Annotated in this window: 47 protein-coding genes and 1 other RNA gene (1 of these 48 cut by a window edge); 26 read left to right on the top strand and 22 right to left on the bottom strand. The window is 52.0% G+C overall.

Annotation, left to right across the window (positions count from 1 at the left end):
• The 4 genes from DUE52_RS16105 to DUE52_RS16090 all read right to left on the bottom strand — a co-directional run.
• Positions 1 to 380, bottom strand: the beginning of a protein-coding gene (locus DUE52_RS16105; RefSeq protein ID WP_114407049.1) for an SNF2-related protein. It extends 3,196 nt beyond the left edge of the window; 380 of the gene's 3,576 nt are visible here — the first part of the coding sequence; it begins with the start codon at positions 378 to 380; its stop codon lies beyond the left edge, outside the window.
• A gap of 130 nt (positions 381 to 510) precedes the next feature.
• On the bottom strand, positions 511 to 2,451 hold the full coding sequence (locus tag DUE52_RS16100) for a M56 family metallopeptidase (RefSeq protein ID WP_114407048.1): 1,941 nt from the start codon (positions 2,449 to 2,451) through the stop codon (positions 511 to 513).
• Positions 2,452 to 2,472: 21 nt separating this feature from the next.
• On the bottom strand, positions 2,473 to 2,877 hold the full coding sequence (locus tag DUE52_RS16095) for a BlaI/MecI/CopY family transcriptional regulator (RefSeq protein WP_114407047.1): 405 nt from the start codon (positions 2,875 to 2,877) through the stop codon (positions 2,473 to 2,475).
• A gap of 179 nt (positions 2,878 to 3,056) precedes the next feature.
• Complete coding sequence (locus DUE52_RS16090; RefSeq protein WP_114407046.1) at positions 3,057 to 6,467, bottom strand: ThuA domain-containing protein; 3,411 nt, start codon at positions 6,465 to 6,467, stop codon at positions 3,057 to 3,059.
• A 155-nt stretch (positions 6,468 to 6,622) separates the two neighbouring features.
• Here DUE52_RS16090 and DUE52_RS16085 point away from each other — a divergent pair, with 155 nt between their 5' ends.
• Both DUE52_RS16085 and ssrA read left to right on the top strand, forming a co-directional pair.
• Positions 6,623 to 7,252 carry a hypothetical protein gene (locus DUE52_RS16085; protein WP_114407102.1) on the top strand — a complete coding sequence of 210 codons (630 nt, stop codon included), beginning with the start codon at positions 6,623 to 6,625 and terminating at the stop codon, positions 7,250 to 7,252.
• A 37-nt stretch (positions 7,253 to 7,289) separates the two neighbouring features.
• Positions 7,290 to 7,662: a transfer-messenger RNA gene (gene ssrA, locus DUE52_RS16080) on the top strand.
• A 153-nt stretch (positions 7,663 to 7,815) separates the two neighbouring features.
• Here ssrA and DUE52_RS16075 read toward each other — a convergent pair.
• Positions 7,816 to 8,019, bottom strand: a complete 204-nt coding sequence (locus DUE52_RS16075; protein ID WP_114407045.1) for a hypothetical protein — start codon at positions 8,017 to 8,019, stop codon at positions 7,816 to 7,818.
• 134 nt (positions 8,020 to 8,153) lie between these two features.
• Positions 8,154 to 8,990 (bottom strand): helix-turn-helix transcriptional regulator, encoded by an 837-nt coding sequence (locus tag DUE52_RS16070; protein WP_114407044.1) that lies wholly within the window; start codon positions 8,988 to 8,990, stop codon positions 8,154 to 8,156.
• A 106-nt stretch (positions 8,991 to 9,096) separates the two neighbouring features.
• Between DUE52_RS16070 and DUE52_RS16065 the strand changes: the two genes are divergently transcribed.
• The 4 genes from DUE52_RS16065 to DUE52_RS16050 all read left to right on the top strand — a co-directional run bounded on the left by DUE52_RS16065 (position 9,097) and on the right by DUE52_RS16050 (position 13,653).
• On the top strand, positions 9,097 to 9,987 hold the full coding sequence (locus tag DUE52_RS16065; RefSeq protein WP_114407043.1) for a 3-keto-disaccharide hydrolase: 891 nt from the start codon (positions 9,097 to 9,099) through the stop codon (positions 9,985 to 9,987).
• A 172-nt stretch (positions 9,988 to 10,159) separates the two neighbouring features.
• The gene (locus tag DUE52_RS16060) at positions 10,160 to 11,521 is read left to right on the top strand and encodes a hypothetical protein (protein ID WP_114407042.1); all 1,362 of its coding nucleotides are present in this window, start codon (positions 10,160 to 10,162) and stop codon (positions 11,519 to 11,521) included.
• A 324-nt stretch (positions 11,522 to 11,845) separates the two neighbouring features.
• Positions 11,846 to 12,175, top strand: a complete 330-nt coding sequence (locus DUE52_RS16055; protein ID WP_114407041.1) for a DMT family transporter — start codon at positions 11,846 to 11,848, stop codon at positions 12,173 to 12,175.
• A 230-nt stretch (positions 12,176 to 12,405) separates the two neighbouring features.
• Positions 12,406 to 13,653 carry a response regulator transcription factor gene (locus DUE52_RS16050; protein ID WP_229312187.1) on the top strand — a complete coding sequence of 416 codons (1,248 nt, stop codon included), beginning with the start codon at positions 12,406 to 12,408 and terminating at the stop codon, positions 13,651 to 13,653.
• Positions 13,654 to 14,190: 537 nt separating this feature from the next.
• Here the strand turns inward: DUE52_RS16050 and DUE52_RS16040 are convergent.
• Entirely contained in the window at positions 14,191 to 14,766 is a 576-nt protein-coding gene (locus DUE52_RS16040; protein ID WP_114407039.1) for a DUF2911 domain-containing protein, read from the bottom strand.
• Between the two features lie 51 nt (positions 14,767 to 14,817).
• Positions 14,818 to 15,600: an MBL fold metallo-hydrolase gene (locus tag DUE52_RS16035; protein WP_114407038.1), complete on the bottom strand. Its 783-nt coding sequence runs from the start codon at positions 15,598 to 15,600 to the stop codon at positions 14,818 to 14,820.
• 67 nt (positions 15,601 to 15,667) lie between these two features.
• On the opposite strand from DUE52_RS16035, the gene DUE52_RS16030 reads away from it, so the two are divergent.
• Positions 15,668 to 15,940, top strand: coding sequence for a hypothetical protein (locus DUE52_RS16030; protein WP_114407037.1), 273 nt, complete (start codon positions 15,668 to 15,670; stop codon positions 15,938 to 15,940).
• A 14-nt stretch (positions 15,941 to 15,954) separates the two neighbouring features.
• On the opposite strand, the gene DUE52_RS16025 is transcribed toward DUE52_RS16030, so the two are convergent.
• The gene (locus tag DUE52_RS16025; RefSeq protein WP_133299855.1) at positions 15,955 to 16,413 is read right to left on the bottom strand and encodes a hypothetical protein; all 459 of its coding nucleotides are present in this window, start codon (positions 16,411 to 16,413) and stop codon (positions 15,955 to 15,957) included.
• A gap of 846 nt (positions 16,414 to 17,259) precedes the next feature.
• Here DUE52_RS16025 and DUE52_RS16015 point away from each other — a divergent pair.
• Together DUE52_RS16015 and hemF are read left to right on the top strand one after the other, a co-directional pair.
• Complete coding sequence (locus DUE52_RS16015) at positions 17,260 to 17,886, top strand: AlbA family DNA-binding domain-containing protein (protein WP_114407034.1); 627 nt, start codon at positions 17,260 to 17,262, stop codon at positions 17,884 to 17,886.
• 126 nt (positions 17,887 to 18,012) lie between these two features.
• Positions 18,013 to 18,912 (top strand): oxygen-dependent coproporphyrinogen oxidase, encoded by a 900-nt coding sequence (hemF, locus tag DUE52_RS16010; RefSeq protein ID WP_114407033.1) that lies wholly within the window; start codon positions 18,013 to 18,015, stop codon positions 18,910 to 18,912.
• Positions 18,913 to 18,935: 23 nt separating this feature from the next.
• Here the strand turns inward: hemF and menC are convergent, their stop codons facing one another.
• Positions 18,936 to 20,045 (bottom strand): o-succinylbenzoate synthase, encoded by a 1,110-nt coding sequence (gene menC, locus DUE52_RS16005; protein ID WP_114407032.1) that lies wholly within the window; start codon positions 20,043 to 20,045, stop codon positions 18,936 to 18,938.
• 103 nt (positions 20,046 to 20,148) lie between these two features.
• On the opposite strand from menC, the gene lpxK reads away from it, so the two are divergent.
• From lpxK to DUE52_RS15980, 5 genes are all read left to right on the top strand, one after another.
• Positions 20,149 to 21,183 carry a tetraacyldisaccharide 4'-kinase gene (gene lpxK / locus DUE52_RS16000; RefSeq protein ID WP_229312186.1) on the top strand — a complete coding sequence of 345 codons (1,035 nt, stop codon included), beginning with the start codon at positions 20,149 to 20,151 and terminating at the stop codon, positions 21,181 to 21,183.
• A 98-nt stretch (positions 21,184 to 21,281) separates the two neighbouring features.
• Positions 21,282 to 23,303: a putative porin gene (locus tag DUE52_RS15995; protein ID WP_114407030.1), complete on the top strand. Its 2,022-nt coding sequence runs from the start codon at positions 21,282 to 21,284 to the stop codon at positions 23,301 to 23,303.
• Positions 23,304 to 23,312: 9 nt separating this feature from the next.
• Positions 23,313 to 24,260 carry a DUF1835 domain-containing protein gene (locus tag DUE52_RS15990; protein WP_114407029.1) on the top strand — a complete coding sequence of 316 codons (948 nt, stop codon included), beginning with the start codon at positions 23,313 to 23,315 and terminating at the stop codon, positions 24,258 to 24,260.
• Positions 24,260 to 24,847, top strand: coding sequence for a MiaE family protein (locus DUE52_RS15985; protein ID WP_114407100.1), 588 nt, complete (start codon positions 24,260 to 24,262; stop codon positions 24,845 to 24,847). Before DUE52_RS15990 ends, DUE52_RS15985 begins: the two co-directional genes overlap by 1 nt.
• Positions 24,848 to 24,941: 94 nt before the next feature.
• Complete coding sequence (locus tag DUE52_RS15980) at positions 24,942 to 27,902, top strand: PD-(D/E)XK nuclease family protein (protein WP_114407028.1); 2,961 nt, start codon at positions 24,942 to 24,944, stop codon at positions 27,900 to 27,902.
• A 351-nt stretch (positions 27,903 to 28,253) separates the two neighbouring features.
• Here DUE52_RS15980 and DUE52_RS15975 read toward each other — a convergent pair whose 3' ends face one another.
• Positions 28,254 to 28,640 carry a DUF1801 domain-containing protein gene (locus tag DUE52_RS15975; RefSeq protein WP_114407027.1) on the bottom strand — a complete coding sequence of 129 codons (387 nt, stop codon included), beginning with the start codon at positions 28,638 to 28,640 and terminating at the stop codon, positions 28,254 to 28,256.
• 127 nt (positions 28,641 to 28,767) lie between these two features.
• Here DUE52_RS15975 and DUE52_RS15970 point away from each other — a divergent pair, with 127 nt between their 5' ends.
• A complete protein-coding gene (locus tag DUE52_RS15970) occupies positions 28,768 to 29,925 on the top strand; it encodes an efflux RND transporter periplasmic adaptor subunit (RefSeq protein WP_114407026.1) in 1,158 nt (385 codons plus the stop codon).
• Between the two features lie 12 nt (positions 29,926 to 29,937).
• A complete protein-coding gene (locus DUE52_RS15965) occupies positions 29,938 to 33,096 on the top strand; it encodes an efflux RND transporter permease subunit (protein ID WP_114407025.1) in 3,159 nt (1,052 codons plus the stop codon).
• Positions 33,097 to 33,166: 70 nt separating this feature from the next.
• Here DUE52_RS15965 and DUE52_RS32650 read toward each other — a convergent pair whose 3' ends face one another.
• The 6 genes from DUE52_RS32650 to DUE52_RS15945 form a co-directional block, all read right to left on the bottom strand.
• Positions 33,167 to 33,343, bottom strand: a complete 177-nt coding sequence (locus DUE52_RS32650) for a hypothetical protein (protein ID WP_222930289.1) — start codon at positions 33,341 to 33,343, stop codon at positions 33,167 to 33,169.
• On the bottom strand, positions 33,321 to 33,572 hold the full coding sequence (locus tag DUE52_RS33215; protein ID WP_510186373.1) for a KpnI family restriction enzyme N-terminal domain-containing protein: 252 nt from the start codon (positions 33,570 to 33,572) through the stop codon (positions 33,321 to 33,323). The genes DUE52_RS32650 and DUE52_RS33215 overlap by 23 nt, the downstream gene beginning before the upstream one ends.
• Positions 33,511 to 34,377 (bottom strand): DNA cytosine methyltransferase, encoded by an 867-nt coding sequence (locus DUE52_RS15955; protein ID WP_222930288.1) that lies wholly within the window; start codon positions 34,375 to 34,377, stop codon positions 33,511 to 33,513. The genes DUE52_RS33215 and DUE52_RS15955 overlap by 62 nt, the downstream gene beginning before the upstream one ends.
• Positions 34,356 to 34,508, bottom strand: a complete 153-nt coding sequence (locus DUE52_RS33090; RefSeq protein WP_222930287.1) for a DNA cytosine methyltransferase — start codon at positions 34,506 to 34,508, stop codon at positions 34,356 to 34,358. Before DUE52_RS33090 ends, DUE52_RS15955 begins: the two co-directional genes overlap by 22 nt.
• A gap of 224 nt (positions 34,509 to 34,732) precedes the next feature.
• Positions 34,733 to 37,360 (bottom strand): ABC transporter permease, encoded by a 2,628-nt coding sequence (locus tag DUE52_RS15950; RefSeq protein WP_222930286.1) that lies wholly within the window; start codon positions 37,358 to 37,360, stop codon positions 34,733 to 34,735.
• Between the two features lie 85 nt (positions 37,361 to 37,445).
• A complete protein-coding gene (locus DUE52_RS15945; RefSeq protein ID WP_114407024.1) occupies positions 37,446 to 37,790 on the bottom strand; it encodes a PadR family transcriptional regulator in 345 nt (114 codons plus the stop codon).
• Positions 37,791 to 37,839: 49 nt separating this feature from the next.
• Here DUE52_RS15945 and DUE52_RS32115 point away from each other — a divergent pair, with 49 nt between their 5' ends.
• Positions 37,840 to 38,043 carry a hypothetical protein gene (locus DUE52_RS32115; RefSeq protein WP_133299854.1) on the top strand — a complete coding sequence of 68 codons (204 nt, stop codon included), beginning with the start codon at positions 37,840 to 37,842 and terminating at the stop codon, positions 38,041 to 38,043.
• 127 nt (positions 38,044 to 38,170) lie between these two features.
• Here DUE52_RS32115 and DUE52_RS15940 read toward each other — a convergent pair whose 3' ends face one another.
• The 3 genes from DUE52_RS15940 to DUE52_RS15930 form a co-directional block, all read right to left on the bottom strand.
• On the bottom strand, positions 38,171 to 38,920 hold the full coding sequence (locus DUE52_RS15940) for an SDR family NAD(P)-dependent oxidoreductase (RefSeq protein WP_114407023.1): 750 nt from the start codon (positions 38,918 to 38,920) through the stop codon (positions 38,171 to 38,173).
• A 171-nt stretch (positions 38,921 to 39,091) separates the two neighbouring features.
• On the bottom strand, positions 39,092 to 40,420 hold the full coding sequence (locus DUE52_RS15935; RefSeq protein ID WP_114407022.1) for a PQQ-dependent sugar dehydrogenase: 1,329 nt from the start codon (positions 40,418 to 40,420) through the stop codon (positions 39,092 to 39,094).
• A gap of 95 nt (positions 40,421 to 40,515) precedes the next feature.
• Positions 40,516 to 41,505, bottom strand: a complete 990-nt coding sequence (locus DUE52_RS15930; RefSeq protein ID WP_114407021.1) for an alpha/beta hydrolase — start codon at positions 41,503 to 41,505, stop codon at positions 40,516 to 40,518.
• Between the two features lie 268 nt (positions 41,506 to 41,773).
• Here DUE52_RS15930 and DUE52_RS32440 point away from each other — a divergent pair, with 268 nt between their 5' ends.
• From DUE52_RS32440 to DUE52_RS15920, 3 genes are all read left to right on the top strand, one after another.
• Complete coding sequence (locus DUE52_RS32440; RefSeq protein ID WP_165840953.1) at positions 41,774 to 41,950, top strand: hypothetical protein; 177 nt, start codon at positions 41,774 to 41,776, stop codon at positions 41,948 to 41,950.
• Positions 41,951 to 42,153: 203 nt separating this feature from the next.
• A complete protein-coding gene (locus tag DUE52_RS15925; RefSeq protein ID WP_114407020.1) occupies positions 42,154 to 42,984 on the top strand; it encodes an Rpn family recombination-promoting nuclease/putative transposase in 831 nt (276 codons plus the stop codon).
• A gap of 132 nt (positions 42,985 to 43,116) precedes the next feature.
• Complete coding sequence (locus DUE52_RS15920) at positions 43,117 to 44,073, top strand: sugar phosphate isomerase/epimerase family protein (RefSeq protein WP_114407019.1); 957 nt, start codon at positions 43,117 to 43,119, stop codon at positions 44,071 to 44,073.
• A 517-nt stretch (positions 44,074 to 44,590) separates the two neighbouring features.
• Here DUE52_RS15920 and DUE52_RS15915 read toward each other — a convergent pair.
• On the bottom strand, positions 44,591 to 45,628 hold the full coding sequence (locus DUE52_RS15915; RefSeq protein WP_114407018.1) for a sugar phosphate isomerase/epimerase family protein: 1,038 nt from the start codon (positions 45,626 to 45,628) through the stop codon (positions 44,591 to 44,593).
• A 264-nt stretch (positions 45,629 to 45,892) separates the two neighbouring features.
• On the opposite strand from DUE52_RS15915, the gene DUE52_RS15910 reads away from it, so the two are divergent.
• The 6 genes from DUE52_RS15910 (at position 45,893) to DUE52_RS15885 (ending at position 54,773) form a co-directional block, all read left to right on the top strand.
• A complete protein-coding gene (locus tag DUE52_RS15910) occupies positions 45,893 to 46,579 on the top strand; it encodes a response regulator transcription factor (protein ID WP_114407017.1) in 687 nt (228 codons plus the stop codon).
• A 4-nt stretch (positions 46,580 to 46,583) separates the two neighbouring features.
• The gene (locus tag DUE52_RS15905; protein WP_114407016.1) at positions 46,584 to 47,951 is read left to right on the top strand and encodes a sensor histidine kinase; all 1,368 of its coding nucleotides are present in this window, start codon (positions 46,584 to 46,586) and stop codon (positions 47,949 to 47,951) included.
• A 108-nt stretch (positions 47,952 to 48,059) separates the two neighbouring features.
• Positions 48,060 to 49,313 carry a TolC family protein gene (locus DUE52_RS15900; RefSeq protein ID WP_114407015.1) on the top strand — a complete coding sequence of 418 codons (1,254 nt, stop codon included), beginning with the start codon at positions 48,060 to 48,062 and terminating at the stop codon, positions 49,311 to 49,313.
• Positions 49,314 to 49,319: 6 nt separating this feature from the next.
• Positions 49,320 to 50,402 carry an efflux RND transporter periplasmic adaptor subunit gene (locus tag DUE52_RS15895; RefSeq protein ID WP_114407014.1) on the top strand — a complete coding sequence of 361 codons (1,083 nt, stop codon included), beginning with the start codon at positions 49,320 to 49,322 and terminating at the stop codon, positions 50,400 to 50,402.
• 119 nt (positions 50,403 to 50,521) lie between these two features.
• Positions 50,522 to 53,680 carry an efflux RND transporter permease subunit gene (locus DUE52_RS15890; RefSeq protein ID WP_114407013.1) on the top strand — a complete coding sequence of 1,053 codons (3,159 nt, stop codon included), beginning with the start codon at positions 50,522 to 50,524 and terminating at the stop codon, positions 53,678 to 53,680.
• Between the two features lie 703 nt (positions 53,681 to 54,383).
• Complete coding sequence (locus DUE52_RS15885) at positions 54,384 to 54,773, top strand: response regulator (protein WP_114407012.1); 390 nt, start codon at positions 54,384 to 54,386, stop codon at positions 54,771 to 54,773.
• Positions 54,774 to 54,776: 3 nt separating this feature from the next.
• Here DUE52_RS15885 and DUE52_RS15880 read toward each other — a convergent pair whose 3' ends face one another.
• A complete protein-coding gene (locus tag DUE52_RS15880; protein ID WP_114407011.1) occupies positions 54,777 to 57,626 on the bottom strand; it encodes a helix-turn-helix transcriptional regulator in 2,850 nt (949 codons plus the stop codon).
• Between the last annotated feature and the right edge of the window lie 45 nt (positions 57,627 to 57,671).

Here is a 57,671-nt window from a genome sequence, read left to right as displayed (position 1 = left end):
CACGAGCGCGGAAAGACCCGGATGCCGTTGCGTTCGGCAAAGTCGTTGAGGTCGGCGGGGAGTTCGCGGTTGAGGAATTGGGCCAGCAAAGCCGGGTTGGTCAGCACTTCGTCGACAAGCTGTTGTTTTTCGCGCTCGGTAAAGGCCGGAATTTTGACGGTCACTTTGTACGGGCGCGGTCTAGAGCCCTGCACCTGGGCTTCAATGCTGCCGTTTTTGATCTGAACCTCCTTCACGGCTCCCTTGTTGGCGTAGGCCCGACCCCGGGGCAGGCGGTTCGACCAGTCGATTTTGGTCAGGGCGTTGAGCCATTGTTGTCCCCACCAGGTTTTGCCGTAAGCCGGAACGGCGGTTTTGCCACCTCCTTGAATCCCTCTCATAAAGCAAAATACGGCAGAAACACCCTGTTACGCAAATGGCATCCGGGTTCCGGGAATTGCATCAAAAAGCCGCCAGATGAGTGATCCGACGGCTTTACCGGAGAAGACCGGTTCTACTGGTATCGCTGGTTTACTCTTTGGATGGGGTTGAAGTTTCTTTCCGATCCAGGAAAAAACCGGTGCCGGACATTTGAACGGGGCCGTAATACAAACCGTATTGCGGTCGAATACCGTATTTGCTCCGCAGTTTTTCGTGCAGTTCGGGCGACAGTTTTTGGCCATTGACGATCAACTCCGTTTCGCTCAGACCAAACCAGTCGATGTCATCGGGATCCTGAACGATACCTTCCTGAACCAGATCGGTCATGATGCCGTGGATCCGGTCGACATCCGGCTGAATCCGGGCGTGATCGAATTCCCGCTTCTTTTTTACGGGAGAAATCTGAAAGAACGTTTCATTCTCCCGCAAACGAAGTTTGTCTTTCTGCGGATGAAATTCCTTGCTCTTGTCAAACGATGCCTGGTTTTCCTTTCGGAGCATTTCCTGTTTGGCCGCCATCGCCTGCTTCATTTTCTCCTGGCTCCTTCTGTGTTCCTCCTGGTTTCCGGCCAGTCGCTCTGCGATGAGTTTTTGCTTCCGTTCCAGACGCTCCCCGGCGAAGCGATCGACCTGTCGGAACAGATCGGTATACCGGGAAAGCTCGTTCGTCGGAATAGGCTGGTCGTTGATGGACAAACCGGCCACCTGTCCGTTGTGCCGGGTCATGATGTATTTTTTGCCGGTTTCATCGATGGCCGTAATGGTCACATCCTGGCTGTTCTGCTGATTGGTTGGATCAAACCGGATGCTGGTGAAAGGCTTTTTATCAAACCGGATTGTGTCGATCACCAAAGGGCGGACAGGTTTCGGTTTGGACGAAGCCGGTTTTTTCGGTGCATTCTTCCGGGGTTTTGCCGGAGAGGTTTGGGCCGGTTGTTTTTTCTGTCCGGCAGGAGCCGGTTTTTGCTCCGCTTGCTGAAACCCGGTTCTGGTTTTTTCGGGAGCCGGTGAAGCTTTCGGTAAAAACGTGAATGCCGTCATGCCCACCAGTGCCAGCACCAGCAGGGTTTTTTCCAGGCTGGTCAACGGCTGGTTTTCTTTGGAAAGCATCCGTTTCACCCGGTTCAGGAGGGGCATCCGCCGGTCGGCCAATCCCATCGCCAGCGGAAGAACGCCAAGTTGGGTTTCCTGGAAAAGTACCAGCACTTCGAGGTAGCTTTTTCGGTTTCCGGTGGTGGTCATCACCAGGTCGTCGCAGCAGGCTTCGCGCTCCTCCCGAATCAGCGCCGAAATCCAGAGCAGGGCCGGATGGAAGAAAAACACGGTCTCGACCAGACATTGCAATAGGTTCACCAGGTAATCTTTCCGCCGAATGTGCGCCAGTTCATGAAGCAGCACGGTTTCGGCCTGTTCCGGCGAGAGCGATGCCAGCAGACCAAACGGGACTAAAACCAGCGGTTTGAGGTAGCCAATGGTGACGGGAACCTGTACGCGCTCCGACTCCAGCAACCGGACGGTTTTCGGAATGCCGAGCAAACCGCACAGGCGACGCAACTCCGACTGCCACCGCTCGGTTGGCGGGTGGATGTTCCGGTGGCGCAACTGGTGCAAATGCCGCAAACCGATCGACAGGCGAGCCGCTTTGAACAAAAAACAGCAGGCCCAGATCAATATAATCCAATCCGTGTGCGTATTCAGAAACTGGACGGTAGCTTGCCAAAACGTGGGTTCCGGCCCCGCCGATGCTGGAATGAGGGTTTGCCGGAAGGAGGGAAGGGTTTCACTGCCTGAAAGAGTCACCAGGGTGGGAGAGCTGACACCGGAGGGGGCCAGTTGCCGGAAAAAGGTAAAACCGCAACCCAGCAGAAACAGGAAAACCACCGAAACCAGCAGGCCATACCGCCACCGAACCCCCGCTTTGGGTGTTGAAAGAATAACCAGACCGGCCAAGACCGCGGCCAGAATTCCCTGCCAGAGCGAATGAATCAGCATCCAGCAAAATGCGTTCAAAATAGAATCGGTTGTCGACATGTTGGGAGAAGTTAGAAAGGGTTATTGATCGGATTCCAGCGTGCGGATCAATGCTTTGATGGCTTCGATTTCCTCTTTCGATGTTTTTTGGTTGCCGAGCAACTGAAGCATCAAATTGGTGGCGGAGCCTTCGTAGAGCGTGTCGACAAAGCGGTTGAGCAAGAGGTTTTTGGTGACACTTTCCTCAACCGCCGATTCGTATTTGTGTTTCATCTGGCTTTCGTCGCGCCGGACCAGCCCTTTTTCAAACATGATCTGCATCAGCTTGAGCGTCGAGGAATAATTCACTTCCCGCTTCTGTTGATTCAGTTCTTCGTTGACAAACCGGACGGTAGAAGGGCCGTGTCGCCAGAGTACCTGAAGGATTTCCAACTCGGCCTTCGTCGGCTCGGTGGAAGGGGTGTTTTTGTTCTTTGAATCGTTCATGATTCAAAGGTAGGAAATATTTCGTACGAACAAATTATTAGAAATATTTTTTGCAAAAAAAAGGGTTGTATCGCGGAGTTGAGCGGAGGAAATCAGAGGTAAGCAGAGAAAAACTCCGCTCAACTCCTTTTAACTCCGCTCAACTCTGCGATACAACCCTTTTTAACTCCTGAGACAACTTACATCGTTTCCCCGTTAAACTGAATGTCGCTCAACGCAAACAGCGGTTTGCTGCCAGCATTCGGATTGATAAAAACGAAGAAGACCTTGTGTTGACCGGTAACCGGAGTTTTGAAGGCAATGTTCACCGGCTCCGATTTTTCACTTTTGACATCGCCGGAGCCTAATAGCGTCCCGGTGGGCGAATCAAGACGGATTTCGAGCGTGCCGCCCGCCATGTATTTCGATGAGGCAGAACCCATCACCGTCAGGCTGCGGATGGCTGTCAAATCAATGTCATCCAGAAAGAAATACCCGTTCGATTTGACACCGGACGCAATTTCATTGCCGGAAGGCAGCTTGAACTTCGTCACATCTTTGGCGCCATCATAGGCAGCCGCTTTCATCTTGGCACTGCGCAGCGCGACCGTCGAGCTACCCGTCAGTGGCCCGATTACGGCACCGCCTTTGTCGGTATAGCTGGCTGAGAACAGATACGAACCGTCTTTTTCTTTCGCCTGTGCAGTATAGGAGCCTTTCAGCGGTTTCTTGTCGACCTGCTTTTTATCGCCCAGCGACATGATGAAGCTGACCATTTCTTTCGCTTCGTCTTCTTTTACCTGCGGGTGGGCGCTCATCGCCTGTTCACCCCAGACACCACCACCGCCTTCGATCACCTTCTTCGCCAGTTTGTTGACAATCTCCGTCCGGCGTTCCTTGGCATATTTTTTAGCCACATCCTGATACGCTGGTCCGATGGATTTTTTGTCGATGCTGTGGCAGGCTTTGCAGTCGCTGAGTTCGATGAGCCGTTTGCCGGTTGCAAAACCGACATTAGCCTGGTGACCCTGCGCCAGCAACGTTTTGTCGAATCCTTCGAGGTAGTTGATGGTCATCGTGACATCTTCCGGACTGATTTTGCCGGTTGTCAAACTACCGTCTTCTTTGTCAGCCACTTTGACTTCGTATTCCACCGGTTTGTTGTCGAAATAGAAGGTCTTGTTACCTTTCACGGCTACTTCCACTTTCGGAACGTCGTTGCCAACCCGGATTTCCAGTTGCTTGGTTGAAACATTCCCAGCGGCATCGGTAATTTTCAGCGTTGGCGTATACACACCCGGCTTGGCATACGTAAAGGTGGGAGCGGCCTGGGTGCTTTTCGGCAAGCCCTGTCCAAACGTCCACTCGTATTTGATCGCATCGCCGTCGTAATCCAGCGAGCCTTTGGCGTTGAATTGAACGGCCAGGGGGGCGGCTCCCACGGTTTTGCTGGCGTTGGCAACCACGAGCGGTTTGCGGTTTCCGGCGTTGTAGGTGATGTGCGATAACCGGGCGTCGTCGTTCTGCGCAAACCAGTTCTGACCATATTCCAGCACGTACAGCGAACCATCTTTGTGGAACTGCATGTCGATCGGGTGGCTAAATTTCGTGTTCGGCATGAAAGTTTCCATCTTCACGAAATCGCCGTCTTTGGTCATCGTTACCGGGTGAATCCAGTCGCGAATCCAGTCGTAAGCAAAAAACTTACCGTCGTAATGGCGCGGGAATTTCACCGGCGTTTCCGGATAATCGTCGTAGTAATACACCGGGCCGCCCATCGCATTCCGTCCGCCTTTGCCGACAATCGGGCCAAATTCGGGCGAGTCGGCATACGGGTAATAGATAAAGGCCTTCTGGGCCGGGGGTAACTCGCTGAGTCCCTTGATCAATTTCGACGGGTTGACCGGTTTGGCCGGATCGAATGACGGGCCGGAGGTGCTGTCGGCAAAATTGTAGTGACGATACGCCTTGTTGTCGGCAACGAACAGGGGCCAGCCGTAGTACCCGGCTTTGCGGGCCTGGTTCACTTCGTCGTGGCCGCGCGGACCGTATTTTTCGATGTTGTTGGCGGCATCCGGGCCTACTTCACCCCAGTACAGAAAACCGGTGCGTTGATCGACCGAGATGCGATACGGGTTCCGGTTGCCCATTACGTAGATTTCGGGCCGGGTGTTGGGCGTGCCTTTCGGGAACAGGTTGCCTTCGGGAATCTCGTAGGTACCGTTGTCGAGCGGTTTGATGCGCAGAATTTTTCCACGTAGATCCATCGTGTTGCTCGACGTCACCAGGGCATTGAAACTTTCGCGACCGGGCCGGTCGTCGGACGGACTGAAGCCCCGCGATTCGAACGGGTTGGTGTCGTCGCCGGTCGACAGGTAGAGGTTGCCCGACTTATCCCAGGCCACCGAACCGCCGGTGTGGCAGCACTCGTTGTTGCGTTTCACCGGAACGCGCAGCAGAACCTGCTCGCTTTCCATTTTCAGCTCGTTCTTTTCGGCATCGAACTTAAAGCGCGACAGGTGTTGGGCCGTATCGGCTTTCCATTTTTCGACGGTTGGCGAGTAATAGAGGTACAGCCACTGGTTTTCCTTGAATTTCGGGTCGATGTTCATGCCCATCAAACCGTACTCCTGCTTGGTATAGACCGGCAGATTCGCCACCACTTTGGTGACTTTGGTTTTGGGGTCATAGACTTTCAACGCGCCTTTCCGTTCGGTAAACAGCACCTTGCCGTTGTCGAGTACGACCAGTTCGGTGGGTTCGTCCAGTTTCTCGGCCAGCACTTCCTTGTTAAAGCGGTTTTCTTCCGGGAAAGGCAGCGTTTTGGCTTTTGTGTAATCCAGTTTCGGGGCAACGGCATACTGAATACCGCCCAGCAAATGCTTGAGGTAAACGGGGTTGGTGAAGGTTTCGTCGGGGTGGCCGAAGTTGGTATAAAACACCTTGCCGCCGTCGTATTCGTGGAACCACGACATCGGGTGGTTGTCGCCCATTTTGCCTTCCTTGTACGTTTTTTCGTCGATTTTTACGAGAACCGTCACGGCGGGGTTGACATTTTTGAAGTCGTAGAACTCATCCTTGATCTTCCAGCGATCGGGAAAACCGAACATCGAAACGTGGTCTTTGCTAACGACGTAGGCTTCGCCTTCCTGCACGTTCGGATTGCCGGGGTGGCTGGCAAAATACCCACCCACCAGCTTGCCATACCACGGCCAGTCGTATTCGGTGTCGGCAGCCGCGTGAATCCCGACGAAGCCGCCACCGGCCTGAATGTAGCGTTCAAAAGCGGCCTGCTGCATGTCGTTCAGCACATCGCCCGTGGTGCTCAGGAAGACCACCGCGTTGTAGCGTTTCAGGTTCGCTTCGGTAAATTTGGCGGCATTCTCGGTGGTATCGACGGCGAAACCGTTTTCCTTACCCAGTTTTATGATGGCTTGCTGACCGGCCGGGATGGACGTGTGCCGGAAACCGGCGGTTTTCGAAAAAACTAATAAACGTTTCTGGGGGGCCTGCGCCTGCGCCCAAACGGCCGACAGGGTCAGACAGCCTACCAGCATCCATGACAGGAACGCCCGAAAGCGCAACGAGGATTGGGGATTGTCAGAATACATAGAGGTTAGTTAAAAAATACTACGTGGTCAAGAAACCGGCTTATAAAGATTCGGGTTTCAAATAGACTTTTACAAAGCTTCAAAAGTACAAAAAAAAACGGTTTGTGACCCACGCCTGTGCCGTATCTTTGCGGGATATCAATTCAAATTTCTGGATGGAATTTACGAACCTCTTAACGCATATCGTGGCCGACGATTCGCTGCACGCCCGTTGGCTCAATACGTTGTCGATGATGGAAAATACCGGTGCCCGCAAGATTTCGGCGGCTGAACCCAAAACCACCGTCGATTTGCTGATGCTCAAACACGCGGCTGAAGAAGCCCGGCACGCGTATTACCTGAAAAAGCAGATTCAGAAAGTGGCCGAAACCGACTGCCCGACCTACGAACCGGCCTTTCTGCTGGCTCCGAACGACAGCCATGCCTACCTCAACCGGCTCGATGTGCAGGTCTGCCGGTATTTGAAAGACACGCTGGGGTTTGCGGGAGCTGAACTGAAGTATGCGGCTTATCTGCTGGTGACCTACGCCATTGAAGTGCGGGCCGACGAACTGTATCCGGTGTACCAGGATGTGCTCACCGAGTCGGGCAGCAAGGTGAACGTCCGGTCGATTATTGTGGAAGAGGAGGGACACCTGGCCGAGATGCTGCGGCAGATGGAGACGTTTTTTGGCGACTGGCAGGGCCACGCCGAGCGGGCGGTGGCGATTGAAACCGGGTTGTATACGGCCTGGCTGACCAGCCTGCTGGCGACGGAAAAAATCATTGCAGGAAAGGAAAACTAATTTCCGTACCTTTGCGTTACGTTTTACACACGTTTCTGGGGACGACCGGAATTGACAGCTTGTTGACGCTGCGTGTAAGCATGCCGGGAGTTGAGGGCATTTCCTGTATAACAAACCTTCACACAATAACTGGCGAATATAACTACGCCATGGCTGCTTAATCCGGAGGATTAGCAAATGCCATTGTCCCACCGACCCTACGTGCTGCTGGGTTGGACTCTGGGGCATCGACTCGCAGCGCTGGTTCCGGTAATGGTGTTGACTACGGAGCGAGACAAAAATACCTAAGGATGAGGTACGGCGTGATGCGGGCCTGACCGATTCCCGACAATCCCAATCGCATCTAAGCATGTAGAAAGCACGACGGTTTCCTTGTCTGGACCAGGGTTCGACTCCCTGCGTCTCCACTTTACAAAGCCCTGTAAATCAAGTATTTACAGGGCTTATTCTTGCCATATCCTCAAAAATGGCAAGAAAATGGCAAAGAAAAGTGAAGATTTTAATGTCAGAAACATCCAATGCGGATGTAGTGGGCCAACTGTCGATAAGCATCCTGCCCATTTTCATAGCTTCTCAGGTATACCTCCGCCCCGTCGGCCCGGTTCATACTTCAGCGTTCGCCAGAATCGTTCGGTGAGCACGTTGTCAATCGCTCGGCTGCATCGGCCGTCCGACTTTTCGAACTTGAGTTGGCCAATCTGCTGGTAGAGCAGGGCAATCTGGGTTTTCTGTTGGGCACTATATGCGTATTGCCGGAGCCTATACAAAGGCCCAGTTTATTCATTTCCTGAAAACCGGCGAACGTGAAAGGAACGACACAGTGGAAGTGACATCACCAGGTTGCGTGGTTTTGCCTACTTGAACCGCTTTGCGCACCTGAATCGTGCCCAACCCTTGTTGGTCATATCCTGGTGCGCAAGGCGGAAGGAGTAATGCCGGTGTATTTTTTGAACTGTTTACACAAGTGACTTTCATCGGTGTAGCCAAATTCATAGGCAATCTGTGCCAAACTTAAAGGGCTATAGAGTAACCGGGCTTCGATAAGTTTGATTTTGTGCTTGATGATGTACTGCTTCAGGGATTCTCCCGTCTGCTTTTTGAAAAAGAGGCTGACATAAGCCGGTGCATAATGGAATGCCTCGGCCAGGTTTTCAATTCGGAGTTTGTCGGGCTGATAAATGTGTTGCCGAATATACAGGAGCATGGCTTCGACGGAATGGCTTACCAGGGGCCTGGCGGAGGTTTGATCGAACAGGTTTCGGGCAAGGATCATCAGCATACTGTGCAGGAGACTATCGCGAATGATGGCAAAGTGGGTTGATTGATGGCTTTCATATTCGGCTTCCAACACCATCATCAGAGCGTGCAGTTTCTGCTTCTCCTGCCTGTCCAGAACAATTGATCCACGACTCTGAGAGGAGGTGGTGAGCAAGGCTTTTATGATCGGCTGCCCGTTGCTGTCTTTCTCCTCACGATACTGCTTGTGGATCGACTCGTTGAAGCGAATAAAGCAGAACTCGGTTAATTCCTCAATGGCAAAATCATGGTAATCCTGCGGTCCCAGCAGAAACACATCCCCCTGCGTATAGGGGAACGAATTGTCATTGATGTTATGAATGCCCCGGCCTTTGAGAATAAAAATTATTTCGAAGTAGGTATGGGTGTGTACCGCATGCATCCAACTCGTGGCTTCGAAATGATAAATACTAAAGGAAGTATGCAGAATGTACCGTTTCATACGACTTTGTAAAGCTATAAATCTACCAGAAAAGAATGGATTTTTACAACTCGTTCCATTTTCACTGGCTTAGTTTTACCTCTGTAAAAGTCTCCATTCAAGTCGTATGAAAAAATCCGCAAAATTCGTCCTTCTCTCCCTGACCGGTTTTATCGTGCTTACGTTGACGGTTTCGGTCTCTTCACCAGGTAAGTCCGACGAATGGATCCCCCTGTTGGACAAAAACCTGACGCAATGGGAGTCTTATCTAAGCTATGCCCATAAGCCGGATTATAATGGAAAGATACCAACGGATGCATCGGGCAATCCGATTCCGCCGATTGGCTATAACAAAGACGACACCCGTGTGTTTTCCGTCTTAAATGACCCTGGTGGCCCCGTCTTGCGGATCAGCGGGGAAAAGTATGGCTGTTTGTTCACCCGAAAATCCTACGAAAATTATCACCTTGTACTTGACGTGAAATGGGGAGAGAAAAAATATGACCCCAGAAAAAATAAATTGCGGGATTCGGGCATCCTCTATCATTCCATTGGCGAAGCGGGTGTAGAATATTTTCGATCGTGGATGCTTTCGCAGGAATTTCAGATCATGGAGGGGCACATGGGCGATTATTGGTGCCAGGCGAATTCCGCCATTGATATCCGGTCTTTTCCATCCGAGGGCATTATGAACAGGGTAGCGGACGAAAAGCAACCGTTCGCACCCTTCAAAGGGGGCGGTGATTACTACTGCCTTCGGTCGGCCAATCACGAAAGTCCGGCGGGGGAATGGACCCGGCTGGAACTGATTTGCTTCGGGGGGAAAAGTCTCCATTTGGTCAATGGCCATGTGGTGATGGTCTTGAAAGATTCCCGCTATAGTAAACCCGATGGGCAAGAGGTTCCCATGAAGCAGGGTAAGATCCAGTTACAAAGTGAAGCGGCTGAAGTGTTTTACCGCAACATTCGCATCAAACCACTGACGGCTATGCCCAAGGTATATGCGGACTTATTTTGATAACCCCTATGCATTTAACCATCCCGTGTATTACCCTGAAATACCTTACTAACTAATGGATGCTATTGCCGACGGTGTATCAACGCGTATTTAGCTTGAAGTTTTCGTACTTTGGCTACGATAAAGATGATTATTCAACTTAGATTGTAACCATCAGCACACACGATCATTCATGTCTGATAACACCCCACCGCCTGCTACGCAACTTACACCTGATGAGCAAGACAAGCTCCGGGAATTAACCACGCAGAGCTGGAACCTCGAATTAGCCATTTCCGGCGTTGCGATGTTCGCCATCCTGCAATTGCCTGATCTGCTGGAGTCGGCCTTCAGCTACCTCCGGTATAATTACATGACCCATACCGATGGCGCAGCGGCTATGTTGCCGTCGCTGGCCTACAGCCTGATTCGGGCCACCTGTCACGTTTTGTTTGCGGCTTTTCTGGCCAATTTTGTGATGCGGGCGTTTTGGGTGGGTCTGGTAGGTCTGCTGGCCGTTTTTCCGTCAGGCATCCACTACGACCGTATTCCGTTCTCTACGCCTTATGCGCAGCGACGCCTTGCCGACGAGCTTGGCCCACTGGATCGCTATATTCTCTGGCTCGATAAACGCTGCAATATCGTGTTTGCCCTCGCTTTTCAATTCGTGTTCTTGCTGGTGGTGGTAGCCCTACTCTACGTGCTGGGGTTACTGATCTACCTGGTTGTTCAACCCAACGTACCCGCCAACGTCTGGTTTGGGGTCAAAATGGCTTTGGGTACGCTGGTTGCCGTGTTCTACATCGCCATTATCTTGTTGAATCAGAAGAAGGTTAAACAAACCCCCAGGGGCATGCAACTCAACTACCGGCTGATGAAGGTAGGGCAACTGGTGCTGATGGGTATGTACAAGCATACCTCCTATGTTAGCAATACATTTTACAGCAATATCCGGCCCGGCAGGTTATTTCAGACGGCAGCGATTTTCATGCTGGTATTTTTTGTAGTGTTCTTCCTCGAATACTTTAACGATATCTCACGGACCAACGGACGGGTGTCGTTTTTCAACAGCCGGCATCTTTACTCGGCCCGAATCGATAGTCTCTACATCGAGCCTACGGCCTATGACAACCAGCGCCCCGAAGGTGCGTTTATTGGTGTGGCTTCCATCCAGTCCGACGTGATTCGGGAACCGTACTTACGCTTGTTCATTGCTTACCCCAAATCGCTCGACAAGCTGTTCAGGCAGGTTGCGCCCGAACCAGTCTGGAGCGATACGCTGTCGAGGCAGGCAATTCGGCAGCAGTATGCTTCCTGGAGCAACCAGCAGATCAACAGGCTGATTCGCATCACCGTCAACGATTCAGTCTGTGCCCGGCCTAACCTGCTGTTTACCCAGGCCGGGAGCCAGGAGCAACGCGGCTGGCAAACGGTATTGGTGCCGGGCAATCTTAAAACAGGCCGCAACTTGCTGCGCGTGGCCCTGCAAGATCCCCGAAAAAAAGAAGCCGATGAACTGGTGATGATTCCATTCTGGTATGTACCTGAACCCTAACCTACCCGCCCTTCATGAGCCAGGCCTACTTCGTAACGTTCGAGAAATGTCAGTTTATTGACCGGCGTTCATTAAATTCCCTTTTCGACGAGACCGTTCCAAACAGAAAAAAATGGTCCAACAATGCGCTTTTTAAATTATTAAAGTCTAAGTTGGTCGTAATGTGACCCGTATTGGCTTTGATATGATCGGGTATCGGTACAATTCGCAAAACCGGTTGGTGGAATAGCCTCTACTTACACTACCGACAGGCGTACTAAACGAAAGATTACTACTGGCTTTTCAGCTTCTGAAAAGAAGTCGGTTGCCTCCTCCATCAACCCCATGAAATACCTCTATTTATTCGCGGCCATTGTTGCCGAAGTGGTGGCAACCAGCGCCCTGAATGCGTCTCAGCAGTTTACGAAACTGGTGCCTAGTCTGATTACCATCATAGGCTATCTGATTTCGTTTTACTTGCTGAGTTTGGCTTTGCGGTCGTTGCCGATTGGGGTGGCGTATGCCGTTTGGTCGGGCGTCGGAATTGTCCTGACCGCTCTGGCGGGCATTTTTCTGTTCAAACAGGTTCCCGATCCCCCTGCCATCATCGGTATGATTCTCATCATTGCGGGCGTGTTGGTGATGAATCTTTTTTCCAAAGTGAGTGGTCATTGATCCGGGTCCGCTGCTAAACTTTCAAAGAAAATCGCTAAAAATCGTTGATAGTCAGTAATTTTAAGATTAATCCGGGCTTTATTTATACGGTTTAAAGATAAATATTGTTGAGCGATACCGGGAATGCGTTTTCGGGTTAGTAGAATACTGCTATCTTCACCATGTGTAGCGACCGGTCGGAAGGATGCCGGGAACGGTTTGTTACCCCGCGAATTTTACTGGTTTTGTGTATGAATACGTCCTGGTTGCTGCGCTCGGTCTACGGTTGCTGGTTATTCTTTCTGTCGATTCATGGTTCGGCTCAGGTGCTCAGTCCGCAGCAACTGGAACAAAAGGTGTTTCAACTCAATAATAAGCTCAACTACAAAGAATCACAGGCTTTGCTGTTGTCGCTTTTGCAGGACCCTTTGCAAAGCCCTGAATACAAGTACCATGTCGCCCTTCTGTTGTCGTATACCTACAAGCGGGTGTTCGATTATCAATCCGCACTGAAGTTTCTGACCATTGCCCTCGGGTTTGCCCGGGAAACGCCGAAACGACAACGATATGAGGCAAACATCATCGCTGAGCAAGCCTTTGTCTATTTCGATGTGCATAATTACACGAAGGCCGACAGCCTGATCAAGCGGTTGGCCGTTTCAGGCTTCCGCTTCATCAATCCTGAAAACAAAGCCGTTCTGGTCATGCAGCAGGGCTATCTGTTTTTTCTGAACCGCCAGTATTCAAAAGCGGATGACGCGTATGATCGGGCCATTGTCTGGATGCAGACCTCCAACCCGTGTAATCTGCCCATGATTTATGTGAAGAAAATCCAGCTTTACGATGCGATGAACCGGGAAGAGCTTCTGAAGGAAGCGCTGCGAAAATCGACCGGGTATGCCGATTCCTGCCGGATCATTAAGTATCATCTGTATGCGTATGAGGAACTGCTGAAAATTTTTGAGAAGCGGAATGATGCGTCCAAAATTGTGGAGATTAAAGCGAAAATCGACAGTCTCAATCTAATTTATGCCCGGGAAGAGAACATCAGTTTGCTGCACGATCAGAAGGAAAGTATCCTGTTGAAAACCAAAGAACAGGAGTTATTGCAACAGAAAACCAGCCGGAACCGTCTGACCCTTATTCTTTCCGGATTGACCCTGATCGCCTTGCTTTTACTCAGCGGCTTGCTTTTTTACCGCCGACGGCAGAACCGGCTCGAAGCTGAATTTTTGCAAATGAAAGCCGAGATGGATGCCTACCTCTCCGTCAACGGAAAAGTACAAACCGAAGGTACAACCAATCCGGGGGCCAGCATGGGTCTCCTTTCAGAACGGCAGCGAGAGGTTTTTCAATGCATGACCGCGGGTTTGTCGAACAAAGCGATTGCGGATAAACTCTGCATTTCCGAGAACACCGTTAAATACCACATCAAGAATATTTACCTGGTACTTGAAATTAAAGACAGAAAGGATCTGCTGGTCTACATCCGGAAGTGAAATGTCCAGTGCCGGTTTTCTGGCCTGAAGGCCTGAATTGGCACGATCGGAGCAGGTAGTTTTTATAGAATGCCCGTAAACTACCCGAATGGGTAGGCGCTGACAGGCGGCAGTTGCTTATTTTCGGGCAGGCAATAGCGCTGCGGATTCAAATTTTCACGCCTGGTTGAATTGACGGATTCCGACGGTCATTGCTCACTTTTCTCTACTCCCTTCCAACTCTTAAAAAGCGGCACATGGAAACATTTGGGCAATTGCAATTCAATCAACAATTGGAATTCGTCTTTCGATTTGGTAAATACCAGGCGACTCGCCAAACACCGGCAGGAATCGTCAAGCTGGTTCGACTACCGGGTTTTTTCGTTGAGGCCCAGTATAAACCGGACAATGAAACCATTGAAAGGCTGGTCCCGCTACAGAATGAATTGACCCTTTCGGTGAAATACCCATCTCTGGCGAAAATCAGTTGGAATTAGTGGTGGCAAATGGCAAACTCACCCGGAGGCCAACCGGCAGTTGGTCTCCGGGTGAACAACTTTAAAACGAAACCGGCACCGTCACCAGCGTGGTGTCCCAACCCATAGACAGGGTGGCGGTTTTAGCGTCTTTTTTGGCAAACTGGATCGAAAAATTCTCAAGAACCGTGTCCAGCTTTTGCACCGGTACGGTCACCCGGGCCACATCCAGGGCTTCGTTGTAGCTGTAGGCACCCCACTGGTCCACATCGGAACTCAGGATGAGGGTCCATTCTTTTTCGGTCGGAATGGCCAGCAGCGCGTAATTTCCCGCTTTCACTTTTTTGTCACCAAACGTCACGTCCTGGTAAAATTTGATCTCCGGGGCTTCGTTGGCACCCACCCGCCAGACCTTTCCATAGGGAGCCAGTTTGGTTCCGAAAATTTCACGGCCATTTTTCGCCGGGCGGCTGTAGGTAATCCGCACCATTGCCTTGTCGGTGCCGATTTTGGCCGGGGCGAACTTGCGGTCGTGGGCGTAGTCGTCCGGGTAATAGGCCATATCCATCGGTGATTTGTCGAGGCCACGGAACGTTTGGGCATTCGCCCCGGCTATCGCCAGGAGGAGGAATCCGAATAATAAACCGGTTTTTTTCATTGTTAGTTGGAAAGTAAATAGGAGAAGGCTAAAACTACGAGCAATCCTTCGTCAAACCAACGCCAGGGCACCATCAATCCGAAAAATCGGGGTTTCGCCAAAGCGCGAAGCCACAACAAGCTCCGTGCGGTCGAGGTGGGGCAGAAACAGATCGCGGGCCAGCTCCGGGCAGTTGTTGTCTTTCGACAGGTGTGACAACAGGACGTGGCTCATAAAAGGCGGTTTATGCTGCCTGAACAGGGTTAGCGCCTGCTGGTTGGACAAATGGCCTTTGCCGCCCCGGATGCGCTGTTTCAGAAAATACGGATACCGCCCCCGGTCCAGCATGTCTTCATCGTAGTTGGCTTCCAGAAAAGCTGCGTGACACTGGCTGAAATGGTGAATGAGGTGTTCGCAGGGCGTGCCGATGTCGGTAAAAATGCCAACTTTCGTGTCCTGAAAGTCGACCGTAAAGCTGTGGGGATCAGCGGCATCATGGTGTTTTGGGAAAGCCGTGATGCGCAGGTCACCAATCTGCACGGGTTCGTTGCCGTAAAAGGGATAAACGGGAACATCCTCTAATGACAGGCGGCAGTTGTTCAGGGTTTTCGGGGTAATGTATACCGGCAGTTTATACTTCCGCGCCAGTTGGGAAAGGCCACTGATGTGGTCCGAATGTTCGTGGGTAATGAAAATGGCTTTCACCGTCCGAAGCGACAACCCCAGCCGCTGAAACCGGGTTTCGATCTGGCGACAGGAAAGCCCGACATCGATCAGAACGGCTTCCTGCTCGTTGCCGATGTAATAACAGTTTCCGTTGCTGCCCGAATTGAGGGAGGAGATAAACAATGGCATAGACTCGTAAAGTTATCAAAAAATACGCTGGGGTTGATAACGAAAGGCACGGTTTGGTGATAAATAAATGAGCCAGAGCGAAAGCGCCGGAGCCGGAACCAAACCAATGCCGAAAGCCATGTTAACCGCCAAAACCAACTTCAACCACGCCAGATTGCCCCGCCTGGGGGCGGTTGTCAACCTGCCGGTATCGCAGTTGTTTTCGCCCAAACGGAAATTTATCGTGACGGCATATCCACTTTGTGACAATGAAACAGGCATTCATACCTGCTACCTGCGGGCGCTGGACAACGGTCAGGAGGTGCGTGTTTCGGGATTTTATTGCCACCTCATTGGGTGAGCGGACAGAAAAGGTCAGAATGCCGCGAGGTGACTTACGGCTTTGTGATGTGAGGCTTCAAATCCGGTTAATAACCGCAGGTATTTTTCCTCCATCAATTCATAATGCCGAAGTCCGCCGTTGGCGTGATGTCTTTGCATCGCCTTTTTTTGTGCATTTCGGTTACAAATCAGGCTTCGGCAAACGCGTTCAATCTGCTTTTCATAGTATTGAATGAGCTGTCGGTCCCACTCCTGCAAGGGGTTGGTGGCTGGGTTTTTCGGGAATGGAGGCCGATCCGTCAGCACTATTTCCCACTCCTTCTGAAGATTTCGCAGGTGTGGACTGATTAATTGACCGTCGATGGATTCGACGGGAAGTTTCGACAACGGACCTCCATCACTCACGGAAGCTTCCAGGAGAGTGAGCCCACCCGCTACAAAATTGGATAAAAGATCAAAAGCCGCTTCGTAATCATCAGGGAAGCATATCATGTTCCTCCACTCTACTCCCGCCCGAATCCCCTGTATGATAAGTACCATTCTTCTGCTTGTAGCTCCGTACTGGATTCGTTTAAATACTAAATAAAGCTATCGGTTTACGGGGTAAGTCACAACTAAATGGAGAATTTAAACACCGAGAGTCAATCTGATTGATGTCGATTTGGGGAGTTTGCCGGGGTTCATTGGCAGCAGAAAGGGGCTTCAAAAACAAATCCCGGCCAAAAAGGCCGGGATGTTCCACTTACCAATCTCTATTAATTACAAGCAGTACAGGTGTACTCCTTCATACATAAGAGAGGAATAAAGTGCGTTTATCACCTTTTTTTTGAAAGTTTTTTTTGCTTTTTTTTGTAATAGGCAGATAGTCAAGTAGTAACAATATGTACGAAAGACATATTAAATCGACTTTTCGGCAGGTAGACAACGGATTTATTCCGGTAGAGTCGACCGATCAGACTCCGCTTGGTCGAGATCCGGGCTTTTTTCGATTGGCAGGGGAAAACGGTGAGAAATAACAGACAGAGAAGCGGTTTTATAGAATCTGGTTTCGGAGGTTGCCGGTTTTCGGACTGGCTCATTTTTGTCCCAAAACTACAAAGCCCGGCTGCAACTGCAACCGGGCTTTGTCAGGATTATCTATCGCAATATGAGATGAACTCAATCAAAGATATACTGATAAAATTTAAAAAGGACTATGCAAAGCAAGGTCGGAATGGCAATTTTAAGTAACTAGGGGTCTAAAGGACTGATAGACACGACCGGTGACGCCCCTTTTTTCATTATTCCAAATTGTTTTTTTTGTGAACAAAATACTTTAATAACGCGGTTTAAAACAGTATGCGCTATAATCTGACCGAATTGATTGCCCGGGGAGAAGGCACCCGACTTGAATTTAAATCGACCATTCATACGGCCTACCGCATTGCCCGCACCTTGACCGCTTTCTCGAATACGTCGGGGGGACTGCTGCTCATCGGCGTGTCGGACGACGGGCGGGTGTCGGGCGTCGAGTCGGAATTGTACGAAATGCAGAAAATCGAGAAAGCCACTGATCTGCTGATCGACCCGGCCATTTCGGTCAGTTACGAGGTCATCAACGAACTGGGGCGGCAGGTTATTCTGATCGAAGTGGCGGAGAGCGACGAAAAACCGCATTATGCCATCGACGAAAAAGGGAAACGAACCATCTATGTCCGGGCAAAAGACAAGTCTGTGCCGACGAATAAGCTGATTCTGACCAACCTCGTGACGCCCGACGGCCCGTTGCTGCAATCGTCAAACGTCCGCAATTTGATCCAGGTACTCCGGAAAACCGACTTCATTACCGCCAAACAATATGCCCAGTTGGTCAATATTTCCGAATACCGGGCCAGCAAACTGCTCCACCAATTGACCGGACAAGGCTTGCTGTTGATGGTCGATAAACCCCGACCGGTGCGGTTTTCGCTGAAAATTAGTGAATAAGTGTTCCGGTCGTTTAGTCGGGAAGTTTTTCAGCGATGGTAAGACCTCATGCAGAATTAAAATCGCCCGGACTAAAATCCGTGGGTCCGTGTATCTTTGCGGGCGAAAAAAACGCATCATTCCCGAATGGCTGTCGACAAACAAAGCATCACTGATTTTTTTACGGGCTTACAGGACCGGATTTGCCAGGCACTCGAAACCGCCGACGGCTCCGGCCGGTTTCATGAAGACCTCTGGGAACGTGCCGAAGGGGGCGGAGGCCGCACCCGGATCATCCAGAACGGCGATGTGATTGAAAAAGGAGGAGTTCTGTTCTCCGCCGTCCACGGCCCGGCATCCGACGCGGTGCTGAAACAGATGAAAACGACCGAACCGGCTGATTTTTACGCCACCGGCGTTTCTATTGTCATCCATCCGCACAGCCCGCTGGTGCCGATTATTCACATGAATGTGCGGTATTTTGAACTCAGTACCGGCGAGTGCTGGTTTGGGGGCGGCATTGACCTGACACCCCATTACGTCGACGCCGACGATGCGCGCTGGTTTCATCAGCAACTGAAAACCGCCTGCGACCGACACCGTCCCGACTCTTATTCCCAGTACAAAACCTGGGCTGATGATTATTTTTTCATCCGCCACCGGGCCGAAACCCGCGGCATTGGCGGTGTTTTCTTCGATTACCTGCGCCCGGCCGACGACGATCACAAGGCGGCTTTGTTTGCCTTCGTGCAGGAAATCGGCAACTCCTTTGCGCCGATTTACACCCACTTCATGCAGAAAAACCGGGCGTTGCCGTTTGGCGAAAACGAGAAAAAATGGCAGATGCTGCGCCGGGGGCGGTATGTGGAGTTCAATCTGGTTTGGGACCGGGGTACGAAATTCGGGCTGGAAACCAACGGCCGCACCGAGTCCATTCTGATGAGCATGCCCCCGCAGGCCAACTGGGTATATGACTACCAGCCCGAACCCGGAAGCCGGGAAGCCGAAACACTGGGTTTGCTAAAAAAAGGAATTGACTGGGTGTAGAAAACGCGCGGCAAAAACCGGCGTTACCTTTCTATGCGCACTCCCCGACCGGTTTCTAAAATCTCCAGATTCCAGCCTTTGGAAAGATCGGTCTTCAAAAAACCGTTTTCAATCGCCAGCGGACTTTCGATGTTATTGTGATAAAGCTGCCCGGTTCCGAGTCCCTGCGGAATGGGGTTTTTGAACTGGGCGGTGTATTGTGCAATGGCGTTTAGGCCAATGTTGGATTCGAGGGCGGAGGTGATCCACCAGCCGATGCCGAGCCGATTTGCAATTTCAATCCATTGGGTGCAGTGAATAAAACCGCCCAACAGCGTGGGTTTCAGGATGATGTAGTGCGGCTGAATTTTTTTCAGCAACCGCATCTTTTCCACGTATTCCATGTGGCCGATCAGTTCCTCATCGAGCGCAATGGGCAGGGGCGACTGGCGGCAGAGTTCGGCCATCAACTCAGGTTGCCCTGGGCGGATGGGCTGTTCGATGGAATGAATGTCGTAAACCGCGAGTTGGTTGAGTTTGTCACGTACATCGTCCGGGCCAAAAGCGCCGTTGGCATCCACCCGCAGCGTAATCTGGTCGGCACTGAAGCGGGAGCGAATGGAGTCGAGCAGGTCGCATTCCTGCCGAAAATCGATGGCACCGATCTTTAACTTGATGGTCGTGTAGCCCGCTTCGAGCTTTTCCTCAATCTGCCGGCGCATGAATTCCGGTTTTCCCATCCACACCAACCCATTGATGGGCAGGGTTTTGGAGCCTTTGGCAAACTCGGAATCGAAAATCGTCCGCTGCCCGCCGTTGATGTAATCGTGCATGGCGGTTTCAAAACCAAACTGGATCGAAGGAAGCCGGTCGCTGATGAGTTGCAGCACAATCGGGACATTCCAGTGAAAGAGTTGCAGATCCAACTGGTTGAAAAGCTCGCAGGTATGACGCAGTTGATCGACAAAATCAGGACGGTCGTCGATGCTCAGCCCGCGGAGTGGAGCACACTCGCCCCATCCGACCACGGAGGGCTCTTCATCGTCGTGAATGCGGACAAAATAGCTGTCTTTTTGCGTTAAGGTGCCTCGTGACGTTCCGGCCTCGAACGTAAAATGCAATGTGTATTTCAGGAAGTCGGCCTTGAGACTCATAGTGACAGATAAGGAACGGCATTCATCATTAAAAGTAGTAATTTTGGGTGTTACTGAATAGGCTTGTTAATAAATTATTACGTAAAACTTAGTGTTCAACCGATTGCTGAACCCCCTCAACTGGCTGTACGGTGGTATTACTGACATCCGTAATGCGCTGTATGACAGGCGTATTATCACAGTGTTAAGGCCGCCCATCTATACCATTGGTGTAGGGAACATTACAGTTGGAGGAACCGGCAAAACGCCACACGTCGACTATCTGGTTCGTTTGCTGAAACCGTTCGGGCCGCTGGCCACGCTGAGCCGGGGCTATGGCCGCCGAACCAAAGGCTTTCGTTTGGCAACGGATGCCGACACCGCCGACACCATCGGCGACGAGCCCCTGTTGCTGTATCGGAAACACGGACAGAACCAACGGGTCGATCAAACCCCGGTGCTGATCAGTGTGGGTGAAAAACGCGCCGAAGCGATTCCGGAATTACTGAAAATAAATCCTGATTTACAGGTAATTATCCTGGATGATGCCTTTCAGCACCGACCTGTTCAGGCGCATCTGAACCTGTTGCTGACGGATTACCACCGGCCGTTTTACGACGACCAGCCGTTTCCGGGCGGACGCCTGCGCGAACGGCGACACGGTGCCCGCCGGGCGGATGCGGTTTTGGTTACCAAATGCCCCGACGGGTTGATTGGGAGCGAGCAACTGGCGATGCAGGATCGAATCCGGGCGTATGGCCGGGCCGACGTACCGGTTTTTTTTACGGGATTCCGGTACGGCGATCCGATTAATTTTGTGAACCCATCAATCCGAACGGGCCTGAAAAGCGTAGTTTTGGTATCCGGCATTGCCCGGCCTGAGTCACTGGAGACGTATGTCAAAAGCCATTTTTCGCTGGTGCGTCATTGGCGGTTTGCCGATCATTACCGCTACACGGCGGATGATTTGAAACGCATTCTGGATGAATTGCCGGTTGGCGCAACGGTTTTGACGACCGAGAAGGACTTTGTCAAATTGGCTCCCTTGCTGGCCGAAACCGGGGGCGATGCCTCGCGGTTTGCGTATCTGCCGATCGACGTGCAATTTCTGAAAGACGAAGAATTGTTCCGGGAAATGATTCAAAAAAGCCAGCCGTAACGGTTTTAAACAGTCGCGATGGGTTGTTAAAAAAGCTAATGAGCGCAAAAAGTAATCACCGCGAATCAATAAATTGGCGGAATTCCAGTTCAGACCATATGACCCGACTTTTTTTACTGCGTGTAAGTATCCTGCTGTTATGGTTTACCTCTCCGGCCTGGGCGCAGTTGCCTACGCGCCTTCCGAACTTTCCGCAGGGCGGCAACCGGACCGGGGGACAGCCGACCACAACGGGAGGGTCGGGGGCCAGCGCGGGAGGGGCCATTCTCGACGACTCCACCAAACTCATTTATGGACCCAAAACGACCCGCTTTTTCCTGGAAAGCGACGTTCTGAATAACCGCAAAGCCCTGATTACCATCGATACCACGCTGGAAGGTGTACACCGAACCAGTTACATTGATCGTTACGACAACCTCTACACGGATTTGGGAAATCTGGGAACGGCCCTGCGGTCGGTTTTTTACCAGACGCCCGCCATTGGCTCCCAAACCGGTTTGAGCGCCTACGGATTATACGGGTATCAGACCCAGAACATCCGGTATTTCGACACGCGATCGCCCTACACAAACATGTATCTGGTGCTGGGGGGAAGGGGGCAAAATATCGTGAATTTCGACTTCACGCAAAACATCAGCGAACGCTGGAACCTCGGTTTCAATTTGCAGCGCATGACGTCGGATGTGCAGTTTGGGGGAACCACCGCCGTTTCGTCCGGCACCCAGCGCCTGGCCGAAAACTGGAATTTTGTCGTGCATTCCAATTACCGGTCCAAAAACGGCAAGTATACCTTGCTGGCGCATTACAACAACCTCAACCACCGTTCGCTTGATCAGGGTGGGGTGATTGAACCGGATTCGGGTACATCCAATGCTGCCAATCCAGACCTGGAGCTAAGACCTGTTTTGTCGACAGCCAACTCCCGCGAAATCCGCAACGACCTCCATCTGTATCACCAGTACGTTCTGGACACGGCTTTTCAGCTTTACAACATCGTTGATTTTCGCGCCCAAAGTTACCGGTTTACCGACACGGACATAACCGACAATTTGTTGCCACCCGACTCGTCGAATCTGTCCCGGAAACCGTTTTACCCCCGCTATTATTTCGACAATCTGGAAACCCGGCAAACGACGCTATTTAGACTGCTGGAGAATCAGATCGGGATAAAAGGCCAGTTTTCGGCGCGCGGATCGGCTTTCAACTACCGTGCCTGGCTCCGAAACCGGTATTACAGCCTGGAGAACCGCTTCAACATCGGGCGGCTCGTGCCGGATTCGAGCTACAAAAGCAGTCGGCTCGAAACGTTTGTGGGCGGTTGGCTGGGCTACTATTTCCCGGACAGCCTGACGCGGGTGACGGCTGAGGTGGAGTATTTATTAGGCCGCGATTTCCGGCTTCAGGGGCGTCTGGAAAGCCGCTTGCTGACTGCCGGGTACGAAAGTGTCTTTGCCTCGCCAACGTTGCTCCAAAACCGGTATACGAGCAATATCTACCAGTGGGACCATGAAGGAAGATTGGCAACCCGGTTTGATTTACGCGGTACCCAACACGCCTATGGACAATTGAATCTGAAGCTGGGAAAGCTGATTCTGAGTCCCGGAATGGATTATTATTTGCTGACAAATTATATTTATTTCGATACGGCAGCGGTCCCGCAACAGCTTTCAAGCGCGTTCAGCATTCTGCAGACGAGTTTGAGCTGGCAGTTCCGGGCGGGCAGGTTTACGATGGCGGGGCAGGGCTACTACACGCTGGTGTCGAACGACGACGTGCTGCGGATACCGACTTTGCTGGCGAATGCCCGGTTTGAGTACAACTTTTTATTATTCAAGAAATTGTATGTGCTGGCGGGGGTTCAGTTTCATTACAAATCTGCGTATTATGCCGACCAGTATATGCCAGTCACCCAGCAGTATCATTTGCAGAACGAGACCAAACTGGGCGATTACATCATGGCCGAGCCGTATGCCAATTTACGGATCAACCGGGTCCGGCTTTTTTTGAAACTGGCGCACGCCAACCAGGGCCTGCTCGACCAGACGTATTACAGTGCGCCGTATTTCCGGACCATCAACCGGTCTTTTTCCTTTGGTGTTCATTGGTTATTATTCGACTAAGTCCTGACTATGAAAGTATTACACATCCTCAACGGCGACGCAACCGCCGAAGCCTTCACCAAATCGAATATCCTGGGAAATGCCGATCAAACGGATCTGATGGTCTGGCGGGAAGCGATGTCGGAGGGGCCGGTGAATGCGGATGTTCAATCGGTTTACGAACTTTGGCGCATTCGCAAGGCCTGGCACAACGTGACGGATGACGAGCCTTCCGATTACGACCAGCGGGTGGTGCAGGCGTTTGAAAAACTGGCGGTTCCGACCGACTACGATGAGATTTATCTCTGGTTCGAGCACGATTTATTCTGCCAGATCAACCTGGTTTTTCTGCTGGCACAACTGGTTCAGCGACCCTTGGGAACAACTAAAATCAAACAGGTTTCGGTCGATTCCTTTCCGGGAGAGCCGTTTTTCAAAGGCATGGGGCAACTGAACGGAGCCCAGTTGGCGACCTTGTTTTTACAGGCCGAAGCGTTGACCCGTCACGATCTGGAAGTGGCCGGAGCGGTTTGGAATGCCTACGCCAGCCCGGAGCCGCTGGCCCTTCAGCAACTTCTGGGTGCCGATTTTGGCCGGTTGCGGTTTTTGCGAAACGCTTTGATTCTGCATCTACAGCGTTTTCCGTTTACCGAAAACAACCTGAATCTGATTGAACATATGCTGACCGCCACGCTGATGGAAGGGCCAATGCCGGAAGCCAGCCTGATCGGGCGGTTTTTGCAGCAGGACCGTGACTATGGCATTACCGACCTGAGCGTGGGAGAAACCATCCGCCAACTGAACGGAAAACTGTGGGAATATACCGAAGCGGGCGTCAGCCTGACCGAAGCCGGTGCTGATGTCATTGCCGGACGCCGGGTGCTCAACCCGGTGGAACGCTGGCTGGGCGGTTATTACCAGACACCTGATTCACCGTATCGGTGGGACCGGGAACTGGAAAAACTGATTGAGCTGTGATAACGACTCTTGGCCTGGAACTTCCTACCGATCCGCGCTGGGTCGATATTGCCCGAATGAACCTCGGCGATATCCTGATCGATCACGCCTTTTGCGAACAGAAAGCCGCATCGTCCTGCATCTCGCTGATCGTTCAGTTTCCCGAACATGAAAAGCTGGTGGAGGTGCTGACGCCCGTGGTGGCTGAAGAATGGGGTCATTTTCAGCGGGTTCTGAAAGAACTTCGCAAGCGGAATATCCCACTGGGAAAACCGCGTAAGGACGAGTATGTCAACCAGTTGCTGCAGGTTCTGCGCAAACCGGGCGACCGCAACGAGCAGTTGATGGAAAAGCTGTTGTTGAATGCCCTGATCGAAGCCCGCAGTGCCGAACGGTTCAAGCTGTTGTCGGAAAACCTGACCGACGAATACCTGCAAAAATTTTACCGCGAGTTGATGATTTCGGAAGCCGGGCATTACCGGAATTTTATCGAACTGGCCGAAGCATACAATCCGAAAGAGAAAGTCCGGAAACGCTGGAAAGAACTGCTGGAAACCGAAGCCGGGATCATGAAAACGCTGGAAGTCCGCGCCGACCGGTTTCACTGACCGGGTTGGAAAGCCGTCTTTTTTGGCGTATTTTTGAATATCACCTAATGAACAGCCTGGATAAACAACCGTCGGTTTTATCCGGAAAAAGTACATGTCATTCTTAAGTCAAGTGGCCCATCACATCTTCCGGAACCATCAAACGCGGATGGACGACGTGTGGGTGATTGTGCCGACACGCCGGGCGGTTACCACCTTTCAGCAACACCTTAGCCAGCAATCCGACACGCCGTTTCTGTCACCCCACGTGCTGGCCGTCGACGACTTCATCATGCAGAGTGCGGGCGTTCTGCAAATCGACCCGGTCAGTCTGTTGTTCGAACTGTTCGAAGTCTTCAAAGAAATTGACGACACGCTGGAATTCGGGCGGTTTTTGAACTGGGCGAGCATTTTGCTCACGGATTTCGACCGCATCGATCAGTACATGATTTCGCCCTCCGAGCTGTTTAGCTACATGACGGCGGCCAAAGCCCTTGAACGCTGGCGACTCGAACTGCCCGACGGCCGGGCGGGAGCCAAACTCGAAACCGTCGGAACGCAGCGGTATTTTAAACTCTTCGAAAACCTGCAAACCGCCTACGAGGCTCTGCACGAGCGGCTTTTGTCGAAAGGCTGGGCGTATCGGGGCATGGCCTACCGCTTACTGGCGAATCAGGTGGAAGACCTGGTGCGCGACAATCCGGCCTATGAAAAACTGTATTTCGTGGGGTTCAACGCCCTGAGCCGGTCGGAAGAGCAGATTGTAAAAACACTCCTGAAGGCGCAGAAAGCCGAAATGCTCTGGGACACGGACGCGTATTACATGCAGTCGAAGCGGCAGGAAGCCGGGAAGATGCTGCGGAACTACAAACGGGACGGCTGGAGCGGCCCCTGGACCTGGGAAGAAAACGGGCTGACCGAAACGCTCAAACACATTCAGGTGATCGGCGTTCCGAATGCCAGCATGCAGGCCAAAGTTGCCAGCCAGCTCTACCGGCAACATGCCGATTCTGAAACCGATGCCGGCACCACGGCCTTGATTCTGGGTGACGAAACCTTGTTGTTACCGGTTTTGTATTCGATGGGTGGCTCGGTAACGGATCTGAACGTGACGATGGGGCTTTCGTTGCAGAATTCGCACCTGTTTACGCTGGTCGATGCCCTGTTCGAAATGCAGCGAACCGTGGCGGCTTTTCAGAAGAAAGACGGCAGCGGCACGATCTATATTCCCAAATTCAATCACCGGCACGTTGTCAAGGTTCTCAATCACCCGTTTATCCGGCAGTATGAATTGTCGGGTTTGAAATCGTCGGCGGGGTCGCCAAACCGCGTGGTTCAAAAGGCTATCAACACCATTACGACGGACAATCTGGTGTATCTGGACGAAAAGCAGTTGCTGGCGATGGGCGAAAACAGCCCGCTGTTTCAGGTATTGTTCCGCCGTTGGCCGGACGATAAACCGCTGGTGGTCATTCACCAGTTTTATGCGTTGATCGAGGTGCTGCGGGATGTGTACACCGAGCAGCAGGACGCCATCGAAACCGAGTATCTGTATTTATTTCAGAATCTGCTTCGCCAGTTGGAAACCACGCTCGAACGCGAACAGCGGAATGAACTGGTGACAATCAAGAGTTTGAAGCAGTTTCTGTATGAACTGATCCGCCAAACCAGCATCCCGTTTGAAAGCGAGGGGGGCAGTGCTTTGCAGGTGATGGGAATGCTCGAAACCCGGGCGCTGGATTTTGAGCACCTGATTATTTTGTCGGTGAACGAGGGAGTTTTACCCCAATCGCGGAAACTGAATTCCCTCATTCCGTTCGATGCCTGCGTGGAAGTTGGTTTGCCGACTTATCAGGATCAGGAATCGGTGATGTCATACCACTTCTACCGGCTGTTGCAACGGGCCAAAAAAGTCTCGCTGCTCTATGTTACTTCGGCCGACGCTTATGGGACCAGCAAGGGCGAGAAAAGCCGGTTTATCCGACAACTTGAACACGAACTGGTTCCGGCTTCCGGGGGCAATGTGACCATCAGCTACCCCAGCGTGCGATTTGGCAAGGCGGCCGATCAAAAGTCGGCTTTGTTACCTTACGATGCGCTCGAAATTCCGAAAAGCGACGCGATTCTGGCGAAACTGCGGGAGGACTTGATGGGGAAATTCAGTTCCGCCAAAAACCGGGTTTTCGGTGGAATGTACCCCACCTCGCTGAATAATTTCATGAGCTGTTCGCTCAAGTATTATTTCAGCCGGGTGATCAGCATGCAGGAAGACGATGAGGTCAGCGATGAGATGGATGCCGCCGAATTCGGGCAGTGGATTCACAACACGCTGGAAGCTCTCGATCAGGAATACCGCATGGTGGGAGCGGAGGTGACGACGGAACGGGTTGTCGAAAAATTGAAGCTGAAATACGAAGAAGCGTTTGTGAACCGCGTGACCGAGTCGGGCATGAATCGCCTGCTCTACAAGGTGGCGGAAGACCTGATGGTGCGGTTTAATGCCCTGCAGGTGGAGCGCTATGGAAAAAATCTGGAGGTGTTGCAAACGGAAGAAGAGTGGGATACGGAGCTGGAGGTCGAAACCGCCATCGGTCCCTTGCGCATCCGGATTGCCGGAAAAATCGACCGGGTCGAGCGGCTTCGACAACCCGATGGTACCGTATTAATTCGGGTAGCCGATTACAAAACCGGGAAAATCGAAGCCCGGGATGCCGACGTCAAAACCATGGAACTCCTGCTGACCGACGCCCAGAAGGACAAGGCCCGGCAGTTGTGGCTGTATCAGTATCTGGTGTATAAGAAAATGCTGCAAAACAAGGGATTGCAGTTTGGCAACGAGTGGATCGACGGCACAAACACCCGCGTGGTGGCCGGTTTTTACTCATTCCGCAACATGGAGGGCGGTTTTATGGAGAACAAACTTTATCTCGGTACGCCCGAAGAATTTGTGGTCCAAACGGAAGTTCACCTCCGCAAAATCATCACGGATTTGTTCGACCCCGGCCAGCCTTTCCAGAAAACCAGCGACAAAAAGATTTGCGAATGGTGTGACTATCGGAAATTGTGTGGGCGGTAACTGAACCTGGCGCTGCACCTACGTATGATTCGGCTCGGGCGTGGTTGATGCCGATGCCGAAGCCGAGGGTTGCACCCCCGGTAATCCATACTCAACCCTCTAAGGGTTGTGAACGATAGGGGGCTTACTGGTAACACCGAAGGTGTTAGGTACGGACAACCGGGGGTGTAACCCCCGGTCCGGCAGCAATATAGTATCCGGCTCGTGCGTGGCAGGGATGCCCCTCCGGTCCAGCAGCAATATAGTATCCGGCTCGTGCGTGGCAGGGATGCCCCTCCGGTCCAGCACCGACGTATCGATGTATGATCCGGCTCGTGCGTGGCCGGGGTGCAATCCCCGGCTCTGGCAAAATCACCCTCTCTTTTTATGAAAGATGGCCGGTTTTTCCTTCGAGGTTTCATTGAGTAGAATCGCTTCCTGCAACAATTCCCGAATCAGGTCTTCATTTATGGTTTCAGCCTGCACAATCAGTGACTTGACCGTTCGGCGTCCACGGCCTTCCAGCGCACCCTGTTCGTTGGCTAATTCATAGCCTCTCAGGAAACAAAGGTCGACGGCGACCTCCGGTGTTCGGAGCGGATTGAGGTAACACAAATGGCCTTTGTGGAAATAAAAGGGCACGCCCCAACTCATTTTTTCCTGAACTTTGGGGGACGCTTCCAGGATTAATCGACGTATTTGGTCTAATAGGCGATGAATTTCGGGTGTTTGTCGATTAATGTATTCTTCAACTGTCATGGCTTGTTGTAATGGAGTAATTTCGGTGCTAAGTTAGCTGAAAAATCAGATTCCGACAGTAGGCACACGGTTTGATGCAACTTTCTCAATGGGCGCAATACCGCGTCCGCTTCAACATACTATCTCTGTGAAAAGGTGGATTGCTATTATTTTGGTGGTGCTGGTGGTTGGTGGCATCATTTATTACAATAAGTCTTCTAAAAAGCAACCGGGCGAAGCAGCCGGTGGTGGTCGGGGAGGTGCTCCCTCCGGACAGGCCGGTGGCGGCCGGGCAGGCGGTAGTGGCCCGACGGCGGTCAATGTGTATGTGGTTACTTCCCAAAATCTGAAAGACGAAGTGGTGGCTACAGGCTCCCTGCTGGCTTCCGAGCAGGTGGACATCTATCCCGAAATCTCGGGAAGAATTGTTGAATTGAACATTCAGGAGGGACGGGCCGTTAAGCAGGGTACGTTGTTGGTGAAACTGTATGACGGTGATTTACAGGCTCAATTGCTGAAGCTGAGATCGCTCGAAGAAAACAACCGGCGCATCGAAGAACGGAACAAGCAACTGCTGGAACGGGGCGGTATCAGCCAGCAGGAATATGACATTATTGTGACGAACCTGAAAGGAACGCTGGCCGACATTGAGGTGACGAAAGCAGCGCTTCGCCGGACCGAAATCCGGGCACCTTTTTCCGGAACCATTGGTTTACGGAATGTGAGTTTAGGAGCGGTGGTAAGTCCGAATACGCTGATTGCCAGGTTGCAACAGACCAATTCGATGAAGCTCGATTTTTCGGTTCCCGAGAAATACAGCCCATCCGTAAAAGTGGGCAGTGTGATCTCGTTTCAGGTCGACGGTCTGGACAAAACGTTTAACGGATCGGTGTATGCCATCGAACCCGGCGTGGAGGAAGCCACCCGGAACCTGCGCATTCGGGCGCGGGTAGCCAACAATACGTCCAGCCTGCGTCCCGGAACGTTCGCCAAAGTGAGTCTGGTCATCAATAATGCCCAGGCACTTGTGGTTCCAAGTCAGTCAGTGATTCCGCAAACGCGCGGTAGCCAGGTGGTGGTGATCGAAAACGGAAAAGCGGTTTTTAAAGATGTGAAGATCGGATTGCGGAATGCCAGCGTTGTAGAAATAACGCAGGGCTTGCAGAAGGGGGATACGGTGGCAACAACCGGCCTGATTTTCCTGCGACCTGAAGCGCCGGTAAAAGTGGCTAAAGTGGACCGGTTAACGGGTCAGAAGCAGCCGGAGCAAGGTTCAGCAGCGGGTAATAGTGCGAGTATGAATTAACGAACTAAACCAATGAGTCTACCTTCATTAAGCCTTCGGCGACCGGTTTTCGCCATGGTTATGTCGATTGTCATCATCCTTTTCGGTGTCATTGGCTTTACATTTCTGGGCGTTCGCGAATACCCGGCTATCGATCCGCCGATTATCTCGGTTCGAACCAGCTACGTGGGAGCGAATCCGGAAATTATCGAATCCCAGATCACCGAGCCGATTGAAAAATCGCTCAACAGCATCGAAGGCATTCGGACCATCTCGTCGACCAGCGCACTTGGAAGCAGTAACATCACCGTCGAGTTTGAATTGGGAGCCGACCTCGAGCGGGCCGCCAATGACGTCCGGGATAAAGTAGCCCAGTCGCAGCGGCAGCTTCCGCAGGACATCGATGCCCCACCCGTCGTGAGCAAGGCCGACGCCAACTCGGAGCCAATCATCTTCCTGCCCGTTCAAAGCACAACCCGAAATCCGATGCAGTTGTCGGATTATGTTGAAAATGTGTTGCAGGAACGTCTGCAAACCATTCCGGGGGTTAGCCAGGTGATGGTATACGGACTGAAAAGATCGGCCATGCGGCTTTGGATCGATCCGCACAAACTTTCGGCTTACCGATTGACCGCGCAGGATATTCAGGAAGCCTTAAACCGCCAGAATGTTGAATTGCCCGGTGGGAAAATCTACGGCAATAACACCGAATTAACGGTGAAAGCGGTAGGGCGGTTAACGACTGAGGACGATTTTAACAACCTGATCATTCGCCAAACGGCCAACCAGATTATTCGGTTTAAAGATGTCGGGTATGCGGTTCTGGGACCGGAGAATGAAGAATCGGCCGCCAAACAGAACAACGCTTCCGGAGCCATTCTGGCCCTGATTCCGCAACCGGGCGCAAACTATGTGGCCGTTGCGGATGAATTTTACAAACGTTTGGAGGATATCAAGCGCGATCTGCCGTCCGATATTCAGCTTTTGAATGGCGATGACAAAACGAAGTTTATTCGGCAGTCCATTGAAGAAGTGGCCGAAACCATCATCCTCTCCTTCATTCTGGTGGTCATCGTTATTTATCTGTTCTTCCGGGATTGGCTGATCTCCATTCGCCCGTTGATCGATATTCCCGTTTCGCTGATTGCGACATTTTTTATCATGTATATCTCGGGTTTCAGTATCAACGTTTTGACGCTGCTTGGGATCGTGCTGGCTACGGGGCTGGTGGTAGATGACGGGATTGTGGTCACGGAAAATATCTTCAAGAAAATTGAAGAGGGTATGGAGTTGAAACGGGCTGCAAAAGAAGGTTCGGAAGAAATTTTCTTTGCGGTTATTTCGACCTCGGCCACCTTGTCCATCGTTTTCCTACCCGTTATTTTCCTGGAAGGGTTTACCGGGCGTCTGTTCCGCGAATTTGGGGTCGTCGTAGCGAGTTCAGTATTGATTTCAGCCTTTGTTTCCCTGACCCTGACGCCGGTTTTGAGTGTATTGCTGGTGAGCAAAGACCAGGGGAAAGGATCGTGGTTTTATCAGAAAACCGAGCCGTTCTACCAATGGCTGGATCGGAGTTACCGGTCGTCCCTAACGAGCTTTATGGGCCGTCGCTGGCTGGCCGTAGGCATCATCGGCATTTGTTTAAGCATCATTTTCTGGATCGGCTCTTCGCTGAAGTCCGAGTTGGCGCCCATGGAAGACCGCAGCCGCATCCGGGTGCCCATTACCGCGCCGGAAGGAACCAGCTACGAAGCCATGACCCGGATTACCGAACGGGTAAACCAGTTTGTGATGGATTCGATTCCTGAACTGAACTACACCTTTAGCGTCATTGCGCCGGGTAACTCGGCGGCAGGGGCGGTCAACTCCGGCTTTATATCGCTCAATCTGGTTGAGCCGAGTGAACGCAAACGGTCACAACAGGAAATCACGGACTATCTGGGCAAGTACCTGAGAAGCTCCAGTGAAGCCCGGATGAATGCGACCCAGGAGCAGACCATTCAGGTTGGCCGACGCGGGGGAGGGTTGCCGGTGCAGTTTGTGATCCAGAACCTTAATTTTGATAAACTTCAGCAAAACCTGCCGAAGTTTATGGACGAAGTACAGAAAGATCCGACTTTTCAGGGTTTTGACGTCGATTTGAAATTCAATAAACCGGAATTGAACATTACGATTGACCGGGAGAAAGCCACTAGTTTGGGGGTAACCGTACAGGATGTGGCCCAGACCCTTCAGTTGGCACTGAGCAACCGTCGGTTGGCGTACTTCCTGATGAACGGAAAACAGTATCAGGTGATTGGTCAGGTAGCGCGGGACGACCGCGATGAGCCAGTTGACCTGGCCTCGTTTTATGTTCGAAACAATGCGGGCAACCTGATTCAGTTGGACAATCTGGTGAAATTTGCCGAGGTATCCAGCCCGGCCCAGGTGTATCACCATAACCGGTTTAAATCCGCCACCGTATCGGCCGGGTTAGCGCCCGGTAAAACCATCGGCGATGGGGTAGATGCGATGAATGCCATCGCGGCCCGAACGCTCGATGAAACGTTCCAGACTGAGTTGTCGGGATCTTCCCGCGATTATGCCGAAAGCTCATCGAACACCTTGTTTGCCTTCCTGCTGGCATTGGTGTTGATTTACCTCATTCTGGCGGCTCAGTTCGAGAGTTTCACCGATCCCTTCATCATTATGCTGACCGTGCCGCTCGCCATTGCCGGGGCCGTTCTTTCGTTGTATGTGTTTAATCAGACGATGAATATCTTTTCGCAGATCGGTATCATTATGCTCATCGGTCTGGTGACGAAAAACGGTATCCTGATCGTTGAGTTCGCGAATGAAAAACGCAAAGAGGGCATGGATCGGTTTGAAGCGGCCATCGAAGCATCTGCCCTCCGGCTTCGTCCCATCCTGATGACCAGTCTGGTAACGGCCTGTGGTGCTTTACCAATTGCATTGGGCCTGGGGGCGGCAGCCAAAAGCCGTATTCCGCTGGGCGTCGTTATTGTGGGGGGAATTATTTTCTCTTTGGTATTGACCCTGTTTGTCATTCCGGCGATGTACTCGTTCCTGTCGCGGTATAAAATCGTGGATAATTCGGCGTACGAAGATCACCCACAGCCGCTCCAACCGTCGCCTGAGCCTGAAAAGCCGGTTAAACGCAAAAGCGAGGAACTACATGAAGAAGAAGTTTAACAACGAAAAAACCGGCGATGGGCCGGTTTTTTCGTTTGGAGGGGGATAGATATTTAGTCAAAAGAAAAAATCAAACTTGGTTTTCCAGAAATTCTTTTGCTGGACCAGGAAATTTACGAATCAACCATTTCATCACCTCAACCTGAACTTTGCCGGGAGCACGACGAGTCTGAATGAGTAAACTTAAGGCATCCGGACGTACCAGCGTTAAATTGGATGCTCCTTCATTGCTCAAAAGCAGTTTCACGTCTTTCGGCACTAATCAGTATATATTGCCCCGGCTTTAAGTCACTTCGGTCTTTGTGGGTCAAAATATCAAATCCTTCTTCGTTTCTTAACTCACGAACGCGTCTTCCCCACTCACTTGAATTGGCTACTTGTCGTATTGTTTCGGAGTCGAGAACCCGACCGACGTTATTCAGAAAAAATGCTCTGAGTTTTTCTTTCGAGCCGGGTTCCTTCTTTTTGTTTTCCATAACTGAGCGCTTCAATAATTGCCATACCGACTGCCTTGGCAACGGGCGCAGGAAAGGCATTTCCGACTTGGCGGTAAGCAGGTGTCTTTTTGCCGGCAAATTGCCAATCCGGTGGAAATCCCTGAACGAGTGCGGCCATTGGTAAGGTCAATCGAGGCTGGCCTGAAAAGAGAGGAGAAGGTGGAGCATCGGCTAAACCTTTTCCATCAACTCCCAACGAAGCCCAGGCTTTTTTGGCACGGGTTGGCCCCAAATCGGCTCCTCCGTGCTTTTTAGAACCTCCAACCAGCGTTGGTGCAATGCCGTTTGCTTCTTTTTTCCACTCATCAGCACCTTCCCAGCCCGCAGATCTCATTTGATCGTAGAGTAATTCACCGATGGTTAACGGTTTTTGAAAAGAAGCCGTGGGCCATTGGAAGTGTTCATAGTATTCCTCTTTTAAACCAACCAGTATGGCTCTCGGGCGAAGTTGCGATACGCCATAATCGGATGAGTTCAGTAGCCGCCATTCACAGTAATACCCTAAACTACGAAGCTCTGAAAGGATTTGACGTCGGTAAAGTTTAAATTTTGGGTCCAACAAACCGCGGACATTCTCCAGCATAATGGCTTTTGGGTTGCATTCCTGAGCAATCCGTATGGCTTCCGGGAATAAGTCCCGTTCGTCAAGGTTGCCCAATTGTTGACCCGCAATTGAGAAAGGTGGACAAGGTACTCCACCAGCCAAAAGATCGACTTGACCTTTATAAATTGCCCCCGAAAAATCTCTTAAATTCTGCAAAATCACATTCCATTCCGGGCGCAATTTAGTTTTAAGGTTTCACAAGCCAATGGCTCAATTTCTACCAGAGCAACGTGGTCAAATCCAGCCTGTTCTAAACTGATAGCCTGTCCGCCGGCACCCGCACAGATTTCAAGAGACGTGTATTTAGGCATAGTATTTATGTGGATATGCTGTTGTATGGAGCAATATACCCAAATCCCGAATAGGATCAAATCCTTCCCCTGGTCTGATTGACCTGTGGGTTTTCATAAAATAGCAAACCGCCAAACAGAGCCAATCTCTCATTCAGCGGTTTGTTAATAGGGTACAGAAAAGCTGCAAACCTGGGGCGCACGGACCAAGTGCTATGGAAACTCCTATATCGATTCCGTTAGTCTTACTCCGAACGAAGGGCTTTGACCGGATTCATCAACGCGGCTTTGATAGACTGAAAACCGACAGTGATAAACGCAATCAAAAAGGTGCCAACAATGGCGGAGATAAAGATCCCGACGCCCAGATCGACGCGGAAAATAAAGTTTTTGAGCCAGGCGTTCATCGCGTAATAAGCCACCGGAGCCGCTACAACGAAGGCGATCAGAATGAGACGCGAAAACTCTTTGGCAAAGATCCAGAGAATCTGGCCCATGCTGCTGCCCAGCACTTTCCGAATCCCGATCTCCTTGGTTTTCTGAGCAGCCATAAACGACACCAAACCGTAGAGACCCAGACAGCCGATGAAAATGGCGATGGCAGCAAAAGTCTGAATCAGCTTGAGCATGAGGTCTTCGGTTGCGTAAAAATTGGCAATATGCTCATCCAGAAATTGATAGTCGTAGACTTGGTCCGGGTGCCGGTCGCTCCACGTTTTTTCCAACGCAGCCAGCGTGGGTTGCACGGTGGCGCTATTGATTTTCAGGGCATAACTCGCGTACAAATCCGGAGCTGTCGTGATGCAAATGGCGTTGATGTCCTCGTGGAATGACCGGTCATGAAAATCGGCGATCACCCCCACAATCGTCCCTTTGGTATTGCCGTCGTTTAAACTCAGGGCTTTCCCAATCACTTCGTCGGAAGCTTTCAGACCCAGCTTGCGGGCAAACATTTCATTGACAATAAATTCCTTCGCCGTGTCGGACGGAAACAGGTTGCGACCCGCCACGATTTTCAGTCCAAACATCGGGATGTACTGCTCGTCGGCGGCTTTAACACTCACACTAAAGGCTTCATCTTCAGCCCGGTTGTCGTAGTTTGGCGAGGTGTTCCAGACGTTGTAGTTCGAAGCCGGAGCCGACTGACAAACCGATACGGTTTGAACGCCCGGAATCTGGGAAAACTGGCTTTTCAGGGTTTTCATCGTCAGCACGTTCGATTCGGTCGCCACCGGCAGCATCACAACAGCGTCTTTGTTGAACCCCAGATCGGATTGCGTCGAAAACCGCATCTGGTTGGTAATCACAATCATGCCCATGATCAGCACTTGCGAAATCGCAAATTGCCCCACAATCAGCGTACGCCGGGTGTTAAAACCGCCGATGTTCTGTTGTGAAAGCTTTCCTTTGAGCGCCATAACCGGCTGAAAATCGGCCAGAATCAGTCCGGGATACGACCCGGCAAAGAACGTAACGACCAATGTCAGCAGGGGAAGAAACAGCATAAACTGCCAGTCGGCCAGGGGATTGACGGCGATTTGTACTTTGAACCAGTCGTTGATGAAAGGCAGCAGTAACGCGGACGCAATGCAGGCCAACCCAACGGCTACGGTCGTGATCAAACCGGTTTCGGAGATAAACTGCCAGAAAAGTTGCCCGCGAAAACTGCCCAGCACTTTCCGGACGCCCACTTCTTTGGAGCGCTTGAGAGCCTGTGCCGTGGCCAAATTGATGAAATTCACGCAGGCCGTAATAATCAGAAACAGGCCAATACAGCCCAGAACCCACAAATTGGTTTTGGTGATGACCCCACCATACCGGGCGTTGAAGTGTATATCGGCCAGCGGTTGCAGCTTGTAATGGTGGACGTTTTTATTGGTCGGGCGGTATTTCTTCACGTAAGCGGGCAAAAATTTTTCGACCTCATCGGGCGAAACACCGGGCCGGAGCCGGACAAAACATTGCATGGCGCTGTTGATGCCGCCCCAGGCATCGTCGCTGGCCAGCCAGTCGTTGTACTGTTTCAGCGTGTTGTACGATACGTAGATTTCGGATTTGCGGTCGGTGGTGATGGGTAAATCTTTCAAAACGCCCGTAACCCTGAAATCAACCTTGTTATCCAGCCGAAACAGTTTGTTCATCGGATCGGCCGCGCCAAAGAGCTTTCGGGCCATTTTCTCCGTCAGAATGGCGGTATTAGGGTCAAGTAAGGCCGTTTCCCGATCCCCTTTCAACAGCGGATAATTGAAAATGTCGAAGAATTCGGGTTCAGTGAATGCCACGCCCTCGCTCTCCTTAAACTTACGGATTTCCGAACCTTCTTTAACCGTCAGCACCACATCCTCGGCGGTGGCAATGCGGGCTACTTTCTCACCAAAAGTGTAGTCGTTGCGAAAAACTTTGCCGAGGGGGCTGGGAACGTTGGCGCGGTAGCTGATCGTTTCGCGGTGTTGCTCGGTCACGAAGCGGTAAATCCGGTCGGAATTGGTGTGGAATGTATCGAAACTCAGATGGTATTTCACCAGCATGAAAATCAGAATGCCGCAGGTCATTCCGAGGGCCAGACCTGAGACATTGATCGCGGTGTAGGTTTTGTTGCGAACCAGGTTTCGAAAAGCAATTTTGAAATAGTTACGGATCATTGTAGTATTTGTTGGTTTGGAGTATGCTTCGGGTTTTCGCTTCAGAAAAAACGGGTTCAGGTAATTCAAAACCGCCCAGACGAACGACCGCCGGGCATTGGCCAAACCGGCATCCTCCGCTTGCTTGTAAAAAACTTCATGCAGATCGCCCTGCACATCCTCCAGCAGATGAGGAGCAACGAAGCGTTCCAGCAGCCAGTCGGCCCAGCGGGGCGGAGTCAGGTGTTTCATAAGTTGTTAGTTATGAGTTAAGAATGAAGAGTTAAGAGTTAAGGGTGAGAGCGTCAGCCAACTCTTAACTCTTAACTCTTCACTCTTAATTTTTAAAGCCAATCAATTGAAACTTCCCCGGTGGAATGGCTTGCCAGAGCCGACTACGGACTTCCTGAATGTCGTTCAAGGCCTGAACTCCCGCGTTTGTCAGTGCGAAAAAACGCTTGCGTCGCCCACCCCGTTCGGCGGTGGCACCCCCCATCAGCGACGACAGAAAGCCTTTTTCTTCCAGCCGGTACAACGTAGCATGAACGGCACTCATCGTGATCGTTCTTCCGGTTTGCTGCTGGACATCTTCCCAGATTGTCACGCCGTAGGCTTCGGCCGGACAGGCTGCCACCACCAGCAGGACAATTTCTTCAAACTCGCCCAGAAAGGATCTTCGCATGGTCTTACTCCGTTCGTACGATTAGTTGTAATTTTGCAAAACAAATAGGATGCCAGAAAGAAAAAGTGCCTTTGGAAGTGATTTGGATGGTGTTGAAGAAGAGGCTCTGTACGATTTCGGACAGATTTTGTCCATGGGCGGACAGGAGTTGGTTCGTGGTTTTTCGTTTACGGTTTATAATTGCCGATGTGTGCTTGCCACGTATTTTTCAGCAATTCCAAACTGTAAACGATACTTTACAAACTTTGAATAAACGCGGCCATTTTTTCACGCAGAGCCTTGTCAGGCTGACGTCCGTGTCCGGCCAGCATGTTGTCGGCAGCGTGCTGGGGGGCGTCTCGTCGGGTGTTTCGTTGGTTTTGATCCATCGGTTTCATTCACTATTGACAAATATACCCACCATCCGCACTCACCAGACTGCCCGTCATAAAGGAATTGTCGTCCGACAACAGGAACGCGACCACCGCGGCAATCTCTTCCGGTTGGCCGATCCGACCCAAAGGCTGGATGGTGTTCATTGACTCGTAAACACCCGCTTCGTCAACGGAATTGACGGTGGAAAAGTGGGTAACCGCTTTATGGAGCAAGGGCGTATCGATGGTGCCGGGACAAATGCAGTTAACCCGGATGTTGAACGGGGCGTAGTCGATGGCCGTGCTTTTGGTGAGTTGCCCGATCGCTCCCTTGGTCAGGCCATAGACCGAACTGCTGGCTTTGCCGGTAAAGGTCTGATCGGAACCCATCAGAACGATGCTTCCCTTCCGCTGCGCTTTCATGTAAGGAAGTACTTCCCGAACGGTATGAAACGTGCCTTTGATGTTGATATCGATTAGGTTATCCAGCTCGTCGTCGGACGTTTGTTCCATCGTGGCGAAAAGGTGGATGCCGGCGTTGGCGAAGAGCATGTCGATCCGGTTTTCTTTCGCCACAACAGCCGCCAGACTGTCTTTGATTTCCTGCTTGTTGCGGACATCACATCGGATAAATTCACCAGGCGTGTCGTCGACTGCTGGTTTTTGGATGTCGAGATTAAAAACAATGCCACCTTCACGAGTAAGGTATTCACGGGTCGCTTTGCCAATGCCGGTGGTGGCGCCGGTAATGACCACTACTTTGTCTTTGAATTTCATGGGACAATGTTAGGAGATTCGTAAAACCGATCGATACCGACCGCCCCCAAACGAACAGGAAGGGACAGTCGGTTCGCAAACGTAGTGCTATCAATCGAAGAATGCTATTGGAATTATCCCAAATATGACCGCATTTGTACCAATCGAGAACAAAACCCTGAAATACTTTCGTTAGCGCGTTGCACTGACCCGCCAGATCCGGTTGCCGGCATCATCGGCCACGAGCAGCGAACCGTCGGGCAAAACCGATAAGCCAACCGGACGACCAAACACGTCCTTGTCGTTGGCAATAAAACCGGTCAGAAAATCTTCCGGTTTCCCACTCGGTTTTCCATTCTGAAAGGGAACAAAAAGGACTTTATAGCCGGAAAAAGCCGACCGGTTCCAGGAACCGTGTTGACCCACGAATGCACCATTGCGGTATTTTTCCGGGAAGGCGGTTTTATCATAAAACGCCAGGCCCAGCGACGCCGTGTGCGAGCCTACGGCAACATCGGGAACGATCGCTTTTTTGACCAGATCGGGCCGTTCGCCTTTCCGGCGCGGGTCTTCGTTCTGACCAAAATAGGAGTAAGGCCAGCCGTAGAATGCGCCTTCTTTAACACTGGTGATGTAGTCGGGAACCAGTTCATCGCCCAGTTCGTCGCGTTCGTTGACGGCAGTCCACAGCGTGTTTGTACCGGGAGCCCAGTCCATGCCCACCGGATTCCGAAGTCCGCTGGCGTAAATCCGCTCGCCCGAACCATCGGGGTTGATTTCCAGAATGGCGGCCCGTTTCACTTCATGCTCCATCCCGTTTTCGCCCACATTGCTGCCCGATCCCACCGAAACGTAGATTTTGGAACCGTCGGCATTGGCAAGCAGATTGCGCGTCCAGTGGTTGTTGTAGCCCCCGGCGGGCAGCGGCAGAATCGGCGTTCCTTTGGCGGTTATTTTGGTCTGACCCGGCTGATACGGAAATTTGAGAACGCCGTCGGTATTGGCGACATACAGCGTGTTGCCGATTAAAACGACTCCAAATGGCTGATTCAAATCCGCCAGAAAGGTTTCGCGAATTTCCGGTTTACCGTCTTTGTTCGCATCGCGGAGGAGCGTGATGCGGTTGGCACTTTCACCAACGGCACCGGCTTTGGCTTGTCCACTGACGGCGGCTACCACCTTCTTCACCACGCCTTTCTTTTCGGTTTGGGATTCGACCACCAGCACATCGCCGTTCGGCAGCACGTAAGTCCGGCGCGGGTTTTTCAGGTCGCGGGCGTATTCGGTGACCACAAAACCGTCGGGAGCTTTGGGCATCTGGCCGTCTTTCCAGCCGATCACATTGCTGAAATGCTTGGACGATTCGGAAGGTTCCGGCAGATCAGGCGACTGGGCAGTTTCGGGTTGTTCCGTCGTCGTGGCGGTATTTTCGTCGCTTTCCGCCTTTTTGCTTTGGCCGCAGGACAGCAGCAGGCCGGTCAGGAGTAAGGTGTGTGCAAAAAGAATAATTCGGTTGTTCATCGTTTGAGAAGAATTAGCAAGTAATCCTTTATCAACCGACTGATCAACGGCTTTGTTTGGGTAATTTATCGTGCATCATTCTGGCATAAACCACCTCACCGGGCTTCAAGTTCGGTCACCGGTTGAAGGGCCGGTTTGGGGCTGGTTTGCAAAAAACGACTGATGTTGGCCTGCCATTTCGCGTTTTCGACGGTGCAAAACGACTGGTGTGCCGAGTTTTCGAAAACCACCAACTGTTTCCGGGAAGTGCCTAAATTCTCAAAAATAGCGTCGGTTTCGTGCCGCAGAACCCGGGGGTCTTTCGCGCCCCAGTTCAGTAAAACCGGCATCGTAAGCTGTTTGGCCGACTCCGACGGGCGGTAGCCAAACACCCACATGCTGCGCTGTAGACCACCCCATAACGCCAGCAATTCCGACACCGGATGTGCGGGAATGTGCATCGAGCGAAGGCGGCCCTGGATGGCGTCGTAGAGTGAGGCAAACGGACATTCCAGAATGACCCGCGCCGGTTTTAATCCGTGTTCGGGGATGGCTTTCAGGATCGTGGCGGCACCCATCGACACGCCCCAGAGAATGATGTTTTTCTCCTTTCCCTTCGCCACAAAATCATAGGCGGCTTTCAGATCGTTGGTTTCACGAAAACCGATGGTGCAAATGTTGCCATCAGAATTGCCGTGCGCCCGGAAGTCGAACGACAGGGTGTTGTAGCCCAGTGCGTGAAAATAGTCCGCTTCGCAAAGGATTTTCGACTTGTTCGACGCGTGGCCGTGGCACAAAATCACGGTGCCTTTGGCCTGTTCTGCCGGGATATACCAGCCTTCCAGTCTCTGACCATATTCGTTGGTGAGCCGGATGGTTTCGTAGGGGATTTTCGGGGTGTCGCTGATGACCGACTTTTTCAGTTTCAGACCAAAAAAAGCCGCCTGGATGAGTTCGCTGGTCGAATAGTCTTCGGCTTTCCGCGCCGGTGTTTTGTCGGGATTGTTGTAAAAATAGGTAAAACGGGAGGCATGGAAAGCCGAAACGATATTCAACAGGATAAACAGGACGAGCAAAACCAGCCCGATTCGACGCAGCATCAGCATGAGTTACCAGATTAAAGAAGCAGGATGAACGAATAAAACCGTTCATCGAATGGAACAACAAACATACCGATTTTTACAATCCGTTTGCCACAGATTGCCTACCGGTTTTACAAACCCGTTTGACCCGAAAAGGAGCGGTGTAATAACCAGACAGCCGCGGTTGGTGGACGAAGTTTTTTTATGCTTTCCGGTGTGACAAGTGGGTCATCGCACCGTCATATAGTAACCAAATCGGTCAACATGCAAACACTAAAGTATACAGAAAGCCATGAAAGTCTTACCTATTTTAACCGCATTGCTCTTTATAGCGATTATGATCAACCTGTATTCGGGCATTGCGGATGGATTCAGCACCAACCGCCAGGCCCTGATCGCGGGCGGTTTAACGGTTCCGGCGGTGGCGGTTCTGCTGGTGTTGCTGGTGAAAGCGAAGCAGGCGGAGTAGGGGCTTTACACCATTTGTCGGCATGCTGAATTTAATGTGCTTTAAAAGTCTTTTGTCGTATTGGTTTATTCCGCATGGGCAACTTTTGGGTAATCCATTGCTCATGGGCGGGTTACGTGTAATAAAGTGAATGTCCGAGTTTGGCAGGTTTGGGCCATAGTTGAGAAGGCCATCAGATTCAAGGTTTTCTGTAACTTTTTTAGATGGAAACAGGCGTTTATATTCCCATTATTTCAGACTATGGTTTTAAGGCCACTTTCGGTAACGAAGCTGATAGTTTGTTCCTTCGTATAGCGTTGCAGGCACTTATCAAGTCGAAAATACCTATTCGGGAGGTGCATTTTGACAAGAATTCATTTGAGGCTTTGACCATTGACAGTCGGAGCGGGATTTTTGATTTGGCTTGTACCGACGAAAACGGGAATCAGTTTATCGTTGAAATGCAGTTAGGTCTGGCCCCGCATTTTGTGCAACGCATGAAGTTTTACGCCCTGCATAAATTTAACACGGTAGTAGAACGTGGAGAGTTTGATTATGCCAACTTGCCTAAAATCTACGCGATTGCTATTTTAGCAAAGAATATTCTGCCAACGGCTCAGTTTCATACGGTTGCCAATCTACGAAGTGAAGCGGGTGAAATCATTGACACCCAAATGACGTTTATCACGGTAGAATTGGCTAAGTTTAACAAGCATGTAGCTGAGATAGAGGCCGATTTAGACAAACTGGTTTATACCATGAAGCCCCTTCATACAACCGAACCGACTCAATACCCCGCTTTCTGGAATGAGGAATGGCTCAAGCGGGCCATTGACGAGTTGGACACGCGGAAGATGACCCCTGAAGAGCGGGCGTATTTTGCTCGCGTGACAGCGGCTAATGCCGAAGCGGTTAAAGCAGAACAGAAGCGGATCGAAGCCGTGAAAATATTGGCCATTCAAAATGCCTTAAAAGAAGGTTTACCAATTGATTTGATTGCTCGGATTATTAGTGTAAGCAAAGACTTTGTGTCTGCAGTGCAAAAAACGTTATAATCGGCTTCGCTGCGTGTGGGCGGGTAACCTGGCAACAGGCCGCAAATTCCACGCAGTGTGAAAGCTCCCCACGCTTACGCTGAGTAGATTACCCCGCAAAATTTCTTATCGGCATACCTATTCCCTGACGCTATGCCTCTTCTGCTTCAACGCCGTGATGTGTTAAAAGGGCTGCTGGCAACCAGTCTGGCTGGTTTGGCGGCTGAAACAAAGGCGGTTTCGCAGTTACCGGCCGATGCCGCTCCCTTTAGTATTCATATTTTCTCGAAACTTCTTCATTTTCTGGACTATACCGAAATGGCAACGGTTGCGTCCGACCTCGGTTTCGACGGCGTCGATCTGACGGTTCGGCCCGATGGCCACGTCGAACCGGCCCGGGTTCAAACCGATTTGCCGAAAGCGGTCGACATCCTGAAAAAGCGGGACCTGAGCGTATCTACGATTACCACTGCTATCACCAAAGCCGATGAGACGGCCCGAACGGTGCTGGAAACCGCCAGTAAGCAGGGCATCCGGTATTACCGCACAGGCTGGCTGGCCTATCCCGCCGACCAGCCCATTCAGGCGGTGCTGACCAGCTACCAAAAACAACTCGGCGAACTGGCGAAACTAAACCAGCAACTGAATCTGGCAGGAGCCTATCAAAACCACGCCGGAACCAACTTCGGCTCGGCCACCTGGGATCTGGCCACGGTTCTTAAGGAGATTAATAGCCCTAATATGGGAAGTCAGTACGACATTCGTCACGCGACGGTGGAGGGAGGGACGTCCTGGTCGACGGGCTTGCGGATGATTGCCCCACACATCCGGTTTATCGCCATTAAAGATGTGATCTGGGAGAAAAAGGCGGGAAAATGGAAGGCGGAAAGCGTGCCACTGGGACAAGGCATGGTCGATTTTCCGGCCTATTTTGCGCTGCTTAAGAAACTAAACGTCCGCGTTCCGATTTCGTTGCACCTTGAATACCCGCTGGGCGGTGCCGATCAGGGCAAACGAAACATTACGGTTCCCCGCGAGAAAATCTACAAGGCCATGCAGACCGATTTACAGACGCTGCGGGGAATGCTGAAATCGGCGGGGTTAGGGTGAAAAAAGGAATGATAAATGTTAAATGATGAGTCAGTACTGTACGAAGGATTTTTCTCCGTGCTTCAAGTTTGGGATGTTGGCGTAAAATTTTCTGTATCGTATGCATTGAAGCGAACGGTAAGAGACTGGGCCGCGTAGCGGACAGATGTTTGTAGCAAGGCGTGTGTCTTTCAGAGCGCTAGCGTGCTGTCAGGCACGCAACCTGTGCGCCTGTTGCGTGCCTGACAGCACGCTGGACTGCGAGCATACCTGCGTCTTGCTACAAATATTCGTCCGCTACGCGGCCCAGTCTGCTCGGGGTTGCTTTATGGTGGCGAAATGGGTGTCAAAAACCGTAGTTAATAGATAAAAAGGCGATTTTAAAAGCATGCTTTGCTTAAACCCCAAAGACTATTCGGCAAAATCAATCCTTCGTACAGTATTAATGATGAGTGCTAAATGTAAAAGTGATTGCAACTCCGGCACTTTTACATTTGACATTCATCATTTAACATTTATCATTCCTTTTTAAAACTTTTTAACTCAGCGCATTCCGGCAGAAATCCATGCATTTCTTCACTTCAGCGACGGCATTGGAGCCTTCCGGAATTTTATACTCCAGTTCGACCGTGGCCGGGAACGTATATTTCTGTTCGCGCATCAGTTTCAAAACCGGCAACAGGGGCGTATCGCCCTGACCCCAGGGCAGATTTCCTTTGCCATTCGCCGGTAATTGGCGGTCTTTGATGTGCATACTGGAAATCCGCGTGTGTTTCTGCCGGATCAAGCCCAGCGGGTCGGGCTGACCGGCGGCCAGGTAATGACCCAGATCGAAGTTCATGGCATTGCCGGGGGATTGGGCGAGGGCGGTATCCCAGAACGTGGGGGTTTGCTGTTCATGACCGTGGTAACCAACCCGCAAACCGTGTTTCTCGGCCATTTTTCCCAATCTCAGCGTATGGGCATCATTGGCCGGGTGTTCAAGGGTGACTTGGTTGGCCCCCAGTGCTTTAGCCGCCCGCATCCCATAATCGATGTCCGCATCGGTGTTCTGCATGCCAAACGCGTCGGGCTTGAATCCGTAAATGGTGACACCGGCCGCGTTATACATCTTGCGAACCTGCTCAAACTTACTCATCGGAACCGAGAGCCGCCATTTGGTCACTTCTGCCCGGTAGGCTTTCATTTTGGCATCCGCATCCGCCAGCGTTTTCTGTTCGTCTTCGGTGAGGGTCTGGTTTTCGCGCCGTTTCCGCATCAACGGAAAAATCGATCGCATATCGACCGTATTTTTGGGAGCACCCGCAAACGACTCGGCCGGCCCGCCCATCAACTCGATGGCGCTGATGCCGCTATCCAGAACGTATTGCAGGGTGGCTTCGGCACTTTGGTCGGGCATATCCCGGTACGAATACGTAATGACCCCAACCTGGACGCCGTTGATCAGCGAATTGGGTTTGTTCAGATTGCGGATCAGGGCGGGTGCGCCAAACAGTTTGGAAGGAGCAGCCAGGGCACTGGAAACCAGAGCGGCTGTGGCACCCAGAAACTGACGGCGAGTGGATTGGTTTTCCATCGTTTTAATTCGGTAGATTGGGATGTATAGACTGACGAAAGAGAGTACAGTATGAAATAGTCAAAGTAATACTTTTTCAGGTGAATGTACAAGCTTAATAGACGAGTGGGCCTGAAATGTCGACCAATAAACCGTGTGAGCCGACCGGCAAGCGTTTCAGAATGGGAGGGCGACGGCATTAGAATACCCTTAGAATTTGGATTTCAAGAACCGTCCGGGCAGTTTGTGGTGTTAGTTTGGTACGTATCCTGATTTCAAAGCCGTATGAAAACCATTCTAATCGTTGAAGATGACCGCCGGATTGCCCAGAACATCAGCCGGGGTTTGATGGAAGAGGGGTACCAGACCGAGGTGGCTTACGAAGGCTACAACGGGCGTGATCTGGCGTTGCGGCAACCGTTCGATCTGATCATTCTGGACATCAACCTGCCGGGTCTGAATGGCTATGAAATCTGCCGGAATGTCCGGGCCGAAAAACCGCATCTGCCGATCATCATGCTCACGGCCCTGGGCGAAATTGAAGACAAGGTGGAAGGACTGGAACGCGGAGCCGATGACTACCTGGTGAAACCCTTCGATTTCAGGGAGTTGAACGCCCGGATCGCAACCTGTTTCCGGCGGGCGGATTTGATCGATAAAAGCGTTGCCGATGAGGTGTTGCGCATCGCGAATCTGGAAATCAATCTATCTACGAAACAAGTCAAACGCGGCAGCACACCCATCGACTTAACCGCCCGGGAGTTTGCCCTGCTCGAATACCTGGTCCGCAACCGGGGCCGGGTCGTTTCCAAAATGGACCTGGCCGAAAAAGTCTGGAGTCTTAATTTTGATCCCGGAACGAATGTCGTAGAGGTGTATATCAACTACTTACGAAAAAAAATGGATCGGGATTTTGAACCCAAACTGATTCACACCCGCGCCGGTATGGGCTACGTTTTAAAAGTGGAGTAAGCAGATGAAGATCAGGAACCGGATCGCGCTTCAGTTTTCACTCATCGTTGCCACCATTTTGCTGGCCTTTTCGGTCATTATTTACGTAACCACGGCCACCTACAGCCGCGAAGATTTCTATGACCGGCTAAAAAGCAAGGCACTCACCACCGCCCGGTTTTTGATTCAGGTCAATGAGGTCGATCACAATCTCCTTAAAATTATCGACCGGAATACGCTCACGGCCCTGTATGACGAAAAAGTGCTGGTGTTCGATGAACAAAACCGCCTGATCTATTCCAGCGTCGACGACCACATCATTCACTACCAACGGGGATTGCTCGACGAGGTCAGGCAGTTGAAAGAGGTGGAAACCTGGAGTGATGACAACCAGTTGGCCGGTATTTTATACGAAGAAGGCGGGCGGCAACTGGTGGTGCTGGCGTCGGCCAATGACCGCGTTGGGCAGAATAAACAAAAAAACCTCCGCATCACGTTGATCTGGGGTTTGTTGGGCGGTATTAGTCTGACCATCGGCCTGGGCATTTTCTTCGCCGGGCAATCGTTGCGGCCCATCGGCGAGATCAACACCCAGGTTTCGACCATCACCGCCCGGAACCTGCGGCAACGGCTCGATGAGGGCAATCGGCGGGACGAAATCGATCAGTTGGCGGTCAATTTCAACGCCGTGCTGGGGCGGCTGGAGCAGGCTTTCGAACAGCAGCGCAGCTTCGTTTCCCACGCATCCCACGAACTCCGGACGCCCCTGGCGGCCCTCAAATCCGAAATTCAACTGGGCCTTCTCCGCCGGTTAACGGCCGATGAATATGAAACCATTCTAACCAATTTGCTATCGGATGCCGACCGCCTTATCGGTTTGACCAACAGCCTGTTGTTTCTGGCCCGAACGCTCGAAAACATCAGCCAGATGCCGCTGGCTCCGGTGCAGATGGAGGAAGTGGTGCTGCTGGCCAGGGATGAGTTGTTGAGTGCCAAACCCCACTACCGCGTTGAATTCGATTACGATAATCTGCCCGAATCGGAAACAGAAACCACCGTGTCGGGGAATGAAGAATTGCTGAAACGGGTTTTGCTGAACCTGATGGACAATGCCTGTAAATATTCCGCCGATCACACCGCCCATGTCCGACTCGGTACCGATGCCCGTTCGTGCTGGGTGAGCGTCCGCGACGAAGGGATTGGTATGACCTCCCAAGAAACGGAACTGATCTTTGAACCGTTTTACCGGTCGGCCAATGCCGCTGGTTATGAGGGGTTTGGGATTGGTCTCTCCATTTGTCAACGGATTGTGGAACTGCATCAGGGCACCATCACCGTGGAAAGCCACCTGAATGAGGGCAGTCAGTTTACCATCCGGATCGCTCATCTTTGAGTCTCTAATTTTTTTTTAACGGCTCTTTAACATTTTTCTAATTCACTTTTAACAGCCTTCTAACTTCTGTGGGTGAACCTTGCATCGGCATTGTGAGAACCCAATAGAATGCGATTTTTAGCTGTTTTTAGTAGTATTTGCCTGCTTTCGCTGACCGGCCTGGCGCAGGATACCTTGCGGCTGAGCCGACGGCAGGCCGATAGTCTGTTTCTGAAAAATAACCTGTTGCTGCTGGCGGGCCGGTTTCGGATCGAAGCCGGGCAGGGGGACATTATTCAGGCCGGTTTGTACGACAATCCGACGGCTTCGGTGGAGGTGAGCGCCTACAATACGGAGCGGAACCGGGCATTGGACGTGGGTCGGCAGGGGCAGAAAATTATTTCGGTGCAGCAACTGCTGTATACCGCCGGGAAACGTAACAAACGGATTTTGCTGGCGCAGGAAGCGACCCGGCTGAACGATTATGAGTTCGCCGATTTGTTGCGCTCACTCCGGTTTGAACTCCGCAGCCGGTTTTTCGACCTCTACTTTCAGCAGGAAACCCTCGCGCGTTACGACCGTCAGATCACCACCTTGCAGGGAACCGTCGCGGCTTTTGAGCAGCAATTCGACAAAAATAACGTGTCGTTGCGCGAACTGCTGCGTCTGAAGGCCCTGCTGTTTCAACTCAACAACGACCGGCTGGAAATCCGGCTTCGCCAGACCGAAAACCAGCAGTTTTTGCGGACGTTGCTTTCGGTCGATCAGCCCATTCTTCCGCTGGTCAACGAAGCCCAGCTCCAGCAATACCGCTTCCCCAACCAGCCGGTCGACTCGTTGCGAAACCGGGCGCTGCGGAACCGGCCGGATGTGCTTGCCAACCAGTCGCTGACCCGGCAATCGGAGCTGAATTACAATTTACAAAAGGCGCTGGCGGTGCCGGATCTTCGGGTTGGCGGAACGTATGATCAGGCGGGAAGCTACATTCCGCATTACCTCGGTGTTTCGGTGGCGATGGATTTGCCGTTTCTGAACCGCAATCAGGGCGCCATCAAAGCCGCCCGCAGCCAGATCGACTACCAGAAACAGATTCAAAACCAGAAAGCCGTGCAGGTGAACAACGAAGTGCTGGCGGCTTTGCAAAAAGTCCAGGAAGTAGAGCGAACGGTGCAGTCGGTCGAGTCGCGGTTTTCGGAACAATTCGAGCTGTTGAACCAGGGTCTGTTTGCCAATTTTCAGAAACGCAACATCTCCCTGCTGGAATTTATCGACCTCATCGAGACGTACAACGAAAGCACCAAAGAACTGAACCGGCTCAAAGCCGACCGCATCAGTGCGTATGAAGAACTGAATTATGTCGTGGGGGAGGAGCTTTTTAACTAAAAAAGGATGAAAAAACTCGTTAGCGGTTTATTGCTGGGCATGCTGGGGCTGGCGACAGCCTGCCATCAGAAATTGGATGAAAGCGAAGCAAAGGCTTTTATGATGTCGGATACGATGATGAATCGCATCCACCTGGACACGGTTTTGAACCAGCCGGTCCGGAGCGAGCTGACGCTGGTGGGCAAGGTGGCCGCCGACGAAAACAAGGTGATCAAGGTGTTTCCACTGGTCGGGGGCGTGGTGGAAGAGGTGGATGTGGAACTGGGTGATTTCGTGAAAAAAGGGCAGCAACTGGCCGTGATCCGGTCGGGCGAGGTGGCTGACTTTGAGCGTCAAATGATTCAGGCCCAGTCGGATCTGCTGCTGGCTCAGAAGAATCTGAGCGTGGCAGAAGACCTATTCGAGAGCAAACTGAACTCCCAGCGCGAAGTGGTTTCGGCGAAGAAAGACGTGGAAACCGCCCAGGCCGAACTCAGCCGGGTGAAGGAAATCTTTCGGATTTACGGCCTGGGGAAAACGCCGACCTACGTGGTTCGGGCACCGATCGACGGTTTTGTGATCGAGAAAAACGTCAACCGGGACATGCAGCTTCGCTCCGACAACGCCGACAACCTGTTTACGGTGGGCCAGATCAGCGACGTCTGGGTGCTGGCCAACGTCAACGAAAGCGACATTGGCCGGGTGAAAGCCGGGATGTCGGCCAACGTGCAAACGCTGAGTTATCCAGATCTGCAATTTCACGGGAAAGTCGATAAAATTTTCAGCGTGCTCGACCCCGGAACCAAGGCCATGACCATTCGCATCCGGCTTAAAAACGGAAATATGAAACTCAAACCGGAGATGCACGCGACGGTGGCCCTGCGGTTCGACGACGGCGTAAACATGGCAACGGTGCCTTCCACTGCGGTTATTTTCGACAATTCAAAATACTACGTCATGGTGTTTCGAAGCCGCTCCGACATCGAAACCCGGGAGGTTCACGTCCACAAATTTCTGGGCGACATTGCCTACATCAGCTCCGGTCTCAAAACAGGAGAAAAGGTCATCTCGAAGAATCAGCTACTGGTTTACGACGCGCTTAACGATTGAGTGAATGAGTGACGGGGTCGCCCGCGCGGTGAGCGAATAAAATCTCAATACTCTGCCTGCCGATAGCGTATTTCCCCTATTCATTTAGTCACTCAATCACTCAATCACTCATTGAGAATATGAACAGGTTCATTCGGAATATCGTCGGCTTTTCGCTCAAAAACCGGTTTTTTGTCTTTTTCATGACTGCCGGACTCATCATCGCCGGTGTGGTGAGCTATCTGAATACCCCGCTCGAAGCGTTTCCCGACGTCACCAACACCCAGATTATCGTCGTGACAGAATGGAACGGGCGGAGTGCCGAAGAAGTGGAGCGGTTTGTGACCGTGCCCATCGAAGTGGCCATGAACTCGGTGCAGCGGAAAACGAACGTCCGGTCGATTACGATGTTCGGATTGTCGGTCATCAAAATCATTTTTGAGGATGATGTCGAAGACTTTTTTGCCCGGCAACAGGTGAATAATCAGCTTCGGAATGTGACGCTTCCCGAAACCGTTGAGCCGGATGTGCAGCCGCCGTATGGCCCGACGGGTGAAATTTTCCGGTTTACGCTGGAAAGCAAAACCCGCGATAGCCGCGAACTGCTGACGTTACACAACTGGGTGATCGACCGCCAGTTGCGCAGTGTGCCGGGGGTGGCCGACGTCGTGGCGTTTGGCGGACAGGAGAAAATCTACGAAATCCGGGTCAATCCCACGCAACTGACCAAATACGACCTGACGCCCCTGGAAGTATACCAGGCCATCACGCGCAGCAACATCAACGTCGGGGGCGATGTCATCGAGCGCAACGGGCAAGCCTATGTTGTTCGGGGCGTCGGCCTGCTGACGTCAATTCCCGATATTGAAAACATCATCATTGAAGAACTGAATGGCAATCCGGTTCTGGTGAAAAACGTGGCCGAAGTCGCCGAATCGAGCTTGCCCCGGGTCGGGCAGGTTGGCTTGAACGACAACGACGACGTGGTGGAAGGCATCGTGGTGATGCGGAAAGGCGAAAATCCCAGCGAAATTCTGACGCGGGTGAAGGATAAAATCGAAGAACTGAACACCCGGATTTTGCCATCGGACACCAAGATGGTCACGTTCTACGACCGGGACAACCTCATTGCGTTCTGTACCCGAACGGTGATGCACAACCTGATCGAAGGCATCGTTCTGGTGACGGTCATCGTGTTTGTGTTCATGGCCGACTGGCGCACCACCGTCATCGTTTCCATCATCATTCCGCTGGCTTTGCTGTTTGCGTTTATGTGTCTCCGTTTGCGGGGCATGTCGGCCAATTTACTGTCGATGGGCGCGGTCGATTTCGGCATCATCATCGACGGAGCCGTGGTGATGGTGGAAGGGATTTTCGTGACACTCGACCATCTGGCGCACAAAAAAGGCATGGCGACCTTCAACCGGATGAGCAAACTCGGGCTGATCAAAAAAACCGGGGGCGAGTTGGGTAAAGCGGTTTTCTTTTCCAAACTGATCATTATTACGGCGCTGCTGCCCATTTTTTCCTTTCAGAAAGTGGAGGGCAAAATGTTCTCCCCGCTGGCCTGGACGCTCGGTTTTGCCTTGCTGGGTGCCTTGTTGTTCACGCTGACGCTGGTACCGGTTTTGTGTTCCATGCTGCTGCGGAAAAACGTTCGGGAAAAGAATAATTTCATCGTCCGGTTTTTTACGAATACCGTTACCGCCGGTTTTGAATGGTGTTATGCCCGCAAACGACTGAGTTTTCTGCTGGCTACGGTTTGTCTGGGGCTGACGTTTTTCTCGGCAACCCTCTTGGGAACGGAGTTTTTGCCGCAGCTTAACGAGGGTGCGTTGTGGGTGGAAGCCAAATTGCCGATGAGTTCGTCGCTGAGCGAAACGACCAAAATGGTGCGCGTTCTGCGGAAAAAGCTGATGGAATTTCCGGAAGTCAACGGGGTGTTGTCGCAAACCGGCCGCTCCAACGACGGCACCGATCCCTCCGGTTTTTATTACGTGCAGATGCAGGTGAACCTGAAACCGAAAGACGACTGGCCGGATCGCCGGACCGGGCGCAAGATTTCCACCGACGACCTGATCGAAGAGATGGATGTGAAACTTAAACAGTTTCAGGGAATTAACTACAACTATTCCCAGCCGATCATCGACAATGTGGCCGAAGCCGTGGCCGGGATGAACGCGTCGAATGCCGTCAAGATTTTTGGAGAAGATCTGACGACGCTCAACGGTCTGGCCGATGAGGTGATCGAAGCCATTCAGGACGTGCCCGGTATCAAGGATGTCGGTATTCTGCGGAACATCGGCCAGCCCGAAATCAGCGTGTTGTTTCACGATCATAAAATGGCTTTATACGGGGTTTCAACCGCTGATGCCCAGGCGGTTATCGAGATGGCGATTGGCGGGAAAACCGCTTCGATTCTGTACGAGGGAGAACGCCGGTTCGACATCCGGCTGCGCTACGCCGAGCAGTATCGGAAAACCGAAGACGACATCATGCGGCTGATGGTGCCGACGATGCACGGCAGCAAAATACCGCTCAGCGAGATTGCAACCCTGCACAAAACCACCGGCCCGGCGTTTATCTACCGCGATCTAAACAAGCGGTTTATCGGGGTGAAGTTCTCCGTCCGGGAGCGCGATCTGGGCAGCACCATTGCCGAAGCGCAGCAAAAAGTCAATCAAAAACTGAAGAAACTGCCGAAGGGCTATTCCGTCAACTGGACGGGTGAATTTGAAAACCAGGTGCGGGCCACCCAGCGGCTCGGGGAGGTGGTTCCACTCAGTCTGGCGGCCATTTTCGTCATTCTCTTCATCACGTTTGGCAATCCGAAAGATGCCGGGCTGGTGTTGCTCAATGTGCCGTTTGCGCTGATGGGCGGCATTTTGGCGCTACACGCAACGGGCATCAACTTTGGTATTTCGGCGGGAGTGGGCTTCATTGCGCTGTTTGGCATCTGTGTGCAGAACGGCGTGATTCTGGTGTCGGTTTTCAACCAGAACCGGGCCGACCGGCTTCCGCTCGACGAGGCCATTCGGCAGGGAATCCGCAGCCGGATTCGCCCGGTGGTCATGACGGCCTTGATGGCGGCTATCGGGTTATTGCCGGCGGCCGTCTCGACCGGGATTGGCTCCGAAACCCAGAAACCGCTCGCGGTGGTCGTCATTGGCGGTTTGATGACGGCCACGGTGCTGACGCTGCTGATTTTTCCGATTCTGTACCGGTTTTTTTATCGCCGGGCCGAAACTGCCCCAAAAACCTGGCGACGGGAACCGGAGCTTTTGGGAGGGTCGAATTAACATTTTTCTAAGATTGCTCTAAGCGTTTTCTAATGTAGCCGCGTCAATTTTGTGTTCAGATTAAAGAGGTGAGACAAGAGAATAAAGACCTGAAATTATGCGCTGTTTATTCAGTCTTTACTCTCTGATCTCACCTCTTTCCTCTCCTTGCAATAGAAGGTTTTTGGCGAGTAACATTGCTAATTTCAGGTGATTCCGATAGCCGGTTCTTTTCTGGGAATCGGCTATTTCTTTTGTAAGAAAATTCTAATTTTTTTTTAATCGGGCTCTAAGCGGGTTTTAAGATGCGTATCTCATCTTTGTAGAAATACTTAACCCTTACTTGATATGTCCTGGTTTGAATACAGTCAATGCGTACTGAACAAAGTTGATTTCGACCGGCGGCTTTTCCGAAAAGAATTACGGAAACTTTTGCGATGGCTCTCTCCGCCGGAGCGTATACAATTATTGCAGTGGTGTCGCCAGCAGGTTCTGCGAAAAAGGCGAGTGCTTACGTAGACGAAAGAGTTGAGACAAGAGAGTAAAGACCTAAAATCATTCGCTGTTGTATAAGTCTTTACTCTTTTGTCTCAACTCTCTTGTCAAATTTTGTGTGTTTTCTTTAGCGTTTTAGGTAGAAAGGGAGTAGCCGATCCAGTGATTGGATCGGCTATCTTGTTGAGAATGAGTTCGGAAAAGGTTCAACTCTAAAATCAGATTCATTATGTTGTTGAAACACCGTCTTGTTTTTATTGTCGATGACGACGACGATGACCGGTTTATGCTCTGGCAGGCCTTCCAGAAACACCATCCCGGTTGTTTGCTGTACACGTTTTCCAATGGTCAGGAATTGCTGGATCACCTGACCGACTATGCCGACCGGCCGGATCTGATCATTCTGGATCTCAATATGCCCGTACTGGACGGTTTTGCAACCCTGAAACGGTTGAAACTGAGCAGTCAGTTACGGACCATTCCCACCGTGATCCTGGGATCTTCCTTCGAAACCAACGACAATCTGCGCGTCCATGAAGCCGCAAATGGAACCGTGCTCGTCAAGCCCACGAGTTACAGTGAACTGGTTCGGTTGACAAACCAATTGTGTCCGGTCTAGCTTCTACCGGGTTTCCAACCGGGTTTCCACATCCAGTGCTTTGCGGACGGCTTCAGCCCGGGTGCGGCAGTTAAGCCGGTCGAACAGATGGCGAACGTGCATATCGACGGTTCGGGTGCTCAGGTGCAGTTTCACCGAAATCTCTTTGTTGGATAATCCCTCCACCAGCGCCTGCAAAATTTCCGCCTGCCGCCTGGTCAGACCCGCCAACGCTTTCCCTGACCCGGTTTTGGCCTCCTTTTCTGAAATCGAATTCAACAACGCCGTAATGGCAGCCGCCAGGGGCCGAACCGCCAGTTGTTTCGCCAGTTGCAGCGCCTGCCGGAGCAGGTCGGAAGCCGCCGGTTTGTCGCCCGCGGCCCCCTGCAATTTTCCCTGTTTGTATAAAGCAATCACCTGTTGCAAAGGCAGCGAAAGTTCCGCGAATGACCGAACGGCATGGGCGTAGTGTTCGTTCGCTTCCCGGTCGTTCTGCTGAACCGATGCCAGCTCGCCCAGCGCAAAAGACAGCGTGGCTACCGCTTCGGGATTGCCGGTCAGATTGGCAATGGTCGACAGAATCTGGACAGTCTGGTTGCCTTCTTCCTGATAGCCATGATCGGTAAAAAACGACATCGCACTGCACAGGCCGGGCAGAATATCGTGTACTTCGTGCGTTTGTTCCCACACGGTCAGCAAGTGGGTAAAATGCTGCCGGGCTTTCTCCACCTGGTTTTCGTTTTCGTACGTAACCGCCGTAGCACAGTACAGAATCGACTCAATGAGTTGGTAATTAGCCTGAACCATAAAAGGGTAGACTTGATCCAGGTAATGCCGGGCGGTTTTGTTTTCTCCCCGGAACCCCTTGATGATGCCCATAAGCAGGTAGCCCACCGCCCGGGAAGGCTCGTTGCTGTCGGGACTTTCGACATACTCCCTGCAAAGCTCAAGACACCGTTTCCAGTCGCCCATTCGGAACAACACCCAGCACATGCAACTGACGCAGAACAGGGCCTGCGTCTCCATTCTCTCACTTCGGCAAAAGTTGAGTGCAGTCGTGTACGCCTGAATCGATCCTTTGAAATCGGAAGCATATTCCAGCGTTCCGGCCAGTTTTCGGTAGGCATACGCATAGGCCCCCACCTGATTTTCGACCAATGCCAGGGCAATAGCCTCCCGGGCCATCTGCTCGCCTTCTTTGTTTTTGCCCTGCATGGAAAGGATGTACCCCTTCAGGCTCATCGATTTGGCCTGCAGATCGACGGAACCGGACTGAATGGCGTTTTGAACGGCCCGGTTGATCACGTCCAGTGCCGCATTCAGGCTCAGGTCGTCGATGTGGCGGTTGGCCAGATCGTGCCAGTCCTTCGCGGCTTCGGCCCAAAAACCGGCCCGTTCGTAGCACTCGGCCGCTAACTGCCGGCAATGTTTGTAGTGTTGCCAGATGCCCTGTAAGGCGTAGGAAATCGCCAGCGAGCGGTAGGTTTCTCCTTTCTTCGAATCGTCTTCCAGCACCAGCGGGCTTTCCAGCATTTCGCGCAGGGCCCGAATCGACAAGTGCGTTTGCCCTCCTACCCGGGCGCAGTGAGCCAGTTGCTGCAACAACACCAGCCGCGCGGGTTCATCGGTGCCTTTTGGCCACATTTCCAGGGCTTTATGGGCGGTCCGGGCGGCATCGGCGTGGGCATACAACTGGCAGTAGGCTCGGGCAGCTTCGGCGAAAGCCGTCCGGGCGCGCCCTTTTTCTCCGGCTTCCAGCCAGTATTGGGCCACCCGTTCGGGTGCGGTTTCCCGTTGTTCCAAAGCGGCCGCAATGGCCCGGTTCAGTTGTTTTCGCTTCGACCAGAGAATGTCCTGTTTCACCACTTCCCGAACCAGCGCGTGGCTAAAGGAACCGGTTTGCTGGTCTTTCAGGAATAGAACCGAATGAGCCACCAAGGCGTCAATCGCCTGATCATCAGCCGCTAACTCGCTGATCAAATCCAGGCTAAACTCCTGACCAACCAATGACGCCAGTTCGAGCGTCTCCCGGTTTTTATCCGAAATGCCATCGAGTTGCAGGGCGACCATGTCCCGGATGGTTTCCGGAATCGGAATCGGTTGGTTCTTTTCCAGTACCAGCCCATCGGCCCCCCGAACCAGACTGTTTTTATGCTGGAGCGCCCGCGTCAGTTCTTTGACAAAAAAAGGAAGCCCCTGGGTCTGGGCAAAAACCAGTTCCGCCAGCGCCGGGCTGGGGGCCTGACCCAACACCTCTTCCATCAATTCAGCGGTTTCCGCTTGCCGGAGCGGGGGCAGGTTAATTTCGGTAAAAAGCGGCTGACGGCGGAACTGAGTTCGCAGCCGAACGAGCGGATGATCCCGCGGGATCGCATCATCGCGGTACGTCAGCAAAACCGTCATGGGCAAAGTCGTCAGGCCTTCCAGCAAAACCGGCAGGATTTCCAGCGTGGCCTCGTCCGCCCAGTGGCAGTCTTCGATCACCAGCGCCAGCGGTTTCTGGCTGGCAACGGTTCGCAACACTTCCCGAATCGCATCCGTCATCGTTGCCTTATCCACCTCGACCGGAGCGGTTTTGATCTCCGGCAACAGCAGTCCCAACGATTCGAATTGCGCCAGATTCAGCGTTCGCAAGTCAAAGTCGGCGTGGATGGTCCGCAGTGCCTGAACGAAGGGAGAATACGGAAAGGCCACCGACTCAAAATAGTGATAGTCGAGGGTGTAAAAGGGGCGGCTTTTCCGAAGGCCTTCCCGTACAAGCGTCGATTTTCCCATCCCGGCCGGGCCGGCCACCAGCACAATCTGGAGTTGACCAGACCGGCTTTTTTCGAGCGAATGCTGGAGGTGACGCAGGATTTCGGAGCGACCGGTCATGAAAAAAGCGGTTGAATGCAAAAGACCGACAAAGATAACTACTTG

Origin of the sequence: Larkinella punicea (assembly GCF_003334855.1) — a bacterium.
In the GTDB taxonomy this organism is placed as follows: domain Bacteria; phylum Bacteroidota; class Bacteroidia; order Cytophagales; family Spirosomataceae; genus Larkinella; species Larkinella punicea.
This window is presented reverse-complemented; position numbering and strand designations above follow the sequence as displayed.

Excerpts from the sequence above, each read along its gene's own strand:
- DUE52_RS16100 (WP_114407048.1), bottom strand. The coding sequence starts at position 2,451 with ATGTCGACAACCGATTCTATTTTGAACGCATTTTGCTGGATGCTGATT.
- DUE52_RS16095 (WP_114407047.1), bottom strand. The coding sequence starts at position 2,877 with ATGAACGATTCAAAGAACAAAAACACCCCTTCCACCGAGCCGACGAAG.
- DUE52_RS16090 (WP_114407046.1), bottom strand. The coding sequence starts at position 6,467 with ATGTATTCTGACAATCCCCAATCCTCGTTGCGCTTTCGGGCGTTCCTG.
- DUE52_RS16085 (WP_114407102.1), top strand. The coding sequence starts at position 6,623 with ATGGAATTTACGAACCTCTTAACGCATATCGTGGCCGACGATTCGCTG.
- DUE52_RS16070 (WP_114407044.1), bottom strand. The coding sequence starts at position 8,990 with ATGAAACGGTACATTCTGCATACTTCCTTTAGTATTTATCATTTCGAA.
- DUE52_RS16065 (WP_114407043.1), top strand. The coding sequence starts at position 9,097 with ATGAAAAAATCCGCAAAATTCGTCCTTCTCTCCCTGACCGGTTTTATC.
- DUE52_RS16060 (WP_114407042.1), top strand. The coding sequence starts at position 10,160 with ATGTCTGATAACACCCCACCGCCTGCTACGCAACTTACACCTGATGAG.
- DUE52_RS16055 (WP_114407041.1), top strand. The coding sequence starts at position 11,846 with ATGAAATACCTCTATTTATTCGCGGCCATTGTTGCCGAAGTGGTGGCA.
- DUE52_RS16050 (WP_229312187.1), top strand. The coding sequence starts at position 12,406 with ATGAATACGTCCTGGTTGCTGCGCTCGGTCTACGGTTGCTGGTTATTC.
- DUE52_RS16040 (WP_114407039.1), bottom strand. The coding sequence starts at position 14,766 with ATGAAAAAAACCGGTTTATTATTCGGATTCCTCCTCCTGGCGATAGCC.
- DUE52_RS16035 (WP_114407038.1), bottom strand. The coding sequence starts at position 15,600 with ATGCCATTGTTTATCTCCTCCCTCAATTCGGGCAGCAACGGAAACTGT.
- DUE52_RS16030 (WP_114407037.1), top strand. The coding sequence starts at position 15,668 with ATGAGCCAGAGCGAAAGCGCCGGAGCCGGAACCAAACCAATGCCGAAA.
- DUE52_RS16025 (WP_133299855.1), bottom strand. The coding sequence starts at position 16,413 with ATGATATGCTTCCCTGATGATTACGAAGCGGCTTTTGATCTTTTATCC.
- DUE52_RS16015 (WP_114407034.1), top strand. The coding sequence starts at position 17,260 with ATGCGCTATAATCTGACCGAATTGATTGCCCGGGGAGAAGGCACCCGA.
- hemF (WP_114407033.1), top strand. The coding sequence starts at position 18,013 with ATGGCTGTCGACAAACAAAGCATCACTGATTTTTTTACGGGCTTACAG.
- menC (WP_114407032.1), bottom strand. The coding sequence starts at position 20,045 with ATGAGTCTCAAGGCCGACTTCCTGAAATACACATTGCATTTTACGTTC.
- DUE52_RS15995 (WP_114407030.1), top strand. The coding sequence starts at position 21,282 with ATGACCCGACTTTTTTTACTGCGTGTAAGTATCCTGCTGTTATGGTTT.
- DUE52_RS15990 (WP_114407029.1), top strand. The coding sequence starts at position 23,313 with ATGAAAGTATTACACATCCTCAACGGCGACGCAACCGCCGAAGCCTTC.
- DUE52_RS15980 (WP_114407028.1), top strand. The coding sequence starts at position 24,942 with ATGTCATTCTTAAGTCAAGTGGCCCATCACATCTTCCGGAACCATCAA.
- DUE52_RS15975 (WP_114407027.1), bottom strand. The coding sequence starts at position 28,640 with ATGACAGTTGAAGAATACATTAATCGACAAACACCCGAAATTCATCGC.
- DUE52_RS15965 (WP_114407025.1), top strand. The coding sequence starts at position 29,938 with ATGAGTCTACCTTCATTAAGCCTTCGGCGACCGGTTTTCGCCATGGTT.
- DUE52_RS33215 (WP_510186373.1), bottom strand. The coding sequence starts at position 33,572 with ATGGAAAACAAAAAGAAGGAACCCGGCTCGAAAGAAAAACTCAGAGCA.
- DUE52_RS33090 (WP_222930287.1), bottom strand. The coding sequence starts at position 34,508 with ATGCCTAAATACACGTCTCTTGAAATCTGTGCGGGTGCCGGCGGACAG.
- DUE52_RS15950 (WP_222930286.1), bottom strand. The coding sequence starts at position 37,360 with ATGAAACACCTGACTCCGCCCCGCTGGGCCGACTGGCTGCTGGAACGC.
- DUE52_RS15945 (WP_114407024.1), bottom strand. The coding sequence starts at position 37,790 with ATGCGAAGATCCTTTCTGGGCGAGTTTGAAGAAATTGTCCTGCTGGTG.
- DUE52_RS32115 (WP_133299854.1), top strand. The coding sequence starts at position 37,840 with ATGCCAGAAAGAAAAAGTGCCTTTGGAAGTGATTTGGATGGTGTTGAA.
- DUE52_RS15940 (WP_114407023.1), bottom strand. The coding sequence starts at position 38,920 with ATGAAATTCAAAGACAAAGTAGTGGTCATTACCGGCGCCACCACCGGC.
- DUE52_RS15935 (WP_114407022.1), bottom strand. The coding sequence starts at position 40,420 with ATGAACAACCGAATTATTCTTTTTGCACACACCTTACTCCTGACCGGC.
- DUE52_RS15930 (WP_114407021.1), bottom strand. The coding sequence starts at position 41,505 with ATGCTGATGCTGCGTCGAATCGGGCTGGTTTTGCTCGTCCTGTTTATC.
- DUE52_RS32440 (WP_165840953.1), top strand. The coding sequence starts at position 41,774 with ATGAAAGTCTTACCTATTTTAACCGCATTGCTCTTTATAGCGATTATG.
- DUE52_RS15925 (WP_114407020.1), top strand. The coding sequence starts at position 42,154 with ATGGAAACAGGCGTTTATATTCCCATTATTTCAGACTATGGTTTTAAG.
- DUE52_RS15920 (WP_114407019.1), top strand. The coding sequence starts at position 43,117 with ATGCCTCTTCTGCTTCAACGCCGTGATGTGTTAAAAGGGCTGCTGGCA.
- DUE52_RS15915 (WP_114407018.1), bottom strand. The coding sequence starts at position 45,628 with ATGGAAAACCAATCCACTCGCCGTCAGTTTCTGGGTGCCACAGCCGCT.
- DUE52_RS15910 (WP_114407017.1), top strand. The coding sequence starts at position 45,893 with ATGAAAACCATTCTAATCGTTGAAGATGACCGCCGGATTGCCCAGAAC.
- DUE52_RS15905 (WP_114407016.1), top strand. The coding sequence starts at position 46,584 with ATGAAGATCAGGAACCGGATCGCGCTTCAGTTTTCACTCATCGTTGCC.
- DUE52_RS15900 (WP_114407015.1), top strand. The coding sequence starts at position 48,060 with ATGCGATTTTTAGCTGTTTTTAGTAGTATTTGCCTGCTTTCGCTGACC.
- DUE52_RS15895 (WP_114407014.1), top strand. The coding sequence starts at position 49,320 with ATGAAAAAACTCGTTAGCGGTTTATTGCTGGGCATGCTGGGGCTGGCG.
- DUE52_RS15890 (WP_114407013.1), top strand. The coding sequence starts at position 50,522 with ATGAACAGGTTCATTCGGAATATCGTCGGCTTTTCGCTCAAAAACCGG.
- DUE52_RS15885 (WP_114407012.1), top strand. The coding sequence starts at position 54,384 with ATGTTGTTGAAACACCGTCTTGTTTTTATTGTCGATGACGACGACGAT.
- DUE52_RS15880 (WP_114407011.1), bottom strand. The coding sequence starts at position 57,626 with ATGACCGGTCGCTCCGAAATCCTGCGTCACCTCCAGCATTCGCTCGAA.